Below are 57,671 nucleotides of genomic sequence, written 5' to 3'. Positions count from 1 at the left end.
CATTTTTAGGTTATGACTATATTGGTCATGATGTTTGGTCACGTGTTCTTGCTGGCGGTGCTTCAATTATCTGGATGACGCTAGCTGCCAGTTTGGTCGCATTAGTTATTGGTTCTAGTTTAGGCATATTAGCTGCTTTTGCCCGAAATAAGATTGATCAGTTCGTAACTTGGCTGACTGATGTTTTTATGGCCTTTCCTGATCTTATTTTGGTCTTACTTATTGTTTCGATGTTAGGTCGACAGCCTTGGCTCATTGTTTTAACGGTTTCAATTGCTTTTATTCCAGGAGTCGTGCGTCTTGCGCGAAGCGTTGCACTTAATTTAGTGGAACAGGAATATATCGAAGCTGCCCGAATTCTTGGTTATTCAAAAACTTATATTTTATTCCGCGAAATTTTACCCAATATGTTGACGCCTTTACTTATTCATCTTGGGGTGATGCTGACATGGGCAGTGGGAATGTTATCTGGTTTGGCTTTTCTGGGTTATGGCGTGGCACCTCCAGCAGCAGATTGGGGACTCATGATTAATGAAAATCGCGCTGGTTTATTAGTTCAACCATGGGCCGTGTTTGCTCCTGTCATTTTAATTGCTTTGTTTGCACTCGGAACGAATGTATTGGCAGAGGGCGTTGGACGTGCAGCAGCTCGGATTGAGGAAAAATAAACATGGCAAATACACTTAAAAATACAGTATTGACCGTAACAGACTTAACCGTGGCATTGGTAAACACCGGCAATCATATCGTTTCTAATATTTCATTTAGCTTGAGAGAAGGTGAAGTTTTAGGGCTGGTCGGAGAGAGTGGTTCTGGTAAAACAACATTATCGAGTGCCTTATTGGGCTATGCACGACATGGTGCCAAGATTATTCAAGGCACAATTGAACTGGATGATGAAGATATTCTCAGTTTAGATGATCATGCTTTACGTCAGGTTCGTGGCTATAAAATTAGTCATGTCGCTCAAGATCCTGGAACGGCACTCAACCCAGCATTAAGTATTGGTCAACATTTATTTGAATTATTAGAAGTCCATCAGGCACAGCTATCGAACGCTGAAAAATACCAAAAAGTAGCCAAAATTTTAGATGAAGTGGGGTTACCTCATGATGAGCTATTTCTCAAGCGTTATCCTCATCAGCTTTCGGGTGGACAGCAACAACGAATTTTATTGGCCTTGGCATTCTTATTACAACCACGTTTAATTGTTTTAGATGAGCCAACCACCGCCTTAGATGTGACGACGCAGACTTTAGTATTGAACATCATTCGTAAATTATGCCGCGAATATAATGTTGCTGCTATTTATGTATCGCATGATTTAACGGTTGTAAAAGATATTGCAGATCGGGTAATTGTTTTATATTCAGGGCGAATCGCTGAAGATGCAGTATTAACCCAACTATTTGAAACCCCTAAACACCCTTATACGCAAGGTTTACTTAACGCCATTCCCGATGTGGCCATTCGTAAATATTTATCTCCAATTGAAGGACATGCACCTTCACCAAATGAGCGTCCAGCAGGATGTGCTTTTGCAGTACGCTGTACTTTCGCCACAGACATATGCCGTCAAAAACAACCTGAATTAACTCAATTAAAAGATGAGTTTGACCCGCATTTTGTTGCTTGTCACCATTCGGATCATGTTGGTGTGATTAATTTTAAAGAGATTGATCATCAGGTTATTGAACGAGGAACTGATCGAGAAGCACTGCTAAAAGTTGAACATATTAATGCATGGTATGGGCAGCAACAGGCTCTTTTCGATATCTCATTTCAACTCAAAAAAGGCGAATGTTTAGCATTAGTTGGTGAATCAGGTTCGGGTAAGACGACTTTATCACGTGTGATTGCTGGCCTGAATGAAAATGCAGATGGACAAATTACATTAGCAGATGAAGTCTTGTCGTTACGTGGGCAACAGCGCCATTTGCAGCAGCGACATAAACTGCAATATATCTTTCAAAACCCTTATAAAGCCTTGAATCCAGCGCATACGATTGGTCAGACATTAATTAAAGTTGTACAGCATTTCTTTGGAGCATCTCGACAAGAAGCCATAGAAAAAGTCACACAGGTACTTAAACAAGTCTCTCTGCCTATACAAGTTCAAGAACTCTATCCTAGAGATTTATCGGGTGGAGAGAGACAACGCGTAGCGATCGCGCGAGCTTTGCTGTGCCAACCTGATGTTTTGATTTGTGATGAGATTACCTCTGCTTTGGATGTTTCAGTTCAGGCATCTATTTTAAAACTGTTACAAGACCTTCAGCAGCAAGGTGTAACCTTACTATTTGTGACCCATAACCTAGGGGTTGTTCGTGCAATCGCAGATCGAGTCGCCGTATTAAAAAATGGACATATTGTTGAATACGGTGAAACAGACCAAGTGCTGAGCCATCCTCAACATATATATACCAAAACTTTGCTTACCCATGCGCCAAGCTTGTTTAAAAACAACGTGCTTGAAGTTAGCGCATAAAAAAGAACAGATTTTCTGGAGTTAAAAATGAACGATATTAACCAACGCAGTTTTTTAGAATTAGGAAGCGTAAGACATATTCAAAGTGACCAAGAAGCACTTGAGATTGCAAAAGAGGTGGCAGATCAACTGAATCAATTTGCTCGAGATCCAAGTTACAACAAGACAGTACCTTATGATCAGGCGCGTTTAATTTCAGAAGCTGGTTTAACCGCGATAATTGTGCCTAAACAATTTGGGGGCTTAGGTGCCAGTATTTCAACCTTGGTGAATGTGGTGAAAATTATTTCATCTGCTGATGGTGGTATAGGGCAGTTATTACAGATTCACTTCACTATGTTCCGAGGAATTTTAACTGGCTATGACGATGAAATTCGTGATCAATTACTTGGCGATGTATTAAGTGGAAAACGTTTGGGCAATGCACTTGCAGAAGTGGGAGGCAAAGATAAGTTTCAACATAAAACACGTGTAGAACGAAATGCAGAAGGACAATTAATTTTAAATGGCAGTAAGTTTTACTCTACGGGCTCTTTACTCGCAGAATGGATTTCTTTATTTGCGGGTAGTGATGATGGACCAGTCTCAATTTTAATTCATCGAGATACACAGGGAGTAGAGTTGCTCGATGACTGGGATGCAATGGGACAAAATAATAGTGTCAGTGGCACTGTTAATTTTAAAGATGTGATTGTTGATGAACGTTATGTTGCTAAGCGAAATACGGGTGGTTTAGGCACGGTTTTACGTACGGGACTGACTTGGCCTCAGATTTTACACGCTGCAATGGACACAGGAATTGCCAAAGGGGCATTACAAGGCGGGATTGACTATTTACAACATCATGCTCGTCCATGGGTAGAAAGTGGTGTCGATTCGCCTACACATGAATCTCATATTATTAAACAAATTGGTGAGTTTGCTGTTTTGGTCCGTTCGGCTGAGGCATTGTTAGATCGTTCAGCACAGATTTTTGAACAGCATTTGGCAAATGTAGAAGATGAAGACTTACAAACTGAACTGATTTTATCGGTTGCTGCTACCCGTAGTCAGTCTGATCATGCATCTTTAAAAATTTCGAGTGAAATTTTTGGATTACTCGGCGCAAGTTCAACCTTATCGAAATGGAATCTAGACCGCTTCTGGCGGAATGCACGAACTCACACCACGCATGATCCAATTCGCTGGAGGCTCTATCATGTTGGAAATTATTATTTAAATAATATTCCACCAGGAGAATACAACTCAGTGCTTCTGAAGAAACAGGCGGAAAATGTGACTAAATTTAGTAAATAACCCAAGTTCAAAAGTAAATATGATACTCGGAAACGTCATCTGCAACCTGCATGGTTTAAACAAGAGACTGTTTCTACGAGAGGTTTTAATAAATCCAAGAAAAGAACAGGTTTTGCAGATGACAATGCCTTTGGTTACTTTGGGCGAAACCAAAGTAACTCCAGCTGAAAGCTAATCCTAAAATTGGATAAAACTCGATAAGACTCCGTTAAAATAATTGTTGTTAAAGAGATTAACATTACCGATGCTAACTACTACGATAGTTTAGGGTTACTTGAATTTGGATGCTAAAAATAAAAAAGGTTGTCATCAAGACAACCTTTTTGTTTTGAAGTATTAAGCCACTTGAGCTTGAATAGAAATATCCTGCGCCAGCCATTCACGAACATTAATCTGTGCAGGAATAAAGTTCCAGCGGTATAGAAAGTCACTCAGGTCTTGTAAAGCAACAATAGAAGTCTCATCAAAGTTAGTGTTGAGTTTCAGATGCGCATCTGCACCATACGCCGCATGAACCCATTGTTCACTGCTATTACACTCTTTTGCCAAATAACGATGGGTTTCATCGGGATGGGCATGAGCCCATTGTTCTGCTTGTAAAACAGCATCGACAATCGCTTGGGCTTGCTCTGGATATTGCGTTAGAAAATCTTCATCAACAGTGAGCGTTCTTGGTGTTCCATTATTAGAGCGTAGAATAGGGTCTGGATGTGAGCCAATATCAATAATAGTATGCAGGGCGAAATCATGAGCAATTTGCGCAGCATGTGCACCTTTTAGGAAAATAGCATCGACATCACCTTTAATTAATGCCACGATTTCTGCACTTGCATTAATTTTGTTGCGATTACCATAAAAACTAGAATCATTTTCTTCAGGCTGTTGTTGCTGTGCAGCTAAAATATCTGCTCGTAAACAATCGACCAACTCAAGATCGCTCACCTTCAAATCCACTATTTTTAAGGCATTCTCTAAACCACGAATCGCCTGTGCACGTGAGAAATCAATAATTGCATCTTGATTCAGTGGAATACCAAAACGTTTGCCTTTTAAGTCTGCAACAGTTTTGATGTTTGAATCGTAGCGTGTTAATAACAATTGAACTTCATCAGCCCAAGATAAGCCAATCACTTTGGTTTTTTGACCAGATGCATATGCCCAAATTGCAGGAATACTGCCGCCATGTCGAACTGAGTTGGCAAGGGTATGGTTAAAATGGGAGTTACGAATATCTTTGGAGTTTGATTCTCGAATTGATTTTATTTCAATCTGCTGCTCATTAAATTTTTCTTTGAGCCAACCTTTTTGAATTGAAATGCCTAGACCAGTTGGTACGGGGCAGCGTGTATACCAAAGTGTGTTTAATGGTTGAGTTTGAAGTGTTGTCATCGTGACATCCTTTTGTGGTTTTCATGCTTTAAAGCAAAATTGATGCCACTCATTAATTTATTGATATTTATAAATTATTTTTAATATCTTTTTTTATGATGTTGATATATCAAATTTTGTTGCGATTACAACACAAGAATTGCGTTGGTGTTTTAAAAACAACACCCCCATAAATAGCGCTCTATAAAAACAATATAAAACAATAATTTAAAATATTTTTTAAGGTCATTAATTTGGCATGAATCTCGCAATAAAACGGAATCTTAAATTTTTACTATCTTTTATGTTTAAAAATTATCCATTATTGCGAAGTTTGGCTTTATATCGTTTTATGCCATTTCGTTTTGTATTGACGGCGACCTTATTTGTTATCGCAAATATCGGGTTAGCACTTCAACAGTATTCAATCGGTCATGCGATTGATACCTTAAAACATAGTGAACGAGCAACCTTATTTCAGCATGCTATCACTGATCCTTTAAATCCTTGGTTTTGGTTCATTCTACTTACGAGTATTGCAAGTATTAGAGCTGTTATTCAATATTTAGCAGGGTTAAGTGCTTTAACCATTGGCCAGCAACTGCTAAGTATTTTAAGGGAAAGAATCTTTAGCCAAGTACAGCATTTAGATGTTTCATGGCACTGGAAACATGGGCTAGGAGAAGTATTATCTCGTACAACACGTGATTCAGATAAATTAAAAGAAGCGCTCATCAATTTTTGGCGTCAAGTATTTGAGTCAAGCTTGGTTGTTACCGTAACCGTTGGGCTCTTGTGTTGGTATCATCCTTGGCTTGGCCTAGTTCCTTTATTATTTATTTTTTTAGGGCTTTGGGTTCTATTTAAACTGACCAATCAATTGGTGGTTCTGGACCATCAAGTTGCATCTGCATATGAAAAAGTCAGCGATACATTGGCAGAAAGCGTCAATGGAATTCGGGTAGTCAAAGCTTTTCAACTCGAAGAGAAACTTTTACAACGTTTTAACCATGTTGTAGATCTATTTATTCATCATTCTATTCAGACCATCAAGACAAGTGCAAAACGGTTACCTATTCCGCAAGTAATTATTGCGGGTTCTTACTTATGGGTCATTGCTTTTGGTGCTTATTTAATTGGTCAAAATCAGTTGCAAGTAGGGCAATTTGTTGCTGCCATTCTCATGGCAAATTTATTGGTGTTTCGTATTGAAAGCATTGGTCAGGTCTTACATATTTTTGCCGATGCTCGCTCGTCTGCAACAAGAATCTGGCAAATGCTAGATGAGAAGTCCGCAATTGAAGATCAACAATATCCTCTAACGTTGCAATGGCGTGATGAGTTAAGCATTAAATTAGAAAATGTCAGCTTTCAGGATAAAACAACAAAAAATTTTATTTTAAAGCAATGCAGTGTTGAATTTCGAGCAGGTGAAATCATTACTGTTGTCGGTAAGACAGGCTCAGGTAAAACGACTTTGATGAATTTACTCAATCGGTTTATTGACCCAACAGAAGGGCAAATTTTAATTGGTTCTGAGCAAATGGGATGGACGAATATTAAAGATTTGAGCCTATTTGAATTACGACATTGGGTTCAGATCATTCCTCAAGAAAATTTCTTTTTTAGTGGCACACTGGCAGATAACTTAAGAGTTGCTAAGCAAGATGCAACGGAGCAAGAGATGAAAGAGGCTTTACATTTAGCTTCTGCATCTGAACTATTACAACGACTTGATCATGGCTTAGACACGTTGATTGGGGACAAGGGCGTTACCTTATCTGGAGGACAAAAACAACGACTTGCCTTGGCCCGTTCTATTTTAAAAAATTCACCAATTTTAGCACTAGATGATTCTACCAGTGCCTTAGATGCCACTACAGAAAAACAAGTTTTACAGCGACTATCAGGACTTTCTGATGATGGAAACCATTTTAAGAAAACAATCATTATTAACTCTAATAAACAAACCACGATTGCTTTATCTGATCGCGTTATTGTGCTTGATCAGGGTCATATTATTGCCCAAGGCACACATGCTGAATTGGTTCAAGATTGTTTGTTTTATCGAGAGTTGATGGGTTTTCAGTTAGAGCAGCAGGAGATTGATGCATGAATACCAGTGTTAAAAATTTCCGCCCATTTACAAAATCAGCTGATCTACAAATTGAAGAAAATTTGGCAAATACCTCAATTCATAGAGGAATGCTAAAAAAACTTATTCCTTTAGTTTATCCCATTCGTTACTTGCTGCTTGCTTTAATTGCAGTAGAAATTTTACAAGTAATGAGCGTTTTTGTTCGGCCTTGGGTAGTGAAATATATTTTAGATTCGGGCTTTCAACAAATTGCTGGAAAAATGGTATTGAATCAGCCTGTTTTATTCATTGCGATTAGCATTTTAACCTTGAGTTGGATTTGTCGTTTTGCTTTAGCGGGTGTGTCAAAATATCTCTCAGGCCGAGCAGCGTTGAAAGTGATTAATGGTTTAAGACGTTCGTTATTTCAGCATATCCAAAGTTTAAATATTGGTTATTTTGATCGTACCAAGGCTGGCAGGATTATTTCACGGGCTGATCGTGATGTCGAAACACTAGAGCCTGTTTTAATACAAGGGCCACCAGAGTTACTTTCGGCAATTTTGCGTTGTGGATTAGCTTCAGTACTTCTTTGGCATATCTATCCACCATTTTTCTGGTGTTTATTTGCGACGCTACCCATTTTATTTGGAATGACTGCAATTTTTAAAAAGTCATCACAAAAACATTGGGGACGAGTTGCGGAGGAACGCAGTCGGTTTACTGCTCATTTGGTTGAAACAGTAAATGGAGCAAAAATCATTCAGCAGTTAAATTACACTGAAACCAATCAATCTCGTTATCAAGAATTATTAAAAGACTTTAATAATTCTATTATTTATGGCAGCAAGCGGACCAGTTGGTTTGCTCCCTTTACAGGTCTACTTTCAACTCTAGCTACTGCCGGATTTATTGTGATTGGTAGTTATGCTTATAGTGATGGCATGATTAGTATAGGGCAGTTTGCAGAAAGTATTTTCTATGTGTTTTTATTCTTAGCGCCGTTACAGGAACTGACCGATTTATTTGAACGTTATGCCAATGGAGCAGCATGTGCGCAGCGAATATTTCTACTTTTAGACACTCAATCTACGATTCAAGAACAACCGAATGCTGTGAAGCTTGAACAGTTAAATGGTCATATTCGTTTTCAGTCGGTAGATTTTGCCTATACCCACAAACCTGTTTTACAAAACTTTAATTTGGACATTGAAGCTGGAAAAATAATTGCGATTGTAGGGCCAACTGGACATGGCAAAAGTACCATGGTTCAGTTACTAACGCGATTTTATGAACCCCAGCAAGGTGGAATTTTTCTAGACCGTTATCCAATACAGAGTATTCATCTTGCAAGTTTAAGACAGCATGTGAGTATTGTTTTACAAGATAACGTTCTATTTAGTGGAACAATTTTAGATAACTTACGTCTAGTTCAACCTGATGCTTCAGATCAGAAACTTATCCAAGTTATTGAAGATTTAGGAGCAGATGAGATATTGCAACAACTGCCCCAAGGCTATTCCACCGAAGTGGGAGCGCTTGGGAAAAATCTTAGTCATGGACAAAGGCAACTTGTTTGTTTAGTTCGTGCTTATTTGGCAAACCCCAAAATATTAATTCTAGATGAAGCCACCTCTGCAATCGATATTTATACCGAGCAAAAAATACAATATGCGCTCAGACGCTTATGCCAAAATAGAACATGTATTGTCATTGCACATCGGCTGAGTACCATTCGTGAGGCCGACAAAATTGTTGTGATTGAAAATGGCCATGTGGTAGAAGAAGGTTCGCATGAGCAGTTAATACAGCAGCAGTCAGCTTACTTTCAGTTATATCAGTCATATTTACAAAACCAACTTGTTTAAGCGATTTGCAGATTTCACAACTGTAGTTTTATAAACATTTTTTTGAATCATTGTTTAAATTCAAACAATGATTCTTTTATTTAATCTTCTTAATATATTGATAATAAATAATAAAATATTTGGCATCGGCTTTGCTATATCGGTCTAGATCGTTAAGGAAGCCAATATGCGTACATATTTTTCTCAATTCATTCTTCACTCCTCAATTTTTGCACTGAGTACACTCACTGCCTCAATTACTTTGGCAAATGATCAAAAGAATTTGCCAGAGAAAGAGGATGCCATCACATTACAATCTGTGGTTGTCACAGGCTCTAGACGAGCAATTAGTAGCTCACTTGATGCACCTGCACCCGTTGATATTTTAACTGCTAAAGAGTTACAAGAGACTGGTGCGACTGATCTTGCAGCAGCGTTAACACGATTGTCTCCCTCGGTGACTTTACCGAGTTCTCCAGCAGGTGGGTTTGGGGCATCGGTTCCGCCAAGTATTGCACTTAGAGGATTATCTGCGGATCAAACTCTAATTTTAATTAATGGAAAACGTCGTCATACATCCGCTTATTTCACCCGTCAAGCGTATGCAGGTGGAAGAGGCGCAGCGGTAACTGATTTAAGTTTAATTCCAGTGAGCGCGATTGAGCGTATAGAAATCTTGCGAGATGGTGCTGCGGCACAATATGGGTCAGATGCAATTGCCGGTGTCGTTAATATTATTTTGAAATCACGAGATCATGGAGGTGGCGTAAGCTATCAAACGGGTGGCTATACTCAAGGAGATGGTGAACAACATAAAGTTAATCTTTGGAAAGGTTTTGCGCTCCCTAATGATGGTGCATTGACGATTGCATTAGATTTAGGCAAACGTGAAGCGGCAAGTAACACGGCACCTGATACGCGAACTTTTTATGATGGTTCAACCAAGGCTCAATATACAGAACAAAATACACCCTATAGAACTTGGAAATTTGGCTCCCCCGAACAAAAAGATCAAATCAATGTGACTGCCAATCTAGATTTACCTTTGACAGATGACGTTGCACTTTATGGTTTTAGTAGCTATGGCCATCGTAAAACAATAGGAGAAAATTTTTATGAGCCACCAACAACCAAAACAGTACTAAATCAATCCAGCTATTTTAAAGAACGTTATCCAGATGGACGCTCACCATTGAGCTTAGTCACTGTAGATGATTTTGCAACGACAGTTGGAGTTAAAAAAGGAGAGCAAAAGTCAGGTAAATATGATCTTTATGCGACCTATGGACAAAATAAAGTCAGCACAGAACAAGGCAATGGCATTAACCCAAGTTACGGGACAAATTCTCCTTCAAACTATGACTTGGGCGAAAATATTTTTTCGCAATTAAATACAGGGCTAGATTATAGCCGTGATATTGCAATTGACTGGTTAGCAAGCCCACTCACGTTGTCTACAGGAGTTTTATATCGTTGGGAGCAATATAAGCAAAATGCAGGTGATCCAATTGCCTATACCCGCGGCCCATATTTTAATCCAAGCACAACTTTTGGGGTTGGTGTTCCGGGAATATATGCCGGAATTACAGACCAAGATGAACGAAAAATTAGTCGCGATGTTTACGGTGTCTATCTAGATTTAGAAGCAGATATTATTAAAGACTTGAATGTTGGGGCAGCAGTCCGAAGTGAAAAATATTCAGACTTTGGTTCGACCACAAACGGAAAATTATTTGCTAAATATGATGTATCACCTAAATTTACGGTACGTGGTTCAGTAAATACAGGCTATAGAGCGCCGTCATTGGCACAGCAGGGCTATTCGGCTTATAGCGTACAAACAGTGCAAACTCCTTCAGGTTGGCAAGATGTTCAACAAAGAACTTTAGTTGCAGGAAGTGAGGCGGCTTTACTTATTGGCGGAACTTCTCTTAAACCTGAGAAATCAACGAATTATTCTTTAGGTTTTGTTTGGAAGCCTCTTATTAATACATCGGCAACTTTAGACCTTTATCAAATCGATATTAAAAATCGTATTTTGCTTTCAGACAATATTACTGGAAGTGTAATTACCAATGCTTTTGCCAATACACCGTATTCAAATATTGCCAATGTGGCGTTCTTTAATAATTTACTAGATACACGTACTCAAGGCTTAGAGCTCGCGCTTAAGCATGATTTAAACCTTGAACAATATGGCAAGTTAAATCTGAACCTAGGTCTGGCATATAACAAAAATGAAATTACCGAAACTCGAGATTCTATTACCGCAAAAGGTGAACGAATTCCTGTTTCAAGCATTGCAGGACGAAATACACAAAGCCTCATTGAGTCTGCTGCACCAAAAACAAAGCTAACGCTTGGCGCACTTTGGTCAAATCAAGCTTGGAGCGTGAATACGGCTGTCCGTCGCTACGATAAATGGACCACTTTAAATAATACCAATACTACACTAGACCAAACCTTTGACCCTCAGTGGATTGCAGATTTGGATATTGGCTACAAAGCGGATGCATTCGTGAAAGGCCTGAAATTCAATTTAGGGGCGATCAACTTATTTAATAGCCATCCTGATCAAGCCAAAGATTCTTCGGTCGGCAACATTGTCAAATATAGTTTTAATGCGCCTGAAGGAGCATTTGGAACGTATTTATATGGCCGCGTAAGTTACGAATTTTAAATCAAAAATGATGAGACAGTTTTTAAGGTAAATAACAATGCAACATACTTTTTTATCAACTTTATGCAAGTTTTCTTTAATCACAACGATGTTAACTTCAAGTTGTTTGGCGACCGCTCAAAAAGCTCCAGCGCCTGAAGATAAATATGGAGATGGCCGAGTTTCCGAGTTTTATACATGGAAATCGGCTATTCCTGAACAGGCAGGAAAATTATTAAAAACAGAAGCGATTCATAATCCGTATATTCGTTTAGCAAATGACAGTCAGGCTATTCGGATTCTCTACAGTTCTACGAGTGGTAAAGATAGCAAAACACCTATTGTGGTTTCAGGAAGTATTCACTTACCAAAAGGAACACCACCGAAAGAAGGTTGGCCAGTGGTGCTATGGGCACATGGTACGGTCGGTTTGGCAGATGCTTGTGCGCCGTCTTGGAGTGGACGATCATACCGAGATGTACAATATTTAAATCGTTGGCTTAAAGAAGGATTTGCAGTCGTTGCCACAGATTATGAAGGGTTAGGTGTTGCAGGACCACACTTGCTAATTAATAACCCTATGCTGGCTTATAGTATTTTAGATAGTGGTAGAGCTGCTTTAAAAACCAAATTGCCTCTTGCCAATAAGTTTGTGATTGTTGGCCAATCACAAGGAGGCGCTGGGGCTGTTGCGGCTTCTTCCTACTCGGCAACGTACGCACCTGACTTAAATATTAAAGGTTCAATTGGTACAGGCGTGATTTATCAAGATCCTGAAGCGACGCCTGAAAAAAATCAGTTAAAGTTAAATCCTTACGAAGTCAGCCCATCATTGGCTTATGGCATCTATAGTTTTTTAGTGACACAAAGTTTATATCCAGAAATTAAAACAGAAGATATTTTCACTCCTGAAGCTGCTCCTTTAGTTGAACAAGCAAGAAATGCCTGCTTAACAAGCTTTATGGGGGATATTCAAACTGCGGGTCTTTCGCCAGCACAAGCATATAAACCTAATCCACCGGCAAGCTATAAAAAACTGCAAGAGAAACAGTCAAATGATTATGGTTATTATCCTACATTAAAAATCAGTCATCCATTATTTATTGGGACAGGGGCAAATGATCGAACTCCAGATGCTCGTTCTCAAATGAAGCTGGTGGCAGATGCTTGTAAAGCAGGTACAGTGGTCGAAGGTCATTTGTATCATGGCTTAGGACATAGCGAAACTGTTAATGCCTCATTAAAAGATTCAATTCCGTTTGCTAAAAAGGTGATTGCAGGAGAGAAAATTCAGGCTATTTGTAAACCTGACTTGCAATAAAAGATGGAATAAAGATTTTCTCACTGAAGAAAATCTTTATTAAAAAAAGCCGCTCTTCAAAGATATTGAATGAGCGGCTTTTTGCTTTAAATGTTTAAGCGATTTGTTTTAATTTTTTGGCTGCCTCTTCACGTACAGCGGGGATAATATAACGACCATAATCGACCGTATCATAGATCGGATCGTAGCCTCGATTTAAGAAAGTCGTCACCCCTAAATCTACATAATCAAGTAATGAGGCAATAATGGTGTCTGGCGTCCCAACCAGGGCAGTCGTATCGCCATAAGCCCCTACAGCAGTTGCAGTTGGCATCCATAATGCGCGGTCATGTCGATCACCTTGCTGGGCTGCTGCCAATAAGCGCTGTGAACCGATGCCTTTGATTTTATGTCCCGACAATGTGCCGTTATTTTGAAAAGTCGGATTATTTTGAATGTCTGTAAGAATTTTTTCTGCTCGTTGCCAAGCAAGTTCTTCGGTTGCACCAATAATAAGACGTACAGATAAGCTAACAGGAGGCTGTGGTTTATTGGCTTTTTCTGCTGCGAGCTTCAACTTGGTAATTTGCTCTTTTACTCCAGCTAGTGGTTCACCCCATAGTGAATAGAGGTCTGCATGGCGGACTGCAATATCATAAGCGATGTCTGATGAACCACCGAATGAAATCGGGATTGTACCGTTGACTGGCTTTAACGGGCAAAAAGCATTATCTAACTTAAAGTATTTACCTTCATAGCTAATCGGTTGATCACTTTTCCAAAGTTTCTGGATGATATCTAGATATTCACCCGTCCGCTCATAGCGCTGAACTTTATCAACAATATAATCGCCCTCTTGAGGCTCAGCTGTAATTCCCGTAATCGCATGTAAACGGATTCTTCCACCACCCGTAGTATGGTCAAGCGTAGCAAAAGAACGCGCAGCTAGATTTGGAGTGAGGAGTGCAGGACGATGGGCAATCATAAATCCAAGACGTTCTGTATGTTGGGCAAGGTATGCCGCGATTTGTGCACTGTCTGGGCTGGTTGGTCCGCTAGCAATTAAGACTTTATCAAAACCCGCATATTCATGTGCACGTGCATGGTAACGTAGATATTCGAGGTCAATTTTATGGCCAATTCGCGTTCCTTTGGTTTCAGACCATTGGTTAGGGAAAACCATACCTACAAATTCGATGCTCATTATTAAACCTATTTTATGGATTTTAAATGAATGAGCAAAATAAATGCCAAGCTTTATACCTATATAAATCAAATATAGGAATGGATTATAATTTTTTAGAGTGTTTGGATTTAATCAAAAACACAACATTGTGTTTGAGAAGCAACATATCATAAAAAAAGAATTGTGTTTATTTTTAATTTATAAGAGAAAATATTTTCAGAATAAATTAGATGAATTTTGGATTAAATATATTTATTTGTTATTTATTAAAAAACACACTGAAATGTAATATAGCCTTTTAGAATGCTTATATCATAAGTTTTATGGGGTAATTATGAAGACCTTTTTAGATAATGATTATAAAGTAATTACTTTGCCTGATAATGGTGTTCCTGTAAAACCAATAAGAGCAAAAGCAATTATCTTTTCAGATCAGAACTCCCGTAAATTATTAAATCAAGTTGAAACGATTGCTCCAAGCTCTGCTAGTGTCATCATTCAAGGAGAATCTGGGACAGGTAAAGAGTTAATTGCGCGCGAAATTCATTTGAAAAGTGATCGTAAAAATAAGCCTTTTCTTGCGGTCAATTGTGGTGCTTTGGTCGAAACTCTTGCCGAGTCTGAATTGTTTGGCTATGAAGCTGGTGCTTTTACCGGTGCAAACAAAACTCGAGCTGGTATTTTTGAAACAGCCGATGGTGGTACTTTATTTTTAGATGAAGTAGGTGAGTTGCCTCTATCCTTACAAGTTAAGCTGTTAAGGGTATTGCAAGAAAAAGAAGTCGTACGCGTGGGTGGTCGAAAACCAATTCCAATTAATGTCCGTATTTTGTCGGGAACGCACGTCGATCTACGTAAAGCTGTAGCAGAAAACAAGTTTCGTCTTGATTTATATTATCGCTTGAACGTGGTTGTGCTTAATATTTTGCCACTACGTGAACGTAAAGGGGACATTTTACCTCTGGTTGATTTCTTCTTAAGTTCATACTCTCAAAAGCTCATTACGACTAAGCCCAATATTAGTGATAGAGCAAGAAATGCGCTACTGAACTATAGTTGGCCAGGCAACATTCGTGAGTTAGAAAACAATATTCACTATGCTTTGCTGGTGAGTGGCGGTAAAACAATTGATCTTGAGCATTTAAGATTTTCTGAGGAAACGGGTTCTGCCGTGTTACCAGATAATGATCTTATTCAAGAGTTTGAAAGTATCTTGAAGCGTCTGTTTCAAGAATATGATGGGGAAGCATGGCATATTATTGAAGATAAAATAGTAAATACTGCATTTTCAAGTTGCTGGAACAATCAGGTCAAGACAGCAAAAATGTTAGGCCTATCGCGTAATGTTTTACGTAATCTTCTCTCAAGATATAACTTACTACCTAATAAGAATGAAAATGAAATTGCTTAAGGGTTTTACATAGAAAAAACATCCATTTTTTAATGGATGTTTTTTTGCGTTGTGAATTTTGTGACCCATAAACCCAATTCAAATAACAACCACATTGGGACTGCAAGAGCAAGCATGCTAAAAACATCAGGAGGGGTAATAAACATCGCAATAAAAAAGAAGAATACAATGATATGCTTACGATGTGCTTCTAGCTGTTGAATAGAAATAAGACCAATAAAAATAAGAATATAAGTTAAAACTGGAATTTGAAATGCTAGACCAAAAGCAAGAAAAAGTTTTAAACAAAAATCTAGATAGCTATTGATATCCGTCATGGGTAACACATTATCGGGCGATGCCAAGACGAAAAACTTTAAAGCGAGAGGCAAAATTAAAGTATAGGCAAACACAATTCCTAAATAAAATAGAAGGTTACTCGAAAGCACTAGTGCTATACCGAACCTTTTTTCTTTTTGATAAAGAGCTGGAGCAACAAATTGCCAAAATTGATAAAGAATAAAGGGAATGCTTAATAAAATCGCAAAATAAATATTGAGTTTAAATGGTGCTAAAAAAGTACTCATCACATCTGTTGCAATCATGGTGGAATTGCCAGGAAGTAATGAAATTAAAGGATGAGCAAGAAAATGGTAGTTCTTTTGAGCAAGAGGAAGTAATAATAAAAAAATCGCTAAAACGATACTAATGCTATAGATCAGTCGTTTTCTTAATTCTTTTAAATGTTCGCTATATTTCATTTCAGTGAGGCTCTCACTGACAATATGTTCCGTCATGCGGCTTGATCCTCACTGAATTTATTGGCTGTTTTAAAATGAGTTAAAAATGGTGTTTTTAACTCATCTTGTGAGCGGGTATAGATATAGTCATTGATGCGCCGTGCTTTGGTTTTTTGTTCAATAGAAACAGATATTTGTACATTTTCAATTTCTTGTTGCATGAGAGCAAGTTGTTGTTTGAGCTGCTCTTCATTTTGTTTTATTTTTTGCAGCTCTTCTTGCATGACTCTCTTAAGTTCGATCAGGTCAAGTTCGTTTTCAATATCATTTTGAATTTTACTAATTTGGTTTTTAACTGCTCTGTATTTAAGGAGGACTGATCTTAATGTGTGAGGAAGCTTTTCAGGCCCTAAAATAATAAGCGCAATAATTGCAAAAGCTAATAACTCTCCAAAGCTGATATTAAACATACTAATAAATCACTCATATTTTATTTTGTTTTTCATTATGTGATTCAACTGGACTAATATCTTTGTATTGCTGGTTTTGCAATAATTTTTGATCATCAGAATTAACTGAATCTTTAAAATCTTTAATTGCACCACCTAAGTCTTTACCTAGATTTTTTAACTTTGAAGTTCCAAATAATAAAATAACAATCACTGCAAACAGTAAAATATGCCAAATAGATAAACCCATTTTCTCTATCCTATATTAATTAAGTGTAAAAAATATTAATATCACGATATTATCTGTTTTCTAAATCATATTAATATCGATCAATATTCAAATTAATTATGCTGTGTGGTCTAGCATATTAAGTGCCTGATTACGGAAACCAAATAAAAGTTCACTTTCTTTATGTCGAGGATGTGTCAACGGAACTTGAATAATTTCTTTAATTTTTCCTGGTCTGGCTGACATCACAATGACACGGTCTCCAAGATAGACAGCTTCTTCAATATCATGGGTGACTAAAATCATAGTGATTTTTTCATGTTGCCAGATACGCTGAAGTTCAGCTTGTAAGTGACTCCGTGTGATGGCATCTAAAGCACCAAAAGGCTCATCCAAAAGTAAAATATCGGGTTTATTGACGAGTCCACGGGCAATTGCAACACGTTGCGCCATACCACCAGACAGCTCATGTGGATACGCTTTTTCAAATCCCTTCAGCCCGACAATTTCTATATGCTCATTTACCCGTAAATTTCTCTCTTCACGGTTGAGTGGAGTCTCTTCAAGTGCTAAATGGATGTTTTCAAAAACAGTAAGCCATGGAAGTAATCGGTGTTCTTGAAAGATAAGTCCCCGTTTTAAATCTGTACCTTTTATCTGGGTTTGATTCAGTAAAATTTCACCGTCATAGTCCTGATCTAATCCAGCAATAAGACGTAATAATGTTGATTTTCCACAGCCACTACTGCCAACAATTGAGATAAATTCGCCTTGCTCAATGTTGAGGTTAATACCATCTAAAACGGTCAATGTATTTTGATCACGTTGAAAAGATTTATTGAGTTTTTTAATAGAAAGTAGTGAGAACGACATATAAATTCCTAACAATATTTTTTAAAAAGACAAATTAGGTACGCCATTGCAGCAGGCGTTTTGAAATAAGATGAATACTTGCCGTCATAAAGGCCCCACAAAGGGTAACCGTTATGGCGCAAACCAACAGAATATCCATTTCGGCATTAATCTCGGCTTTCATCATTAAGTTACCGAGTCCTGCACCCGCATTGAATAGCAATTCACTTGCTGTAGTGGTGATCCAAGTAAAGGGCACCGCTAAATTTAGACCAGTTAAAATATGGGGTAGGGCTTGAGGAAGGCGTATTTTTTTAAATTTTCGCCAGAATGAAAATTGATAAATACGTGCGATTTCATCGTATTTTGCATCATTGTGGCTAAGGCCCTGAAATGTATTAATCACTAAGGGAAAAAACGAAGCAAGCGCGATAATAAAGATTTTTGCTTCTTCTCCGTTACCAAACCATAAGGCAATTAAAGGTGTTAAACCCAGTAATGGAACTTGTCGAATACTGTTAAATAGTGGAGAAACTAAAGCATTTAAAACTTTTGAATAGGCAAGCAAAGTACCTAAAATTAATCCGCTTATCGAACCTAAGATAAATCCAATTCCAGCTTTTTTAAGACTTCCCCACGAGTTTAGCCACAATTCACCTGTTTCAAGCAATTTAATAAATGCGAAATAAATGTTTTGCAAGGGAACAAATGCATAGGCATGACTGGCACCTAAGCTTGAGTTGTATTGCCATAAGCCTAATAACAGTAATGGTAGTACTAAGCCTTGTACTAAAATAATTGGCCGTTGCCATGATTGTTTTAAAGTAAAAGAACGCTGAGACATTATTTTTCCCCCGAACTAAGCGCAGGTGAGATAAAGCGTTGTTCAACTAACCGTAAAACTTTATCCAAACCAAACCCGACCACGCCTGTGATAAACACACCAACCATCACCACATCTAAGCGCAACATTTGACGTCCTAGTTCCATCATTTGCCCAATACCCGTTCCAGCTGCCAGTAGTTCAACAGCAACTAAAATCAGCCATGCACGACCAAGTGCAATTCGTAGTCCACCAATTAACGGCGGGAGTATGGATGGAAGAATAATAAACCTGAGCCAAGCTCGTGTTTTAAGCTGGTAGATTTGTCCTAGTTCAATATATTTTTTGGGAATATTTTTGACTGCATCGGCTGTTGCTAACGCTATTGGAAAAAAGCAGGCCTTAATAATCAGTAAAATTTTAAATAATTCACCAATCCCAAAAACTAAAATAAAAATAGGAATAAGGACAAAGATTGGAATTTGATAAAAAACGTTAAATAAAATATAGGTGTAATTACGAAAGAGAGTATTTGCTCCATAGGCAATACCAAAAGCAATTGCACTGATTGCTGCGATAGAAAATCCCAAAAACAGACGAGAAAGACTATCTTTGAGATGCATTTGAAGCTCACGACTTTGTAACAACGCAATGAAAGTATTCCAGACAGTTTTAGGCGGCACCAAAATTTGGGTTGGGAAAATCTGTAAAGAACTAATCAAATGCCAAATGAGGAATACTAATAAGGGTGAAATCACAGAGAGCAGCCCATACACCTTTTTAGAAGAAAATTTCTTACGGAGTGGGGTTTTAAATAAAACGTTATTTTGCTCAATAAGTGGCTTTACTAGTATTTTCATTGTCTAGTTTCCTTGCTTATTTGAAGCATGATTCGTCTGTAAATTTTGAATCGCTTGACGGGTAAACTTCGGATTCAACAGTTCATCTGCTTTGATTGGAGTTTGAATAAGCTGATTTTTCACTGCGTGATCAATGACTTTTGAATAATGCTGTTTCAAAAAGTCGACTTGATAGTCTGGAGACCAGTCTTGTTGCCATGTGCTTGCCGTATTCTGGCTTTCACGTTGAATCACACTAAGAGGTTGGCCAAACTTAGTTTGACTTTGCTGAAACTCATCTTGATGGTGCGCAATCCAATCCATTGCACGTACTGTCGCATCAGCAAGTAATTGCGTGGTATCTGGATGTTGCTCAATATAACTTTTGCTCCCCCAGAGTTCGGCACGCATTTTCCAATCTGCGGGCAAAGATTGTGATGACCAAATAATTTTACCCAAATGGCGATCTTGTAAAGTAAGTGCATCGCTTAAGGTAAAAAAGGCATCTACACTTTTGGCAGATAAAGCAGCAGCCCCAGCTGGCGGGTTTAAATTCACAATTTGAAAGTCTTTTAAGCTTAATCCTTTACTTTCTATGAGTTGTCCAAAGTTAATTTCCCACGGGCGGCCACGATGTAATGCAATCTTTTTACCTTTTAATTCTTCAATAGATTTAATAGGTGAATTTTCTGGAACGATAAGGTAGACGTTATTACCAATACCTCCGGGTACAACAATTTGTGTTTTAACGCCTGTTGCGTTAAGGACTACAGCAGGAAGATTTCCATAAAAAGCAAAATCGATTTTATTATTTAGAAAACTTTCATTAACCAGAGTTGCTACAGCAGCTGTGGTCACAGGTTCCCATTTCAATTCAATGTGATTTTGCTTTAATGCTTTTAGAAAAATTTGATCTTGTGAAATGAGTTGTGGCACACCAATAAAGTCCAAACTACCCGAAGTGCCATTGGCAACGACAGCAATTCGGAGTTGTTGCTGTTCAGACTGTTTTGGGGTGGTCTCTTCTGTTTTTTGTGCGCCACAAGCAACAAGACCCAAAAAACTAAAACCTAAAACTAGACGTGGAAAAATACGCATATCATCATAAGAATTAAAAAATATATGAGTATTGAGCAAGAACCACGCCAATAAAATTATCTTAAATAAATCAATAAATTATAATTTTTTATAATTATTATTGAGGTTAAATGCCGCCGTTGTGTTGTGATTGGGACACTCTTTAGCGTTTAAGTGTTGAAATATCAACACAGCTTTTAAACTCGATTTTTTAATATTTATATAAAACAGTAGTATAGCTAAAAATTAATTTAAAAAAATAACGGCATGATTCCTGCTCATAAGACTTATAACGAATTAAATATCGTCAAATCTTTAAATTATCGAGATTCATTATGTCAGTTGAGTTTTTATGGAGAATCCCTGTTCATGGGGATGGTCGTCGAGCACATCAATTACACACACGCGGTGAATGGAATCAATTAACCCCAGCAGTTCAATCTCCACAACGTGTTGCACCACAACATGAAGATCAGTTATTTGCTTACTATGACTATGTCGAGCAAGTGGCGAAAGCAGCCGATATTGTTGGTTTTCACGGCGCACTCATTCCTGCTTTTCCACATACTGAAGAACCATGGGTGTTAGCGTCTGCATTGGCCAGAGAAACTAAAAGACTTCGTTTGCTCATCGCAATTCAACCTTGGTTTATTCATCCTGCTTATGCAAGCCAAATGGCTGCAAGTTTGCAGCGCTTGAGTCAGGGACGAGTAGAGTGGAATGTGATTTCAGGGGGAGGCGGTGCACAACAACGCGCGTATGGGGATTTTATTGAACATGATCAACGTTATGCACGAACCAATGAATTTTTAGAATTTGTGAAAGGTTATTCACACCACGCACCTTTCAATTACGATGGAAAGTTTTTCCATGTTGAACAAGGTGGCCTAAAATACCCAATGAATCAATATGACGTTCCACGCTTATGGTTAGCAGGTGCAAGCGATGCGGCTTTACAAGTCGCAGGACGTCATGCAGATATCCACTTAACTTGGGGCGAACCTGTAGACCAACAGAAAAAAGTGATCGAACAGGCACAAAATTTCTTTGAGCAGAACTCGCCGGAACGCAAAGTTAAATTTGGTATGCGTATTGATATTTTAGCTCGACCAACCCAAGAACAAGCCTTCCAAGAGCTTGAACAAATGTATGAAACCATTGCTGTCGATAGTAATGCTTTTGAACGCAAAGACACTGAATCTGTAGGAGCAAAGCGCCAGCAAGCCTTAGCACAAGGCAACCGTTTTGAAGACCTATTTGTGAGTCCGAATGTGTGGGCGGGAATGTCAAATGTACGAGGTGGCCCAAACTGTATTTTAGTGGGGAGTTATGAGCAAGTCGCAGAACGTTTGCAAGAATATATTGATATTGGGGTGGGACATTTTATTTTAGCAAGTAACCCGCATTTAGAAGAAGCATATCGCGTGGCTGAAGAAGTCTTACCCTTAGTAGGATATAAATTAAAATAATAAACTTAGATCCCTTTGTGATATCAAAGGGATCTTGTTGTTTGAACAGCATAACACTGTCTGAAAACCAACATTTTTTGTATCAATCATTTAAAAAATACAAATTAAATTAATAAAAAATAACAACTTACAGTTTTGGCATGGCTTGTGCAATTTACGACTTAATCTTTTATTTTTAGTTTAAATTTTTATGCGTGATCAAATCTTTAATCCCCATAAGCGGGCTTTGCTCTTTGAGCAATTTGCGACAGTTGCAGCCACAACTGAAATTACAGATCCGTTTGCACAGCATGATCAAGACGTTATTCAACCTACTCCAGTGAAGTTGAATAAAGTCTTAATCGCAATTATTGCGGTTGCTTCAGCACATCTTGGAATTTGGTATGTTGCAAAACAATTGCCGACACCAGCTTTAGATATTCATAAACCAGAACCTGTGGTGATTGAAATCGTAAAACCGGTTGAACCACCTAAAGTGATTGAACCCAAAATTCCACCCATTACTGAAAAACCAAAAGTTCCACCTGTGGTGGAAAAACCCAAGCCAATTCCTAAACAAGTTGAACAACCCAAACCTGTCCAAAAAAGTGTGGAGCAACCTAAGCCAGTTGCAAAAGCGGTGGCTGAACCAACTCCACAAAAAGTTGCAGAACCTGTGGTCACAAAAGAAGTAGTCACAGAACCGGTTAAAAAAGTGGCTGAGCCTGTAAAAGCGTCAGATGACAATTTACCTGTGACTGAAGCCAAAGGTTATGCCGGATATCTCAGTAACCCTGTACCTGAATATCCTGAACAAGCTTTAGAACGTGGTTGGGAAGGCTCAGTCATTTTACGGGTCAAAGTATTAGCAAATGGCAGTCCTGATACAGTCAGTGTCAAGCAAAGTAGTGGCAAAAAACTTCTAGACAGTGCTGCCGTAAGAACAGTAAAGCAATGGAAATTTTCACCTGCGCTCAAAGGGAAAACCCCTGTAGAAGGCTGGGTCGATGTTCCAATTCATTATCAATTACCGAAATAAAATTTAAATTAAGAGGATATTTTCATGTCAGATATTAATTCATTGATCCATGACGGCACGATCTGGTTATTAGTTGCTTTCTCAATTGTGACTTGGGTGTTGATTGTGGTTAAAGTGGTCCAGACGCAGCGAGCAACAAAACAAAGTAAGCTTTTTGTAGAAGAGTTTTGGAAAGCAAAAAACTTATCAGATGCAGTAACTAAGTCTGAACTGGGTGAAGGCCCAGCAGCACGAGTGGCTAACACCGGTTTTCAGACTTTAATTGAAGCAGATGAAAAGACGCACCAAGACTTACAAAACAGTTGGAGCCGTCAGGACTTATTAGAGCGCCATTTAAGTAAACAAGTTCTAACTGAGCGCCGCCAATTAGAAAAAGGTTCGGCTTTACTGGCTTCTATTGGAAATAACGCCCCATTTATTGGTCTGTTCGGTACAGTATTTGGGATTATTCATGCATTACAAGCGATTGCTCATTCAGGCAATGCAAGCATGGATGTCGTGGCTGGACCAATTGGAGAAGCGCTGGTGGCAACAGGTATTGGTATTGCAGTTGCTGTACCTGCGGTGCTTGCCTATAACTACTTTGTGCGTAAAGTAAAAACCATTGGCGCAGATCTTGATGATTTTGCAACGGATTTCGTGAGTCTAAATCAAAAAGCAGGATTCCAACTATCAACTGCTAAAAAGGGTACAACTGGTAATACGGCGCTTAAAGATAATTCTGCTAAAGAAGTGAAAGAGAAAGGAGTGTTTGCATAATGGCAATTTCTACCTCTCAAGAAGACGATGTCGTCAGTGAAATTAATATTACGCCGCTAGTCGATGTCATGTTGGTCTTACTCATTGTATTCATTGTGACAGCTCCTTTGTTAACAAATACGGTAAAAGTGAACTTACCAAAAGCTGCTCCAACTCAATCGACAGACCAAAACAAAGCTGTAGTGATTAGTGTAAATCCACAAGGTGAAATATTCCTTGATAAGGATAAAGTGACACTTGCGAACTTTGAACAAGAAATAAAGTTACGCAAAAGCAGTAACCCTAAACTAGCATTAAATTTAAATGCTGATGAGACTGTACCTTATGGAACAGTCGCAAAATTATTGGCAAGTATTGAACGTGTAGGCGTAGATAAACTCTCTGTGATTACAGTGCCTAAATAATTCCCCCCGTAAAAAAAGCTGCTTCGGCAGCTTTTTTTATATGGTGAGTATTAAGCTTTCCAGAGTTTTTCAAAGCGCCATGTCGGAAAAATTGTATGTTCAGGAGCTAAACCACCAATATTTTTAGCTGCTGCGTCAATCGTATGGCTAAATCCCCAAATGAGCATTCCACCACGTTCATGTTGAATTTTTTGTGCTTGCGCCAAATGGATTTTGCGTTTGGCTAAATCAGGCTCTGCCAGTGCTTTAAAAAATAACTCACTATATTCAGGGTCTTTAAAGTTCACACGATTCGTTGTCGAAATGGGTGCATCATTAACAACGGCAGTCGATAAATATGGCGTGCCGACATTGGTCGCATTACTCGATAACTGCCACTTACTGCGGTCAGGGCCATTAAATGTTGCAAAATCCACTTGTTTAACTCGAATATTCACATTGGCTTGTTTTGCTTGCTCGGCAAAAATTAATGCAGGTTGAGCGCTACTTACTGGGGTAACAAGCTCTACGCTTAAACCATCTTTAAAACCTGCTTGCGCTAATAGATTTTTTGCCTCGGCAATATTTTGTTGGCGCTGCGGCAAATTGAGAAAGGCAGGGTCTTGCGGCGAATAAAGATCATTGGCGATTCGACCTTGTCCATTTAAGCCTCGCTGTACCAACTCCTCTCGGTTTGCAATCAAACGAAATGCCTGACGTACTCTAGGGTCATTAAACGGCGCTTGTTGAGTATTAAAGTCAAAACTATTATGCGTATTGGTCGCAGAGCGTATGGTTTGAATGTGTTTTGCTTGCTCCAAAATTTTAATATATTCGGGCGAAATCGCATTTGCTACATCAATTTGTCCAGCCAATAAAGCATTTAAACGAGAGACCTGATCTTTAAAATCAATCACTTCAAAACTATCTGCATAAGGTTTGTCCGCTTTAAAGTAGTTATTAAAACGGGTAAAAACAGAACGTTGCCCCGGAATAAACTCTTTGACTTTATATGGACCAGCTCCGACTGGATTATGAATAGGGTCGAAGTCAGTTGGTACAATTCCTCCAAAGTTTACCCAAGTTTCAGGCAGTGCAACAAAGCCGGGAATCGTACTAATAAAAGGAATACGAACGGTGTATTCATCTAGTTTTTGAATACGATCTCGGTCAATCCACTGCACCAGATTACGAAATGGTGAGGCGAGTTTAGGGTCTGTTAGGCGTTTCACTGAAAAGATCACATCATCAGCAGTAATGGTTTTACCGTGATGAAATTCTAAGCCTTTGCGTAAACGGATGATCCATTCACTTGCATTGTGATTAGGCTCGGCAAACTCCGCCAAAGCAAGTCGGGGCAGCATATTTTCATCCCATTCCCATAACTTATTATAAATAGCGAAACCTCGTGTAATACCACTTCCCGATGCTGAAAGATGAGGATCTAGACTGCCTGATTGTTGTCCTCCAATTAGACCCAAGCGTATAACACCTCCATGCTTTGGCGTTGCTGAGGAGGTCGTTTTTGATTCGTTACTATTATCTGGAGAGGGGCCACAACCTGATAAACTGCCCAACAAAGAGACGCCACCTAGCGCCGTAAGACTTTGCGTTAAAAATTTTCGACGTGATAACTGAAATGTTTGATTTGTCATTATAAATACCTGATTAGATCTTCATCTTCTAAGGTATTGCAGAATAAATGCCAATATCTTTATATAATTTTACTATATTTATCAATATCTTATATAATTATTGTTTTTGGTGAGTGTCTCTATTTCAACAGCTTTGTTGAAAAAATAAACATGAATAGAATTGATAAGTAAACAATGAGAAATTAAAAACAACTGAATCAAATGGTTAGGGTAAATTATTTGGGTATTTAATGGTTGGCATAGGCTTTGCGTAACGCATTGTAAATTTACTTTACTGAGTGTGATATGAGACAGCCTTTTCAATTAAAACCTTTAGTTATTGCGCTTAGCGTATTAGGGGCGACTTTACCGTTATATGTTTTTGCCGAAGAAACGCCACAGCAAGCAGGTGATTCTGAAAGTGATGTAATTACTTTGTCCGATGTAGTCGTTACTGGAGCAACCAAGAAAACTACCGTAGTTCCTAAACGCAAAGTTACCTCAATTTATGGAACGGATAGCTCTGTATTGGATACTCCGCGTGTAGTATCCCAAGTATCAGAACAACAATTTAGAGAAGATGTTATTCGCAGTGCGGATGATCTCGTCAAATATGCACCTAGCATTACGCGAGGCGGGGGACAAAATGCTAACTTTGCTCCACAAATTCGTGGACAGAACTCGGAAGTTTTTCAAGATAGTCAACGCATTTACAGTACTCGCCATCCAACCAATCTCAATGCTTATGAAGGAGCCGATATTGTGGCAGGGCCAACAGGTGTAATTTTTGCGCCGACTTCAGGTTCTGGCGGATATATTAACTACCTGACAAAAAAGCCTAATTTTAATAAAACCGAAACCAATATCTCTGGGACTGTAGGTTCCATTTACTCAGGTAAAGGCGCAGAGCCTAATTTCTCTGTCAGTATTGATCATACAGCCCCGATTTCAAAAGAATTAGCATTTCGCGTGAGCGCAACAGCACAAAAAACAGATGACTATTATGACAATGTGAAAAATAACTTTAATGCATTTTATGGAGCACTTGCTTGGCGTCCAAATGATCGTTTAAGGGTAGATTGGAATATCAGTTACGATGACTATTATGATTTTAATGTGACGCATGGCTGGAATAGAGCATCGCAACAATCGGTTGATAATGGACTTTATTACAAAGGTAGGGCTACGCCTATTATTCAAAACGGTTCGACTTTTTGGTCTCCTGTATTTGAATCTGGTGCGGCAAATTCTAAAGTCATTGGTTGGCAAACTCGTCAGAAGAACGATAAAAACCAATATGTTGCTGTTGGTGGAGTTCAGACCACACCGTTACCTAACTCAACTGCGGATCAAGCAGGAACCATTAAAGGTTGGGTATATGATCCATCAATCCCCGGTAATGAACTGGTCAAGCTAGATGATAATGTTTCAGGACGTAGTGAAGATAAAAATAGTGCCAAGCGATTTAGCACTCAATTAAAAGTCATTAAAGATTTAAATGAACATTGGTCTATTGCAAACAGTACGCTCTATCAAAATAACAAGGATTTAGGCGACTCTGTTGGAAGCTTCTTTACAGATTTAGATCATGAGTTAATTGATAACCGACTAGAATTTTTAGGTGACTATGATTTTGAAATAGGTGGCGTAAAAATTAATAATAAAAGCAGTACAGGGGGAACATATCGTCATGAGAAGTTTACGTCTTTAGCTGCAAATAATAGTTTTAATATTAATCCTTATGATTTAACCAATGATCCATCGCAGAAGAACCCTGGTGATTTACTGGGGTTGATTAACAATAGCGGTTCAACAGGAGGTTGGATTGGACAAGCCGGAGTACCACAGTATTCTCAATATTTTGGATATTTAAATTTACCGCGCATGTACCCAATTGGAAACGGTTTATATGCAGAAAAAGGTGGCTTTCCACCGAATGGAGGAGGCGCTGTCTATACGGGCTCTGGTTTCTGGGATACGTTGAGCGTATTCACACAACAAAATTTTACCTTTAACGATGTATTCGGTATTAACTTAGGCATTAACCATAGTTCTGTAAGAGCAAAACTTGAAAACCCACTTGTTTTAACCCCAACAGATGTCCGTTCTTCGAGTGATAAATATAGTCTATTGAGCTATCAACTAAGTACATTTATTAAGCCTACTGCGAAAAGCACACTTTATTTTACCTATGATAAAAGCACTGCATTAAATACGGGAGTATTTGGGCCTTTCTTGATTTGGGGCGCTGGAAATCAACTTAATCCTTTAGCTTTTGACAGTCAAAGTGAGCTAAAAGAAGTAGGATTTAAATATGAACCTATTACTGACCAGTTATTTTTAACCCTAAGTGGATTTGAACAAAAACGAGATTTATCACCTGATACCAACGGCAATATGGCTCGCTTTGAAATAAAAGGTATTGAGTCATCATTAAGATGGCAACTTCAAAAAAATATAGCGATTGGGGGCAATTTCACTTATTTAGATGCTGAATACAGCTCTATTGTACCTGCTGGTTTTTCACCATTTGGCTTTCATGCGGACAATGCTACGGTTTGGGGAGACAATAATGCTTTAAACCAACGTAAAGCTGGACGTTATGATGCAGCAGGAATTCCCAAATACTCTGCAAGTGCTTATGTAGATTACCAACATCAGTCTGGTTTTGGCGTCAACCTTTCAGGATGGTGGACAAGCTACTGGTACACAAACTTAAGTCAAACCGTGAAAGTACCGAATAACTATAATCTGGACTTAGGTCTTTATTATCGCCAGCCACAATGGACGGTGGGTCTTAACATTCTTAACTTAACCAATGAACGAAATTTTGTGAATGGTTTGGCAGGGTCGAATAGTGAGTTTTTACAACCAATGCGACCTCTGACTGTACAAGGCCAATTTAGTTATAAATTTTAAAACCAATCAATCATTTCCAAGAATCTTAGAAAGCCATACGTCTGTATGGCTTTATTATTAATACGGGATATAAAACACGTTAAATCGTGAATGTTGAAATAACAACAATAATACCTTTCAGACTGTCTATCTATCAGCAGCATTGAATCATTTTTATTTTTAATATTTTATTAAGTATTTGAAATTATTTAAATAAATTAAGTGGCATAGAAGTTGCCAATATAAAAATAGATTTATTTAAATGGAGTCACCATGTTTAAGGTTACAAAAATTAGGCAGAGTATTTTAACTGCTATGTGGGGAGTAACGGCGAGTGTTTCGACATTAGCTTTAGCGAACGATGATGCTGATGCAATTCCTGCTGAGCAACAAGCTCAAGTGGTAAATGCTAAAGATGTAAAAAAACTAGGCGATGTCATCGTTACTGCACAATATCGTGCACAAAACATTCAAAAAGTTCCGACTGCAATTACAGCGGTTTCAGGCAAAGATTTGGCCGCGAAAGGCTCAACATTTATTGGCGATGTTTTAACTTATACGCCCAATGCAGCAGCTGAAAACCCAGATGGCGATAGCCGTCCACGTTGGTATATCCGTGGTTTAGGAACTGGCGATGTTGCAGCCTCTACAGTTTTCCCAGTCGGTATTTATGCAGATGGGGTTTATTTAAATGCGCCTGTTGCTGGTGCTGGAGATTTATTCGATTTAGAACGTATTGAAGTTCTACGCGGTCCACAAGGCACGCTTTACGGTAAAAACACCACGGCTGGTGCAGTAAATTACATTTCACGAAAACCTGTTTTTACAGATAAACCGACTGGTTATGGAACAATAGGTATAGGCGACCATAATCTTCGTACTTTTGAAGGCGCCGTGAATGGGGCTATATCAGATAACGTTGCCGTACGAGGAGCATTCTATTCAGAAGACCGCGATGGCTATGCAAAAAATTTAGCCAATGGTGAGAACTACGGAGATGTAGATAAAAAATCATTCCGCTTCCAAATATTAGGAAAAATTAATGATGATTGGAATGCTTTAGTCAATCTACATAGCCAAACTTATAATGGTCTTGGCAATAATGGCTCTTTAAGTATTGGAAAATACTGGGGTGTTTATGAAAGACCACAAGGCCGAGATACAAATTTAGATTTACCTGAAAGTAATAAAATTCAACATGATGGCGCTTCACTCACCTTAACAGGAGATTTAGGCGGCGGTCATACTTTTACATCCATTACTGCGTTTGATAAAACCACTCAAAAATCTATTTCTGATGGTGACTATACGCCTTACGATGTAGCAAGAAGCTATAGCGATAATGAATGGCGCCAATATAGCCAAGAGTTTCGTGTTTCTTCTGATGCTGAAAAAAGACTCAGTTGGATCGCAGGTTTTCACTTCTTTAATGAAGATTTAGACTCAACAGGCGTAAGCGCGCGAGTAAATAAAACATTACCAAATGGCGCTCCAGCTCAAACGGCGGGCACTCCAGCTTTCAGAGATATTACCTATAATCAGACCACGCAAAGTTTTGCCTTATTTGGTAACAGCACCTATAAATTTACCGATAAATTTAAGGTAACAGGTGGTTTACGTTGGACAAGTGAAGAAAAAGATATTGATCTAGATCTTGTTCAAATTACCTCAGGTGATTACACCAAAGGCAGTTGGTGGCAAAAGGATGGATATAGCAATGCGGTTTATAACCCAGCGCCGAATGCAAATGGTTCAACAAGTCGTAAAAAGAGATGGAATGAGCTGACTTACGATATTACACCAGAATATGAAATCACTCCTGATATCAACACATACTTCCGTTTTGCTCGAGGTTTCCGTTCAGGCGGTTTTAACACTGGACTTTCTAGTAGCCTGACGCAACTAGCAGATGTTAACCCTGAATATTTAAATAGCTATGAGCTAGGTTTGAAGTCTAGCTTGTTACAAGGCAATTTAACGGCCAATGCCAATATTTTCTATTACGACTACAAAGATATTCAAACAAATTTATTAGTTGCGACAGAAGGACAAGGTGGAGGGGTTACCTCAGTTCTGGCAAATGGACCTAAGGCAGAAGTAAAAGGTGCCGAATTAGAATTAGATTATTTAGCTACTGATAACTTACGCCTACGTTTTGCAGGCGCTTATTTAGACAGTGAATACACCGACTTTGTTGATAAAAACCCCGTAACCAATGTCGTAAATGCTGACAATACAGGTAACAGCTTGGTCCGTTCTCCAAAATACACCATCGGTTTAGGGGGTGAATATACCTTTAATCTTGATAGTGGAGCACGAGTTATTGTGGGCACAGATGCAAAATATCGTGACCGCGAGTTTTTCTTAGTCAATCGTCAAGATTATTCTGTTGACCCAATCTTGAGTCAAAAAGGGTACACCTTATGGAACGCAAACGTTGGGTATATCAGCGCAAATAATAAATACCAAGTTAATGCTTACGTTAAAAACTTGCTAGACGAAGAATATCAAGTTCATGGGCGACCAAATGGTCCTGCTGGACAATATGTCTTAACCTATGGAAACCCACGTCAAGTTGGTGTTTCTCTCACTGCAAAATTCTAAGCTTTGCTTTAAGGAGAAAATAATGGGAATTGAATTTTTTACACGTTTACCACTTCATGGCGAAACAGAATTTTTACCCGGTGATCCACGTAATCGCGGTGATTGGGCCAATATTGAAAATGTTGAAAATACCGGAGCGGTTTCGAACTATGAAGTCGGTGATGACTTTACCTATATTGATTACTTAAGTCAGGTAGCGCGGGCAGCAGAAATTAATGGTTTTGCTGGTGCACTCATGGTGAACGCGCCAACGGGTGAAGAGCCTTGGACAGTATGTTCATTGCTTGCAAGAGAAACTAAAAAACTTAACTTTGTGACTGCATTTCAGGCTTATCATTTTAGTCCATATAATGCTGTACAAACTGCGGCAACTTATCAGCGTGCAACAGGCAATCGACTGGTTTGGAATATTATTAATGGCGGCTCGGAAGTAATCCAACGTCAAGTAGGCGATGACTTACCTCACGATGAACGTTATGCACGTGCTACAGAGTTTCTAGATGTTGTAAAAGGATATTGGAATAATCCTTCATTTCACTATAAAGGGAAGTACTATTCGGCAGAAGGCGGTGGTCTAAAATATCCACTGAATAAAGCAAGCCTTCCAATTATTTGCACAGCAGGTTCTTCGGAAGCTGCTCGCGAGTTTGGAGCCAAACATGCCGACTATTATTTAATGCGAGCTGAAAAACCAGAAGAAATTGCAGCATTGATTGCAGACGTACGTGCTCGTGCAAAAAAGTATGGTCGTGAAAATATAAAATTTGGTCTATCGATCGATACCATTGCTCGCCGTACTGAACAAGAAGCGTTGGCAGAGGCACAGCGCTTTCTCGATGAAGCTGCTGAAAAGCAACGTTTACACGCGGCGGCAGCCCATGCGGGTTTACGCTCAGCGCGGGTATTAAGCTTTGAAAAAGAGTATGCCGAAAAAGATGGCAGTAAAAATGTCAGTGACTTTTTTATTCATCCAAATGTTTGGTCAGGGTTTGGATATATTGGAGTGCCACCTGGTGTTGCTTTGGTAGGGAGCTACCAACAGATTATTGAGCGTATTGAAGAATACAATAGCATTGGCATAGAGTTATTCTTCCTTGCAGGCTATCCACATCTTGAAGAGTCATATCGTCTTGGTGAACACGTTCTTCCGCACTTTAAAAAGCAACGTGCTCGATTACAGCCTACAGTAGCTAGCCCAGAGTTTGATATTGCGCTTTAAAGTTTAAGTGTTCTAAATAAGCCTGATTAGTAAGCTAGTTGGGCTTTTTTAATTTTGTTCCATATAAGCATTTGATCTTTTATGAAAGGTCTATACAAGAATTCTTATCTTTATCTCTTATTTATAAATATAAATATTTTCTGATCTTTGTACCTGTGTAGACAGTTAAACAAAATATCTCTCTTTACACTCATCCAGAGCATAACACCAAAGATGATCACAACACGTCTCATATTAGATCTGCATGACACGGATAAATGATCATCAGGTATACGTTTAGTTAAACATTCTGAGAGATCTATAACAGCAGAATGTATGGATATATATCGAGATATGAAAGAAATAATTTCGCAAAAAAACTCATCCGGCATTGTCTGGAAAAGTACCAAGAAACCATGGTTCATTTCTGTTGGGTATTTTAACTCGCTTGCGATCTATTGGATTGTACCTCTTTGTTTATTCTTACTGTGGTGGGTAGCGTCAAATGAGCAATGGATGCCTGCCCAAATTTTACCTACCCCAAAAGACACATGGCATTCTTTCGTTGAAATCGCATCTCAAGATCTATGGTCACAGCTTGCGATCAGTCTTGAGCGCTTTGGTCTTGGCTTATTGTCTGGTGTATTGGGAGGCGTATTTCTAGGTGTTTTACTGGGCTATAGCCGCATTGCCGAACAATACCTTTCTGCAACGTTTTATGCATTGGTCATTATCCCAACATTGGCTTGGTTGCCTTTGCTCATGATCTGGCTCGGCATCGAAAATAGTTTAAAAATTTTCATAATCTTTAAGGCCACAATGGTGCCGATTGCCTTACATACTCAGGCAGGCGTACGTGACATTCAACCCAAACTCAAAGAAATGGCAGCAATTTTACAGTTCAATCGGCTAACCTTGCTTACAAAACTTGTCCTGCCAGCCACACTTCCATATTTCTTTACTGGTTTAAGACTAGCTGTTGCCGCAGGCTGGACGAGCTTAATTGCTGTTGAGTTATTGGCTTCATCGGAAGGCATTGGATATTTGATGGTGACAGGTCGTCAGCTATTTCAGCTTGATATTGTTTTTGTCACGATTTTTGTGATCGCATCTGTCGGAATTATTTTCGATTTTATACTGCATCGAATTGAACGTAAGTTTGTGTTCTGGCCACATGCTGCTTTGAGTGCTCATACTTTTCATAAAAAAAACCGAACCGATGTTTTGAAATCGTGGGTTTTACCTTTGAGTTTAGTGGTGCTTTGGGCAGTAAGCAGTTGGTTTAACTTGATTTCGAGTCAAATTTTGCCCGCGCCGTGGAAAGTATTAGAAGCACTCTGGTCAGGCATTCAAGATTTCTCACTCACTACTGCCATGTATTACAGCCTTTATCGTGCAATTTTGGGTTTGATCATTGGCGGGTTAATTGGGGCTTCTGTAGGAATTGTAGTGGGTCTATTTAAACCTATTGAAAATCTGTTGGCACCTACACTCAACACATTACGTCTCATTGCCATTTTTGCTTGGATTCCGCTACTGACAGCTTGGTTTGGGCTCGAAGATTTATCAAAAATTGTTTTCATTTCAATAGCGACATTTTTTCCAATGTTTATTGCGACGTGGAAAGGCATGTCGAGCATTCCAATGCAGCTTGTTGAAGTCTCAAGCACCTTAAGAATGACATTACTTCAACGCTTAACGCTTTTGATTTTACCGAGCATTGCACCTTCAATGTTTGCTGGGTTTCGATTGGCATTGCTCTATTCGTGGATGGCATCTTTTGGAGCTGAATACTTGATGGGCTCTGGAATTGGCATAGGTAGCTACATGATGGCAGCACAGCAAAACTTTGAAATGGAGCGTGTGATAGCAGCAACCGTTTTGGTCGCTGGTTTAGGGGCGATTCTGGCATGGCTGGGCAAAATAACTGAAAACTACGCAACATCTTGGCGAAAAAATTGAGGTCCGACCATGACAATTACCCTTAATACAAATACTGAAAAACATCACCAATCTTTTCAAGCTAATGCTCAAACACGTGTGGCATTTCATCATGTTCATAAGTCTTTTGTCGTCAATCAACAACCTGTCAAAGTCATTCACGACTTTAATCTAGAAATTAAAGAAGGGGAGTTTATTGCGATTGTAGGTAGCAGTGGCTGCGGTAAATCTACGCTCTTACGTCTTTTGGCAGGACTAGATCAAGATTTTGATGGTCGAATTTTAATTGATGGCGCCGATGTAAGCGGAATTGGCGGCGATCGAGCAGTAGTTTTTCAAGAACATCGCTTATTTCCTTGGCTTACCGTTGAGCAAAACATTGAGCTGGGTTTATTAAATGAGGCGTTAACTTCACGTGATAAAGATATTCTGGTCCAGAAAGCAATTGAGTTAATTGGCTTAAATGGCTTTGAAAAGGCCTACCCACATCAGCTATCTGGTGGTATGTCTCAACGTGTAGCCATTGCACGTAGCCTAGTTGTGCAGCCTCGTATTTTTCTGTTAGATGAACCGTTTGGTGCATTAGATGCATTAACACGGCATCAAATGCAAAATGAATTGCTACGCATTCAATCTCAACAAAAAATGACCACTGTTTTTATTACGCATGATGTGGAAGAGGCTGTAACTCTGGCAGATCGTGTAGTGATTTTAAAACCTAAACCTGGTCGTGTTGAACAAATTATTCCCGTCAACTTACCGCGTCCTCGAAATCGTTCAAGTTTTGAATTGCATCAATTAAAAGAACAGATTTTTCGGATTTTGACCGAAGACAAAATTGGTTAATAGGAGTTAGTGATGAGTGAATTTAGTCAAGGCTCGATTAGAAAAGCATTTTTATTTGAGCAATTATCCAATCAGGTCACCCAGGCAACGACGGTTAATGATCCTTTTAGCCATAACGTAGATGCTGGAAATGATCCTGCTGGGCCAAAAAAGAATGCTTTAGCAATTGCGATTGTCGCCGTTGCTGCAGCACATTTGGGAATCTGGTATATCGCCAAACAACTTCCTACACCTCAGCTTGATGTCAAAACACCTGATCCTGTGGTGATAGAGATTGTCAAACCGCCTGAACCACCTAAGGTGATTGAACCTAAAATCCCTCCAGTGGTGCAAAAGCCAAAGATACCGCCTGTTAGCCCAAAGCCTGAGCCTGTACAAAAGCAAATAGAGACACCAAAACCTGTACAGAAACACGTTGAGCAGCCTAAACCTGTTGAACAGCATAAGGTAGTAGAGCAACCACGGCCTGTAGCGGAACCCTTAAGTAAAAACGTGGTGGCGGCTCCTGTTCAACAACCCGTTTCAAAACCCGCTGAAGCACCTGCGAAAGCTGCTGATGACAACTTGCCAGTTACAGAAGCAAAAGGCTATGCAGGTTATTTGAGTAATCCAGCGCCTGAATATCCTGAACAGGCTCTCGATCGAGGTTGGGAAGGTTCAGTCATCTTGAGGGTAAAAGTCTTGCCAAATGGCAGCCCTGATAGCGTGACAGTCAAACAGAGCAGTGGCAAAAAAATACTCGATAGTGCAGCGGTGAGAACCGTAAAACAATGGAAATTCTCACCCGCTTTAAAAGGGAAGACACCAATCGAAGGTTGGGTCGATATTCCTATTCACTATCAGCTCCCGAAATAATTTTTAACTTAATATTGATCTATAAGGAATTTTAACATGAGTGATATAAACTCCCTGATCCACGATGGGACTATCTGGTTATTGGTTGCTTTTTCAGTTGTGACGTGGGGTTTGATTGTCATTAAACTGGTTCAAACCCAAAAAGCTGACCGACAAAGTAAAGCCTTTGCCGAAGAATTCTGGAGTGCAAAAAATCTGCAAGATGCTATTCAAAAATCGGAAGTAGGGCAAGGACCAGTGGCACGTATTGCAAATACTGGTTTTAAAACACTTGCCGATGCAGACGATGATACTCATCAAGATTTACAACATAGCTGGAGTCGTCAAGATTTACTTGAGCGTCATTTACGCAAACAAATTCTGTCTGAACGCCGCCAGTTAGAAAAAGGTTCTGCCTTGCTCGCATCAATTGGTAATAATGCACCTTTCATTGGGCTATTTGGTACAGTCTTTGGGATTATCCATGCTTTACAGGCCATTGCACATTCAGGTAATGCCAGTATGGATGTCGTTGCAGGGCCTATTGGTGAAGCGCTAGTTGCAACAGGCATCGGGATTGCAGTGGCTGTTCCAGCGGTACTGGCATATAACTATTTCGTGCGTAAAGTAAAAACTATCGGTGCAGAACTAGATGACTTTGCGACCGATTTTGTCAGCCTAAACCAAAAATCAGGTTTCCAGCTTAAGACTGTCAAGGCAAAAACAACAAATACAAGCATTCCAGCCAGCGAGTTAAGCCATACCCACAATAAAGAAAAGGTATATGCATAATGGCAATTTCAACATCGGAACAAGATGATGTCGTCAGCGAGATCAACATTACCCCTCTAGTAGATGTGATGTTGGTTCTGTTGATTGTGTTTATCGTCACGGCGCCCTTACTGACCAATACTGTTAAGGTAAACTTACCCAAAGCGGCACCAACACAGGTTACAGATCAGACCAAGGCTGTGGTCATTAGTGTTAATCCAAAAGGCGAAATTTATCTGGATAAAGATAAAGTCACTCTTGAACACTTCGAACAGGCCATTCAAACGCGTAAGGCAGCCAATCCTAAACTGGCTCTGAACCTGAATGCAGATGAGACAGTTCCTTATGGTACGGTTGCCAAGTTACTGGCCAGCATAGAACGGGTAGGCGTTGATAAACTATCAGTCATTACGTCGCCTAAGTCTTAAGTTCTATCAAAATAAACAAGACAAAAGAAAATCAAGATCCAAATTTGAGATCTTGATTTTTATATAATTGTTTAATCTAAATTTATATTAAACTTGAATTTCACGATTAGGTTGTATGGTCTATTTTAGAGCTTCAATTTGATGGTGAGATGGCGAATGACAACACTTGTTTATAACGATAAAAGAAGAAATAACTATGATCATTTTTTAGATTTATTAGATCAAACTCATATCAATCGTTATCAAGATTTCAACATTACCTTTGAATATAAAAAACTGGCTGAACAAATGCTGTCAGAATGTGAATTCATGGACGCATGTTCGCTTGAAGAAAAGCAAAAATTATTTAATGAAATTAAGATAAAGCATCTTTATCAAGGGCAAGTACTATATTCGAGAAATCAAGACTGTCGTGAACTCATCATTGTTTTAAGTGGTGTACTCAAATTAGGTTGGAATTCATACGATGGAAAATATCTTATTCATCGTTTTATTCCTACAGGCGCACTATTAAATATTGTCTATCTTATTTCTGAATCTGCCTTAGAACATGAATATGTTGCACATGAAGCAACTGTGATTGCAACCATTCCTGAGCATATCTTTAAGCACACCATACAGCACAATTCACGCATGCTATATCAGGTTTTAAAATTGGTATGCCAGCGAACACGGCTTTTAGACAATGATATCTATCACACCTCTACGCAGCCTTTAAAGGTACAAATTGCACGACAGCTCATCTATTTAATCGAATTTTTTTCGACTCAAACTCAAAAAGGCATTGAGGTTTTGTTAAAACTCTCACAAGAAAATTTAGCTGAACTTTTAAAAATATCGAGACAAAGTATCAGAAAGGAAATTCAGTGGTTTGTTGAAGAAGGTATTATAGAAACAAAATATAATCATATCTCTGTCAAAGACATCGACAAATTAAAAGCCTTACTGCACTAAAGAGATTATGACGAATTATGAATAATTTTTCATAAATGCAGAAATGCTATGTAATTTTTGTTGCAGAATTTAAAGGGGGTAATTTCTAAACTCATATCATCAATGATGAGAACGATGATATGGCAGATTTATTAATAAGAAAACCAGTGAGTGAGTTAATCGATGTAATCCCTTTAGCAGGTCGTATCGGTGCGCAAATTAATGGTGTTGAATTATCTTCAAACCTTAACCCTGAGGTTTTGAATCAAATTAGGCAATCATTGCTTGAACATAAAGTTATTTTTTTCCGTAATCAGGAACATTTAACAGATCAAGAGCAAGAAAAGTTTGCCGAATTACTTGGGCAACCTATTTCACATCCTACTGTTCCAGTGGCAGAAGGTTCGACTTATATATTTGAACTTGATTCCCGTCATGACGGTCGTGCAGACGTTTGGCATACCGATGTCACCTTTGTTTCAAATTATCCAAAAATCAGCATTTTAAGAGCGGTAACTACTCCCAATCGAGGGGGCGATACCACATGGGCAAATACAGAAGCAGCCTATGATGAATTGCCTGAGCCACTAAAGCTCCTTGCCAATCAGCTCCGTGCGATTCACACCAATGATTTTGATTATGGTGGTTTTCGGCCTTCTGCAAGTGATGAAGTCGTAAAACGCCATCAAAAAATCTTTGCTTCAACGGTCTATGAGGCAGAACACCCATTGGTCAGAGTACATCCTGAAACAGGTAAGCGAACCTTAATTTTAGGCCAATTTTTTAAACGATTTGTGGGTCTGACTGCTAAAGAGTCCAACAAGCTATTTGAAATTTTTCAAGATCGTATCACTAAACCAGAAAACACGATTCGCTGGACGTGGAAGGACGGTGATGTCGCTATTTGGGACAACCGTGCCACTCAGCATTTAGCCGTCAATGATTATGGTAATGCCTTGCGTATTATGCGACGCGTTACGTTGGCAGGCGATGTTCCTGTTGATATCGATGGTAAAGCGAGTAAGCAAATTAAGCCATCTACGTCATAAGTGTCTAAATAATACGACGCTAATTTATCAATAAAAAATGTGGAAAATATAATGAAACAATCAATTTTTAAGAAATTGATCTTGCTGAGCTTATTGGCTTTTGGACATGCCAGTTACGCTGAAAGCCTTAAAACAATCCGAATTGGTTCTCCTGATTTGACAGCTGGTCAAAAACACGCGGGTGGTGGAGTTGTTGATGTGCTTTACAACAAAAAATGGCTTGAGCAAGAGCTTGCAAAAAACAATGTCAAAGTGGAATGGCACTTCTTCAAAGGTGCTGGGCCAGCCATTAATGAAGCATTGGCCAACAATCAACTGGATTTTGCCTTTTTAGGGGATTTACCTCCAATCATTGGTAAAGCCAATGGATTAGATACCCAATTACTTGTTCCAACGGCGCGTGGCATCACCAATTATCTAGCGGTAAGATCTGATCTTCCGATCAAAAACTTTGCTGAATTAAAAGGAAAACGCGTTGGTTTGTTAAGAGGAACAGCAGATGAATTGTCATTTGTGAGTGCATTGAACAGCCAAGGTTTAAAGCTCAGCGATGTGCGAGTAGTCAATTTAGACTTTAACGCCGTCAACGCTGCTTTGGCCGCAAAAAAAATTGATGCGTCATGGGGACCTTCTCGATTTTTTGCGTTACGTGACAAACACATCGTTAACTTGCCTATAAGTAGTCGTCAGTTAAATGGTGCAGGATCTACTCAAGGTGTGTTTTTAGGTCGTCAATCGTTTATTCGACAACATCCAAATGAAACACAACAGGTTGTGACTCAGGTTGTAAAAGGGCTGAATTGGCTCTCAAATGAGCAAAATCGAGTACCACAAGTCGCACTCTTTTTTACCCAATCGGGTTATCCAGCATCTATCTATGCTCAGGAACTCAATGGTGTAAATCTGAAGTTTTTATATTCACCGTTATTTGATGGCTATTACACCCAACAATTGCAGCAAAAAATCACTTTGGCTACGCAACAAGGGTTGATACGCAAAAATATTGACGTCAAAAGCTGGATTAATCCGTCATTCGTAAATCAATCACTTGAACAATCAAATTTAAAGACTTACTGGAAACCAACTCAGCAGTACGAATATTTGAAATCAGTGAAATAAGCATCGTCTTTTAAAACTTAATTATGGGGTAAATAATGTCGATACATTCGAGAAATGTAGCGCGTGATCCGTTCACGTCAGCAACTAAACAAAAAATTTTAAATTTAAGTCTGCTTTCGCTGAGTATCTTGTCAGTTTGGGGACAAGCTCATGCAGAAACAGTCTCAAGCACCGCACGTTCTTCAGAGGATGTGGCACAATTAGAGACCGTAGTTGTGACAGCAACACGCCGTGAAGAATCACTCCAAAAAGTACCTGTTGCCGTTTCAGTCATTAGTGGAAAGGAACTCGATAAGCAACAGCGAAACTCACTTGAAACATTGGTAACACAAGTACCGAGTGTTAACTTTCGGGCTGGAGCTTCCAATAAAGATACTTCTTTATTTGTTCGCGGTATTGGTACTGTTACCACTTCACCTGGTGTTGAGCCTTCAGTCTCAACAGTGATCGATGGTGTTGTTTACAGCCGACCGGGGCAAGCAACACTCGATTTGTTAGATGTGGATCGTATTGAAGTCCTTCGTGGTCCGCAAGGAACACTTTTTGGTAAAAATGCATCGGCAGGTGTAGTCAATATTGTGACAAAAAATCCAACCAGTGAAACCTCTGGTTATATTGATGCCTATGCCACCAACGATGGTGAACAACGAATTAAACTAGGAGCATCTGGTACATTAATTCCTGAAAAATTAACTGCCAATGTCTCGGCGCTATTAGGTAATTTTGATGGCAATGTAGACAACCTTACAACAAATCAAGATGTTAATGGCTATAAAAATTATGGGTTTAGAACCAAATTTGAATATACGCCTACCGATAGTTTAGTTTTAGGCTTTACTGCCGATTATCTGCATAAAAAAGGAAGTGCTCCGACAGGCATTGTGGTTAAAAATACTGATGCCAACTATGCAGCAGCATTATCGCCTGTTGTGGCATCTCCAACCAATCGAAGTACAGTTGAAAATACTCAAGCGTCGACTGATGATACCAATCAGGGTGTAGCGCTTACGGCAGACTGGACATTAACCAATCATCAATTGTCATCGATTACAGCCTTTCGCCAATGGAAAAACACACAGATTGGTGACAGTGATCAGCTTGCTGCTCCGACACCAAATTTTGCTGGAATTGCCGATTTAGGGCATGTTAACAGTAAGCAATTTTCTCAAGAAATTAGAATTAAGCCGCTTGATCATGGCTTCTTTGATTATGTCGCGGGTCTATATTTTTCAAAGAACAAAAACGATGAGACTTATCAACGTGAGTCAACTTGGTACAACAATGCCTCTAATGCCTATGTCGTAGATTTTGGTAAGGCAATCTATAATACAGACAGCACCAACTATGCTGCATTTGGTGAAGGTACCTTTCATTTCACAAATCGATTGAGATGGATTGCTGGTTTACGTGTTACTCGAGATGAGTTGTCTTATGATCACAGCCGAGTTTCAACTGTTCCAAGTAGTGTAGGTGTCCGAAATGCCATTCGTTCTTCATTTAGCAGTGATGGATCGACCAGTGAAACTGGAGTTTCAGGTCGCATTGGACCTCAATATGACTTTACACCGAATATATTGGGCTATTTTACCTATTCGAGAGGTTATAAAGGTCCTGCATATAACGTTTATTTTAATATGCAGCAAAATGATACACCTGTCATTGATCCAGAAACAGCTAACTCTTACGAACTTGGACTCAAATCTCAATGGCTGAATAATCGTCTGCGTGTCAATGTGGCGTTATTTAATACGGATTATGATAACTATCAGGCAAATTTTAGAACCCTCGATCCAAATGGTTTCCCAATAACCCGCTTGGTTAATGCAGGAAGTGTCTCTACCTATGGGGCTGAAATTGATTCGGTATATAAGATTAATCCAAATTGGGCATTAAACTTTTCAGGTGCCTATACACATGCACGAATTGATGACTTCAAATGTCCAGCTGCCGATACCTCATGCCCAAATGTAAATGGTAAACCGCTGCCATTTTCTCCGGATTGGAAATTTAATACTCAGCTTGATCGCTATTTTACTCTGGCAAATAACAAGCAAATTGAACTTTCAACCCAATATGCATGGCAAAGCAAAGTTCAGTTCAGTCTCGACCAGAACCAAAACACTATTCAGGGTGCATATGGACTTTTGAATGCGAGCATTGCTTTAGCTGATACTGCTTCTGACTGGCGATTGGCATTGAATGTACGAAATATAACGGATAAATCATATGCAACCTTACTGAGCACAAATGGTAGCCGTATTACTCGTCAAGTCCCTAGAGATGATGAACGCTATTTTGGCATTTCATTCCGTAAAAATTTCTAAAAAGTATGTCTAGTACACCTCGTTTTTTTCGAGGTGTACACCCATCCATTGGACTGATTAAAATGAGTAATCCTTCGTCTACAAGAAAGCTTCACCTTAATTTATTTTTAGACGGTTATGGCCATCATTTGGCCAGTTGGAGACATCCAGCGAGTCAATTAAACCTAAGCCCCTATGAGCGTTACTTAAGTGCAGCAAAAATAGCTGAAGAGGGGAAGTTTGATGCCATTTTTTTTGCCGATAGTTTAGCTGTTGATCCATCAACTGCGACATCAGGCAAAATTCGCGGTAGCGAGATTGAACCTCTCACATTACTTTCGGCAATTGCGACACAAACCCGTCATATTGGACTCATTGGAACAGCCACGACAACCTATAATGAGCCATATCATCTCGCAAGAAAGTTTGCTTCTTTAGACCAGATTTCTGCTGGACGTGCAGGCTGGAACCTCGTCACCACCGATTTTGCACTTGAAGCGAAAAATTTCAGTACAAAGGAACATGTCAAACATCAAGACCGTTATGCACGTGCTGAAGAATTTCACGATGTGGTAAAAGGACTTTGGAATAGTTGGGATGAAGATGCAGCTATTCATGATAAAGCCACAGGTATTTTCTTTAATCCAGAGAAGGTACACACGCTCAATCATTGCGGTGATATTTTTCAGGTAAAAGGTCCACTCAATATTAGCCCAAGCCCACAGTCTCACCCTGTAGTGGTTCAGGCAGGTAGTTCAGAACGAGGCAAAAATCTGGCAGCTCGTACGGCAGATGTCATTTTTACTGCGCAATCTAACTTAGCCGCTGCACAGCAATTTTATAGTGATGTAAAGCAACGTCTTGAAGACTTTGATCGCCAAGAACATGAGTTAGTGGTCATGCCGGGTGTATATGTGCTTGTTGCACATACGCATGAAGAGGCTGAGAAACAGCAACAGCTTTTAGATGAGCTCGTTGATGATGATATTGGCCTTGGGCTTTTAGGAAGAATGTTGGGCAATTTTGACTTAAGCGGTGTTGATGTGAACGAGCCTTTAGCTTCCTTAGATTTATCTGAAACCCAAACGGGGCAGCAAAGTCGCCAGCAATTAATTCAGGCGCTCGGGCAAGAGCAGGGTCTAACCATTAAACAGCTCTATCAACGTATTGCATCGGGACGAGGGCATTTTTGTTTGGTTGGAAAGCCAGAATATATCGCCGACCAGCTTGAGGAGTGGTTCATCAGTGGTGCAGCAGATGGATTTAACATTATGCCTGCCGTCATATCAAACGGAATTAGAGACTTTGTCGATCTGGTTATTCCCATCCTTCAACAGCGCAATTTATTCCGCAAAGAATACGAAGGTCAAACATTAAGACAAAACCTCGGCCTCTTGGCTGCTGCCGAATAAAAGGACAAAGTATGTATCTCGCAAATTCAGAAAGATATGATTCATTCCAATATCGAAAAATTAAAAATAGTGGTTTGGTATTACCACCATTGTCACTCGGTTGCTGGCATAACTTTGGAGATGACACCCCAATTCAACAACAAAAATCGGTACTTTACACGGCGTTTGATCATGGAATTAATCATTTTGATCTGGCCAATAATTATGGAACACCCTTTGGAAGTGCAGAGAAAAATATTGAGCACTTTTTAAAAAATGACTTCAAGCCATATCGAGACGAACTTATTATTTCGACAAAAGCAGGCTGGGACATGTGGCCTGGACCTTATGGACAAGGTGGTAGCAGCCGAAAATACCTAATGGCTAGTCTTGATCAAAGCTTGCAGCGACTGGGGCTTGATTATGTCGATATTTTTTATTCACATCGTTATGACCCAGAAACACCGCTTGAAGAAACAGCCAAGACACTTGCCGATATTGTGCAGCAAGGTAAAGCACTCTATGTGGGGATTTCTTCTGGATATACACCAGAATTAACTTTGCAGTTGATAGAATTGCTTCAGGCCTATCACGTTCCACTTACTTTGCATCAACCGATTTACAATTTTTTTGAACGTCAAATTGAGCAAGGTTTAATGGAAACTGCTAAACAAGAGGGTTTTGGTGTAATTACGTTCTCACCACTGGCCCAAGGCCTATTGGCTGGACGATATCTGAATGGTGTACCTGAAGACTCACGTATTGGGCGTGGTAGTCGTTATTTACAGTCAGAGCATCTCGTTTCATTGAAGCTACAGCAAATACAGCAGTTAAATGAAATAGCAAAGCGTCGAGACCAAACACTGGCTCAATTGTCATTATCATGGGTTTTACGTGATGAACGCATTACATCGACAATTATTGGTGCTAGTCGTCCAGAGCAGATCATCGAAAACTTAAAAGCATTGCAAAATACGACGTTTAGTGCAGATGAGTTGACTCAGATTGACGCTATTCTAAATACGCCATAACTCTATACAAAATTTGCAGCATGGCTTTTTAGGAGCCAATGCTGCAATGATTGAGCATTTTATTTGTTAAAAGCTAAGTTTCACGGTTGCACCAATGGTACGAGGCTGACCTAAACTAGCGAGAACAATACCATTAGAAGAATTCCATGTATTGGTTACATAGGTTTCATTGGTGAGGTTTTTTACCCATAGCGCAACATCCAGTTCATTTTCACCAATACTATGTCGTGCACCTAGACTCGCATTTGTTAATCCATAGGCTTTAATGACACTGTACGGGTTATTATCTAAAGAGCCATATGACCAATCTCGCCAAGCATAACTTCCTGAGACATAGGGTTGCCAGTTATTATGCTCAGCTAAGTCATAACGGAAATTGAAATTTGCAATCCACTTCGGTACGCCATATACACGCTCTCCAGACAAATCTTGTGTATTTACGCCTGTTGGAATGCTGATATTGGATGGAGCAGGGGCATTTTTATATTCTGTATAAGTGGTATCGTTAAGAGAACCATTAAAATTAAGTGTAAGGCGACGAATAGGTTGATAGGTTGCATCGAGTTCAATCCCTCGGCTGCGTACTTTACCTGCATTTGCCAATACACTAACCACAGAGTTACCGACTTGTTCATAGCTTGTGGTTTGATAGTCAGAAACATCAATCCAGAATATATTGCTATTTAACTGTAAGGTATTATTAAGAAAATTTTGTTTTAACCCAATTTCATAGTTATCTGCTTTTTCAGGATCAACCTTTAACGAGTTAGCACCCGCTGCTGGTGCAGAACCAATGCTTAGGTTAAAGCCACCTGATTTCTCGCCGTGTGAATACGTTGCATAGGCCAGTGTGCTCGGATTTACCCGATAACTGCCAGTCAGTAAGCCAGAGTAACTTAATCCATGTTGCTTCAGTTCACCTGAGTCGTATGCGCCAAGTTGGGCATTTAGTAAATTACGCTCTGCCACGCTTAAACCTGAAACTGGTGTACCGCCAATAGGGTCGGTTCTATAAATACTGGCAGATTTATCTTCATAGGTGACTCGTGCACCTGTAGTAATGTCTAGCTTCGGTGTCGCATGCCATGTACTTTGACCAAATAATGCTGAGCTTTTTGTCTCAGTTGTTCCATATGAATACGAATCTCGATTATTCAAAATATTCGATTGGCCATTTGCAATTAAGGTTCTCACGCTCGGAACGTTGTAAAGATAGAATGCGTCCGCCGTATCTCCATATAAAGAGAAAGTCGTATTGTCTAACTGTTGCTGAAAGTAATATAGGCCCGTTACCCAATCCACTTTTTGATTTCCAGCAGATGTTAGACGTAGCTCTTGAGAATACTGTTTATCTCGAACCGAAACGCCAGCATTCGTCAATGCATTTGAACTAATAAAATCACTGTTGGTTGGAGTGAAGTTCCAAAAGCGATATGCACTAATCGACGTAATTTTTTTACCGCTATCTAGCGACCAATTGGCCTCTGCCGATCCACCACCTTGCTCAACAGACATGTGTTGTGGGGCATCTGAATGAATCTGTTTGTCTTTCCAGTTGGTATAAAGATTTTTGGCACCTGACTGTGTGGCATTTTCTAAGTAACGATTGTAGTTATTTCCATATACGGTACTGTTAAACGTTGGCCCAGCGTAGTACACGACCATCGCGCCTTGATCATCATCTTGTTTGTTGTAATCTGCAATTAAACGTAAATTAAAATTCTCTTGCGGTTTCCAGAGAATTTGACCGCGGACACCCTCGCGATCTGTATTGTTATAATCTTTACCATTATAGGTATTATGAATAAAACCATCCTGAGTCGTTTTATAAAAAGAGAGTCGGCCTGCTACATTTTCAGATAGTGCATCTGAAAACGTTCCTTTAGCTTGCAAATAATTGCGTGAGCCAAAAGAAATTTCAGCAGAATGGTCTGGGTCGAAGGTAGGCTGTTTTGAGCTAATATTTAATAGGCCCGCCGTAGTATTTTTACCAAATAATGTCCCTTGTGGCCCGCGTAATAATTCGAGTTGAGCAATATCTAATAAATCAAATACAGCCATGCCCGGGCGACCTAAGTAAACATTGTCCAGATAGACCCCAACACTAGCTTCCAAACCATCACTGGCTGGGTTATTACCCAAACCCCGAACCGCTACACTAGATTGACGTGGGTTCAAGAAAGCTACATTAAGGCTGGGTAGGGCTTGTTGTAGATCTTCAAGTTTACTGAGTTTTTGTGTTTCCAGTGTTTTAGCACTTAAAATACTAATGGGTGTTGGAACATTTTGTGCTTTTTCTTCACGTCTTCGTGTAGTCACAATAACATCTGCAAGCTGAATGATATCATCTGCTTTACTGTTTGACTGTGAATTTGAAGTACTGGCTTCCTTTATCGCTATAGCGGAAGTATCTTCGGCATAGACAATAGATGAATATCCTGCACACCCTATAAGTGAAATAAACAGACTTTGCGTGATTTTATTTAAAACTAATCTTTTTCTCTTGAAGTGAAAGGTGTGCTTTTGAACTGACATTAATGACTCCATTTTGTGTTTTCTTTGTGATGATTTTAATTTTTATGTAATTGAACACTGTCATTATCAGTACAAACTTAAGTTTATATTTTGATGATCTTATCTTTATATTTAATAGTAATTTTTTAAAACATAGGCCTTTTAAAATATTGTGCAGGCGGCAAATATAAAAGCCAGCATGAGATGCTGGCTTAGTTCAATCTAAATATTAATTTGTTCGTTATTTTTATGCTTCAAATGATTCTAGCTGATCATTCTGTAATAATCTTCGTTGTTGAACATTTTCAATCACTCCATTTTCTTTGACATAAGTTGCCCATTCTTTGAGTAATTCATCGAGCTTTTCTGGATATTGTTTTGCCAAATCCTGAGTTTCACCTTTATCATCTTTAAGGTTATATAGCTGCCAGCGATTTGGACCATTTGGCGCAGGGATAAAGAGCGCTTTCCATTCTCCTTTGCGCAGAGCCTTTTGACCAAATAACTCCCAGCCTGTGACATGATCTTCACTGTGAATGTGATTTTGTTGTACTTGTAAGTAGGGCAAGATAGAACGACCACGGAGTGGCACCAATTGACGGCCTTTATACACCTGACCGGGATGCTGAATATTTAAATAATCCAGTAGGGTTGGTAGTAAATCCATGACCGTCAAAAACTCGTGACTGATCTGATTTTGGCGTTTAAACCCTGCGTAGTGAATGAAAGAAACTGTTCTAATTCCACCTTCGCTAGTATGGGCTTTATATAGGCGAGCAGGAGCGGTGGCTGCTTGTGCCCAATGTTCTCCGTACCAAACATATGAATTTGCTCGTCCAATATTATCAATACTGTTGTCGTAATATTGCTCGATAATTTCATTAAGTTGGCCGCCAAAGACGGGTAGAGCTTCGAGTTGAGCACCTTCTGCACCATTGTCTGATAGGAAAATAACAATGGTATTGTCCAATTCCCCTCGATCTTTGAGGTATTCCACCACACGTCCAACGTTTTGATCCATACGATCTACCATGGCCGCATAAACTTCCATAATTCTTGAAGACTTATCACGTTGCTCTTGAGTAAGGTTTTCCCAGAATGGAGTTCTAGCTAAGACAGGGTGAATCGTTGTTTCCGGATCTACCAATTGAAGTTGCTTGAGTTTTTCAAGGCGCTGTTCACGCAATTTAACGGGGCCATCCGCATAGCGTCCTTTATATCGATCGATATCTTCCTGAGGTGCCTGAAGTGGCCAGTGCGGTGCAGAGAAAGGTAAATATGCAAAAAAAGGACGTCCTTGGCGTGCTTCATCATCTTGTAAGAAGTCTAGAAGGCGAGTGGTAAAATAATCTGATGAATAAAACCCTTGTGGTAGTTCTTCCGAAAACTCATCATCCTCTGCATAGAGTCCTTTTGTTGACTTAAGTAAGCGTGGAATTTGATCTTCTGGAATATCGGCTTCAAAAAGATAATGATTAGCTGCACCCGGTAATAGTGCAAAAGAACGTTCAAACCCTTTTTGAATTGGAAAATATTCTGGTTTTAGTCCCAAATGCCATTTTCCAGACATAATGGTGTAGTAACCCGCATCTTTTAATAATTCTGGTAATGCGGCAACTTTGTTATTTAATACACCTTCGTAGCCTTCTTTACCTTCAAGTTCTGGGGTGAGGGCCTCTGCCATGGTCCCTAAACCAGCTAAATGATGGTCAGTGCCTGAAAGTAACATCGCACGAGTGGGGGAGCAGGTTGACGCCGTATGAAAATTAGTCAGTCTTAAGCCGTTTAATGCTAATTCATTCAAATGAGGTGTATTGATTTCTCCGCCAAAAGCACCTAAATCTGAAAAGCCTAAATCATCTGCCACAATCAATAAAATATTAGGTTGGTTATTGATATTTACATCTGTCATGTTTTATCCAACAAAGCGACTAAAATGCTTAGTGTAAATATGACAAATTTTTATTCTGTTTCTATTCTGACAGTTATCTCCTAATAAAATCATATCATTATGACAAAAGCAGATATATCAAAGGAACTTGGTGGTAGTGTGCAACTGATGAGTCTGTGCAATATCGCTTAGTTTTTCAAAGTCCAAAATAAAGATTTGATTGTATTTAACCTCAATGATGTTTTGGTTCGAAAGTGCTGCTAGTTCTTTATTAATGCTTTGTCTTGAAGTCTGCAAAAGTTCTGCTAGATTTTCCTGACTCAATTTGAGATTCAGTAAAATTTTATCTTTGTCCTGATAGGAATGATAATCCACTAGAAAAACTAGTTTTTTAGCGAGACGTGTTTGCAATGTTTCAGTTGAATAAATGAAATTTTGTTCACGATTTAGTTGTGTTCTTACACAGATTAATTTCAACACCATGAATAAAGCATCTGCATTATTTCTGATGACATCCATAAACAATTGGCCAGGAAGGTTGGCAATGACCGTTCTACCTTGTGCAATGTGGTCGTGAAGGAGGGGTTGACCCGTTACGATCGGAACAATATTGATTAATGTACCTGAGGGCACAAAAATATCGGTGTGGTATTTGCCTTGAGATGTGCTCCAGCCAAGTTTAAGTGCGCCTTCAAGCAAAATATTGATATCAGTGCACGGATCATTTTGATTGTATATCGTTTGATTATGATAATACTTTCTTATTTTTAAATGCTGAATAAGCGTAGCTTTCTCTGTATTAGATAAAGATTGAATAACCTGATAGTTTTCTAAAATACGAATACTTTTATGAATAAATTCATTGGTTATAATTTGATGATCAGAAGATTGTCCGCCGTCAAAATCATTCTGATATTTTGAGATAGGATTCCTAAACTCGATAATTGATGATGCTTTCATGATAAATCAGAGATATAAACTAAGATTTTAAACAGCTTATCAGAGTTAAAATTTATTCAAATTTCAAAAAAATATAATTTCATATTTAATTTTCATATGTGCGTGTTATTAATTATTTAAATATCAAAATAATTTTTTACGTGATGGATTGTCTCTGAAATAACAGAATAAGCCGCCGTTTCTGATAAAAATTCAGTCATATATTACGACAGGAAATTAACATGACCACATTTATTCAGAAACCAGCACAAAAACTACAAGTTAAAAAATTAACTGGTCGAATTGGGGCTGAAATATCAGGCATTCATTTAAGCTCTGAGCTTGATTCATCAACAGTTCAGTTTATACACGATGCGCTACTAGAGCATAAAGTACTCTTCTTTCGTGGCCAGCAACATTTGGGGGACACAGAACAAGAGAAATTTGCAGAATTGTTTGGTTCACCCGTTAAACATCCAACAGTACCAGCGGTGGATGGCACAGATTTTATTTTTGAACTTGACTCACAAAAAGGTGCACGCGCCAATTCTTGGCATACTGATGTCACTTTTGTGGATGCCTATCCTAAAATTAGTATCTTGAGAAGTCTAATCATCCCTGAAACAGGTGGCGATACAACTTGGGCAAATACTGAAACTGCTTATGAAGATCTTCCTGAGCTTTTAAAGCAATTTGCGGAGCAGTTAGTTGCTGTACATTCGAATGAATATGATTATGGGGGACCAAAACAAAATGTCGAGCCTGAACAACTCGAGAGATTGAAGAAAATTTTTGTATCTACCAAGTATGAGACAGAGCATCCAGTAGTCGTATTACATCCAGAAACGGGCAAGAAAAGCCTATTACTGGGGCATTTTTTCAAACGACTTGTAGGATTTAGTCAAAGTGATTCACAGCTTTTATTTAATATTTTACAAGAAAAAGTAACGCGACCAGAAAATACAGTGCGTTGGCAATGGCAGGAAGGAGATGTGGTGATTTGGGATAATCGCTCTACACAGCACTACGCGGTTAACGATTATGGCGATCAACATCGCGTTGTACGCCGAATTACACTTGCAGGTGAAGTAACGACTGGTGTACATGGCTTAAAAGGTAAAACCACATTACCCAAAGATTTATCAGCAGAACAACTCGAAAAAGCCAAGCTTCACGCTGTTTTAAATGCCAACTAAAGACTATTTTAAGCATGCAGAACGTCACTGTCGTTAAGCAGTGACGTTGTATATGTTGTTGAGAAAAACGATATGGCCACACTATCAAAACGTAATCGATTTATCTGGATTATTCCTGCGCTTATTTTTATCGCTTTGCTTCTGTTTATTTTCAAACCATCTTCATCAGCACCATCAAAAACAACAAATCAGACTGAAAACATTGTAAAAATTAGAATTGCAGTACCTGATCTAAGCAGTAGTGAAAGACACAGCAGCGGCACACTATTAGTTGATTATATTTATTTAAATCAGTTACTTGAAAAAGAATTTGCAAAGAAAAATATTCAAGTTGAATGGCAATTTTTTAAAGGTGCAGGACCTGTAATTAATGAAGCTTTGGCCAATAAACAATTAGATTTTGCTTTTTTAGGCGACTTAGCCGCTATTATTGGTAAATCGAATCAAATCGATACCACGTTACTGGTAGCAACTGGACGGCACATAGATGCTTATTTGGGTGTTTTGCCAAATAAAGGATATACCAGTCTCGAACAGTTAAAAGGTAAACGAATAGCAATTTTTCAAGGAACTGCTATGCAATTATCGTTTGATCAATATATCGAGCGATATGGCTTTACTGAAAAAGATTTCCGCATTATTAATTTGGATCCTGCTGCGGCCAATGCAGCACTTGCAGCTAAGCAAATTGATGCTAGCTGGGGTTTAATGCCAATTCTAGCGCTCAAACAACAGAAAATTGTAGAGGTTCCTCTGAGTACTGGGCAGAGACAGGATGGAGCTGGAACAATTCAATCAGGTTTGGTGGGTCGTAGTGAATTTATTAAACAACATCCTGAAATTGTCCAAACATTGGTCAATACAGTTTTACAATCAGCACATTGGGTTTCACAGCCTGAAAACCGCGATAATGCCATTCAACTTGTCACCAAAAATGCAGGATTACCAACAGAACTCTATGCATTAAGTCTACAAGACAAAGCCTTAAAAACAGTTTTTTCACCACTTTTGGATGAATATTATCTAGGGCATCTACAAGAAGGTGTACAGACTGCATTAAAGGCCAAACTGATAAAACGCGATGTTGATGTAAAACAATGGCAAAATGCTGAGTTTGTAGAACGAGGGATTCAACAGTTGAATTACGTCAATTATTGGAATTCTTCAAAATAAAATTATGAAATTAATTTAACTGTGCAAAAAGACCTTAACAAAGGTCTTTTTTATAAATTGCATAATACGCATCTAAAATAATTAATGATTCTTTGTAGAGGCAACATATAGCTAAACGTACAGCAACAGAATCAAGGACTTAATAGTGAATTATATAACTGTTCGTATAATGTATATTATGTTAAATAAGATATGTAGAAACCTACCTATATATGACTTTGGCTACTCTGCGTTGCTGCTACGCCGTTTATTCTTTACTGTGGTCAATTATTAAGCTTGTGCCTCTGTCTACTGGGCCTTAGCGCTCTTAATTACTTTGGCAACCCTATTTCTAGTTTTAGCCGGAATAATTCTCTAGGCAGCCTTCTACAAAATGTAATTACACTTTTATATTTGCCCTAGCGAGCTGAGTTACTCACTACTGTGGTTACTGGCTACCATAAAGATTATTTGCTAAATCGCCTTTTGGCTACTAAAGTTATTAATTTGCTTAGGCTAAATTGCAATATACAGAATATTTCCTATCCTATTGAAATTTATATAAATATTTTTAAAACCCTCTTTACATGCTCTTAAAAACTGATATAGTACGTGTGTGCAGCTATTCTTTAAATTTAGCCTGCTGGTAGATCTCAAAAAAATAAGATCCAACTCAAAGCTGACTTTTGACTTTTTCTCTTTAAATTTTTATTGAGGTGTCATATCTAATCTAAGCCAGATTCATAAAATAATTTTTATAATTTGAATAATGGATAATTAAATATGGATCGTTTGAAAGTTATTTTATTGATTACAAGTACCTGTTTAACCACAACTCTTTATGCCAAACAACAAGTCATCTGTGTGTTTGACCCAATTGGTAAGTCTGGAGAAGCTTTTGCTTTAGCTAAAGACTATGCTCTTGAAGCTAAAAATTGGGGAGCTGATATGTCTTTAAAAGCCTATGTTGATGAACGTGTTGCGGCTGAAGACTTAAAAGTTGGAAAATGTGATGGCGCTATTATTAGCGGTTTACGCGGCCGTCAATTTAATAAATATACAGGATCTTTAGATGCTGTTGGCGCATTAACAAATATGAAAACGGCAATTAATGCCTATAAGCTGTTGTCCTCACCTATGGCCGCAAAAAACATGGTGGTAGGTCCTTACGAAATTGCAGGTTTAGGGACTATTGGCCCTGCATATTTATTTGTAAATGATAGAAGTATAAATACACTCGCTAAAGCTGCCGGTAAAAAAATTGGGGTATTTAAATATGATGAAGCCCAACCAAAACTTGTTCAACATGTCGGTGGTCAGGCTGTATCGGTAGACGTTACCAATGCCGGTGCAAAATTTAATAACCATGAAATTGATATTGTGCCCGCTCCTATTGTGGCCTTTAAACCTTTTGAGCTACACAAAGGTCTAGGTGAGAAAGGCGCTATCGTTCGTTTTCCTTTAACTCAAATTTCAGCAAACTTCATTATTCGTAAAGACCAATTTCCAGTTGGTTTTGGGCAAAAGTCACGGACTTGGGTAGCCAGTCAACTAAACAGAACGTTTGGCGTTATTGCTAAATATGAAAGTGATATTCCTTCAAAATACTGGATGGATATTCCTAAAAATGAACAATTAAACTATATGAAAATGATGCGCGAGGCACGTATACAGCTAACCAAAGCAGGTATTTATGACCCTAAAATGATGAATTTTTTGAAAAAAGTAAGATGTAAAGAAAACCCAAGTAACTTTGAATGCGCATTAAATGATGAATGAATTAAGCAAACTTCTTCTTTCATCATTAACTTAAACCAATTTTCTTACACGGATGTTATTGGAATATCCGTGTTTATTTTTCTGTTAATCATGAAATTGAGCCGGTATGTACTTACACCACATTCCTTTTAATCATTTTTTGTAGATCATCTACTGTTAATGTTTTATCTCTTTTTCTATGAATAACTGCATGGCAGTTTGCACATAATGGGACTAGATCTGTCTCAGGATTTACTACTTTTTCACCTACTGAAAAAAGCGGCTCTATATGATGGATATGGATAAATCCTTTCGCATAATCACCATAAAACTCTTCAAAGTTAAAGCCACATGCAACACACGTATAACCATGAATTAAAAGCGCTTGTTTTCTAAGATTTTGATCTCTTTCATACTTAGTAGTAATTTGTAGAGTTGGCTTGCCCTCTACTCCCGATTCAAAACTTTGAGTATCCTTAACAGATAATAGTGTTTTTGTTTGTGAAACAGGTCCTAAATTCGCCAGGCTTATAATTGCATTGTAAGTATCATCATCAATCTTTCGTACGCCATCTCTCCAATAATTCTTTTCCTTATTTTTAGGAATTTTTTCTAGATATTCATTATTTATTTGAAAATCAACTGCTTGAACAAAAGGCCTAAAATTAATAATTTCCGCTAAGAGTTCTTTGTCGTTATTGATGGAAATAACATCTCCTACCTCAGCGATACCAAAATAATGAGGAAACTTACTTAGTCGACGGGATTCAAAATTTTTATCTTTCATCCGACCTTTGTAATAAATAACTTTTTCACCAGTTAAGAGTAAGTCCTTATATCTTTTAGGAAAATGATAAACCTCACCGGTTAAATCATCCCACTGTGAAATATCATTTTCTACAATAACTGTTGGCATCTTTATTCCTAACTAACTCAATTTAAAATATTAAAAAAATTGAATTAACTTTATCGATCATACTCTTATCAGGCGTAAATATCATATATGAAAAATTTAAAAATCAATCATGAAGTTAGCTTTAAGTGAACATAAGTTAACTGATTGATTAAAACCTAAAATTTTTTGCTTTCTAGTTCTTTTAATTTTTTGATAGCTTCGTCACTGCCTCTCTTAGCTGCTTTACCATACCACTCTATCGCCTTGCTCATGTTCTTATCTGTTCCAATGCCATACTCGTAGCATCTAGCTAATTCATATTGGCCAAGTCCATACTCTAATAATGCAGCTTTTCGATAGTAATCAAATGCAAGCTTTTCATCTTTTTTAACACTGATTCCTTCTTCATAAAATGTTCCCAAATAATAAAAAGCCATGAAATCATTTTGTGCAGCAGCAGTTTTATACCAAGTGAATGCTTTATCTACATTCTTATCTACGCCTTCGCCATTTTGATACATTAAACCCAAATCTATTTGAGCGGATACATCACCTTGAAGTGCTGCCTGTTTAAACCATTTAAAGGCATTTGAATCGTTTCTTTCTGTGCCTAAACCATCTTTATACATCAATGCCAAATTATATTGTGCTTGTAACTCTCCGTGATTTGCAGCTTTAAGGTTCCACTTAAAAGCTTCGGTATAGTCTTGAGTAACTCCAGTTCCGGTTTGATACATATATGCAATTCGAGCTTCTGCTAAAGGACTTCCGTGTTTTGCAGCCACTAAAAATAGTTCTAAAGCTTTATCGTAATCTCGCTCTTTACCATGAGTACCTTCAAAATAATCTTTACCCTCATCTAGAAGTAATTCATTAGATGAACCAGCAAACGCCTCATTTTTTACAAGCATTAATAAAAAGATAATTAATATAAGTTTCTTTAAAATCATTTAATTTCCTTATTTTTATACAATTTTTTATATTAAATAAAATCAAATACTTGATATTAGTTTAAGTCATTTATCGCAAATAACAACAAAAACTAAATAACCCAACCATATAAAAGTTGCTAGAAGAAATAGAAAGCTTAGCAAAATAATTTTTTTCAAAATGCTCATAAGAATCCTAAATCGATGAAAATTTAATTCTGGCAGAAAACAATTAAGAAATTAATATATTTATTTTAAATTTCAATAGATGGAAACTGCGGCCTTGACTAGCTCATCTCTTCCAATTTTGCCTCAGTATCCACCGACTCTTATATTATTTAGTACCAAAGACCCAATTATTGACCCAAAACAAATTATTCAGTTACATCAATTACTCAATAATAAAGGTATTCCAAACACCTTAGAACTTATACACGATACTAAGTATGCAGGACCTGCTAATGTATAGAAAACCAAAGGTATTCATTTTTTTAATATAAAAAATTAAGTAAAGAATTTATACTTTTGGTAGTAGAGTCTACCATCAGATAACATAGAATTTTTCCTTAAATCTTTAAAAATAAATGGTGTACCTCTATCAAATAATTCTTAAAAAAACCTGATAGCTTTTACTGAATAAAAAATAAATCATTAATATTTTTAATAAATTTAATGATTATTAGGTTGCTCAAGCTATAACATTTATCCACTTTACATATAGAGATTCACAATTTATTATCCAATCAATATAATAATAAAAATTAGTTAATCCATTATCTAAAATAAATATAAAAAAGCACCATTAGGTGCCTTTAAATTAATATATTTTTTATTTCTAGTATAAGTTTTTTTTCAACTTCTTTATTAAAATTATCTATAATTCTAAAATTTTTACCCAAGTTACTATATTTACATATCAAATCATCCTTCATATTTTCTTTAATATCACTTTCACTAACAACAATTAAGTTATTAATATTTTTCTCATCATTAAAATATTCATTTATTTGTTTATTGTTAAGATGGTTTAAACTTGACTTACATTCAACAGCCAATCTCTTTCCATTATATTCAATAATAAAATCAACATTTTTTCCATATTTAATTATAATATTTGAATATTCAGATAACTCTTTTTTTAACAACTTATAAATTGAATCCTCAAAAT

45 protein-coding genes and 1 pseudogene (1 of these 46 running past the window's edge) are annotated in these 57,671 nt (G+C 38.4%); 30 read left to right on the top strand and 16 right to left on the bottom strand.

Translation table 11 applies throughout. From position 1 onward, the window contains the following. The 3 genes in view from ACG59Z_RS16755 to ACG59Z_RS16745 are tightly spaced (at most 27 nt apart) and all read left to right on the top strand, a layout consistent with a single transcriptional unit that may run on beyond the window. A protein-coding gene (locus tag ACG59Z_RS16755; protein ID WP_000096369.1) for an ABC transporter permease crosses the window boundary here: on the top strand, nt 1-668 show its 3' portion. 181 nt of this gene lie to the left of the window's left edge; the window shows 668 of its 849 coding nt (coding positions 182-849); its start codon lies beyond the left edge, outside the window; its stop codon occupies nt 666-668. A 2-nt stretch (nt 669-670) separates the two neighbouring features. After that, nucleotides 671-2,488, top strand: coding sequence for a dipeptide ABC transporter ATP-binding protein (locus ACG59Z_RS16750; protein WP_400200460.1), 1,818 nt, complete (start codon nt 671-673; stop codon nt 2,486-2,488). A gap of 27 nt (nt 2,489-2,515) precedes the next feature. Then, nucleotides 2,516-3,784 carry an acyl-CoA dehydrogenase family protein gene (locus ACG59Z_RS16745; protein WP_400200458.1) on the top strand — a complete coding sequence of 423 codons (1,269 nt, stop codon included), beginning with the start codon at nt 2,516-2,518 and terminating at the stop codon, nt 3,782-3,784. A 336-nt stretch (nt 3,785-4,120) separates the two neighbouring features. Here ACG59Z_RS16745 and ACG59Z_RS16740 read toward each other — a convergent pair whose 3' ends face one another. Beyond that, entirely contained in the window at nt 4,121-5,173 is a 1,053-nt protein-coding gene (locus tag ACG59Z_RS16740; RefSeq protein WP_000209743.1) for an ABC transporter substrate-binding protein, read from the bottom strand. A gap of 283 nt (nt 5,174-5,456) precedes the next feature. Here ACG59Z_RS16740 and ACG59Z_RS16735 point away from each other — a divergent pair, with 283 nt between their 5' ends. From ACG59Z_RS16735 to ACG59Z_RS16720, 4 genes are all read left to right on the top strand, one after another. Further along, nucleotides 5,457-7,268 (top strand): ABC transporter ATP-binding protein, encoded by a 1,812-nt coding sequence (locus ACG59Z_RS16735; RefSeq protein ID WP_400200456.1) that lies wholly within the window; start codon nt 5,457-5,459, stop codon nt 7,266-7,268. Beyond that, entirely contained in the window at nt 7,265-9,097 is a 1,833-nt protein-coding gene (locus ACG59Z_RS16730) for an ABC transporter ATP-binding protein (protein ID WP_400200455.1), read from the top strand. The genes ACG59Z_RS16735 and ACG59Z_RS16730 overlap by 4 nt, the downstream gene beginning before the upstream one ends. Nucleotides 9,098-9,263: 166 nt before the next feature. Further along, on the top strand, nt 9,264-11,756 hold the full coding sequence (locus ACG59Z_RS16725) for a TonB-dependent receptor plug domain-containing protein (protein ID WP_400200453.1): 2,493 nt from the start codon (nt 9,264-9,266) through the stop codon (nt 11,754-11,756). A gap of 88 nt (nt 11,757-11,844) precedes the next feature. Further along, nucleotides 11,845-13,056, top strand: a complete 1,212-nt coding sequence (locus ACG59Z_RS16720) for a lipase family protein (protein ID WP_111854563.1) — start codon at nt 11,845-11,847, stop codon at nt 13,054-13,056. A 94-nt stretch (nt 13,057-13,150) separates the two neighbouring features. On the opposite strand, the gene ACG59Z_RS16715 is transcribed toward ACG59Z_RS16720, so the two are convergent. Further along, nucleotides 13,151-14,239 carry an LLM class flavin-dependent oxidoreductase gene (locus ACG59Z_RS16715; protein ID WP_111853911.1) on the bottom strand — a complete coding sequence of 363 codons (1,089 nt, stop codon included), beginning with the start codon at nt 14,237-14,239 and terminating at the stop codon, nt 13,151-13,153. Between the two features lie 316 nt (nt 14,240-14,555). Here ACG59Z_RS16715 and ACG59Z_RS16710 point away from each other — a divergent pair, with 316 nt between their 5' ends. Next, on the top strand, nt 14,556-15,632 hold the full coding sequence (locus tag ACG59Z_RS16710) for a sigma-54-dependent Fis family transcriptional regulator (RefSeq protein ID WP_000846949.1): 1,077 nt from the start codon (nt 14,556-14,558) through the stop codon (nt 15,630-15,632). 29 nt (nt 15,633-15,661) lie between these two features. Here the strand turns inward: ACG59Z_RS16710 and tatC are convergent, their stop codons facing one another. The 7 genes from tatC to ACG59Z_RS16675 form a co-directional block, all read right to left on the bottom strand. Further along, nucleotides 15,662-16,408 (bottom strand): twin-arginine translocase subunit TatC, encoded by a 747-nt coding sequence (gene tatC, locus ACG59Z_RS16705; protein ID WP_400200450.1) that lies wholly within the window; start codon nt 16,406-16,408, stop codon nt 15,662-15,664. After that, nucleotides 16,405-16,821: a Sec-independent protein translocase protein TatB gene (tatB, locus tag ACG59Z_RS16700; RefSeq protein ID WP_400200448.1), complete on the bottom strand. Its 417-nt coding sequence runs from the start codon at nt 16,819-16,821 to the stop codon at nt 16,405-16,407. The genes tatC and tatB overlap by 4 nt, the downstream gene beginning before the upstream one ends. Nucleotides 16,822-16,834: 13 nt before the next feature. Further along, a complete protein-coding gene (locus ACG59Z_RS16695) occupies nt 16,835-17,050 on the bottom strand; it encodes a Sec-independent protein translocase subunit TatA (protein ID WP_005040670.1) in 216 nt (71 codons plus the stop codon). Between the two features lie 96 nt (nt 17,051-17,146). After that, nucleotides 17,147-17,917, bottom strand: a complete 771-nt coding sequence (locus ACG59Z_RS16690) for an ABC transporter ATP-binding protein (protein WP_400200445.1) — start codon at nt 17,915-17,917, stop codon at nt 17,147-17,149. Nucleotides 17,918-17,936: 19 nt separating this feature from the next. After that, nucleotides 17,937-18,725 carry an ABC transporter permease gene (locus ACG59Z_RS16685; RefSeq protein WP_400200444.1) on the bottom strand — a complete coding sequence of 263 codons (789 nt, stop codon included), beginning with the start codon at nt 18,723-18,725 and terminating at the stop codon, nt 17,937-17,939. Then, nucleotides 18,725-19,564, bottom strand: a complete 840-nt coding sequence (locus ACG59Z_RS16680) for an ABC transporter permease (protein ID WP_327741487.1) — start codon at nt 19,562-19,564, stop codon at nt 18,725-18,727. Before ACG59Z_RS16680 ends, ACG59Z_RS16685 begins: the two co-directional genes overlap by 1 nt. Nucleotides 19,565-19,567: 3 nt before the next feature. After that, the gene (locus ACG59Z_RS16675) at nt 19,568-20,641 is read right to left on the bottom strand and encodes an ABC transporter substrate-binding protein (protein WP_400200440.1); all 1,074 of its coding nucleotides are present in this window, start codon (nt 20,639-20,641) and stop codon (nt 19,568-19,570) included. 314 nt (nt 20,642-20,955) lie between these two features. On the opposite strand from ACG59Z_RS16675, the gene ACG59Z_RS16670 reads away from it, so the two are divergent. From ACG59Z_RS16670 to ACG59Z_RS16655, 4 genes are all read left to right on the top strand, one after another. Continuing rightward, nucleotides 20,956-22,089: an LLM class flavin-dependent oxidoreductase gene (locus tag ACG59Z_RS16670; protein ID WP_400200438.1), complete on the top strand. Its 1,134-nt coding sequence runs from the start codon at nt 20,956-20,958 to the stop codon at nt 22,087-22,089. Between the two features lie 190 nt (nt 22,090-22,279). Next, nucleotides 22,280-23,107, top strand: a complete 828-nt coding sequence (locus ACG59Z_RS16665; protein WP_400200436.1) for a TonB family protein — start codon at nt 22,280-22,282, stop codon at nt 23,105-23,107. Between the two features lie 24 nt (nt 23,108-23,131). Further along, nucleotides 23,132-23,866 carry a MotA/TolQ/ExbB proton channel family protein gene (locus tag ACG59Z_RS16660; protein ID WP_174746288.1) on the top strand — a complete coding sequence of 245 codons (735 nt, stop codon included), beginning with the start codon at nt 23,132-23,134 and terminating at the stop codon, nt 23,864-23,866. Next, the gene (locus tag ACG59Z_RS16655; protein ID WP_005131899.1) at nt 23,866-24,270 is read left to right on the top strand and encodes a biopolymer transporter ExbD; all 405 of its coding nucleotides are present in this window, start codon (nt 23,866-23,868) and stop codon (nt 24,268-24,270) included. The genes ACG59Z_RS16660 and ACG59Z_RS16655 overlap by 1 nt, the downstream gene beginning before the upstream one ends. Nucleotides 24,271-24,320: 50 nt before the next feature. On the opposite strand, the gene ACG59Z_RS16650 is transcribed toward ACG59Z_RS16655, so the two are convergent. Beyond that, entirely contained in the window at nt 24,321-25,904 is a 1,584-nt protein-coding gene (locus ACG59Z_RS16650) for an ABC transporter substrate-binding protein (protein ID WP_400200432.1), read from the bottom strand. Nucleotides 25,905-26,189: 285 nt separating this feature from the next. Between ACG59Z_RS16650 and ACG59Z_RS16645 the strand changes: the two genes are divergently transcribed. The 14 genes from ACG59Z_RS16645 (at nt 26,190) to mgrA (ending at nt 45,229) form a co-directional block, all read left to right on the top strand. Next, nucleotides 26,190-28,802: a TonB-dependent receptor gene (locus tag ACG59Z_RS16645; RefSeq protein ID WP_400200430.1), complete on the top strand. Its 2,613-nt coding sequence runs from the start codon at nt 26,190-26,192 to the stop codon at nt 28,800-28,802. Nucleotides 28,803-29,054: 252 nt separating this feature from the next. Then, on the top strand, nt 29,055-31,385 hold the full coding sequence (locus ACG59Z_RS16640) for a TonB-dependent receptor (RefSeq protein WP_005131896.1): 2,331 nt from the start codon (nt 29,055-29,057) through the stop codon (nt 31,383-31,385). A gap of 22 nt (nt 31,386-31,407) precedes the next feature. After that, a complete protein-coding gene (locus ACG59Z_RS16635) occupies nt 31,408-32,604 on the top strand; it encodes an LLM class flavin-dependent oxidoreductase (RefSeq protein WP_013197887.1) in 1,197 nt (398 codons plus the stop codon). Nucleotides 32,605-32,919: 315 nt separating this feature from the next. Then, nucleotides 32,920-34,545: an ABC transporter permease gene (locus ACG59Z_RS16630; RefSeq protein ID WP_400200427.1), complete on the top strand. Its 1,626-nt coding sequence runs from the start codon at nt 32,920-32,922 to the stop codon at nt 34,543-34,545. A gap of 9 nt (nt 34,546-34,554) precedes the next feature. Next, the gene (locus ACG59Z_RS16625; protein ID WP_022574518.1) at nt 34,555-35,370 is read left to right on the top strand and encodes an ABC transporter ATP-binding protein; all 816 of its coding nucleotides are present in this window, start codon (nt 34,555-34,557) and stop codon (nt 35,368-35,370) included. A gap of 12 nt (nt 35,371-35,382) precedes the next feature. Further along, nucleotides 35,383-36,225 carry a TonB family protein gene (locus tag ACG59Z_RS16620; RefSeq protein WP_400200425.1) on the top strand — a complete coding sequence of 281 codons (843 nt, stop codon included), beginning with the start codon at nt 35,383-35,385 and terminating at the stop codon, nt 36,223-36,225. Nucleotides 36,226-36,261: 36 nt separating this feature from the next. Further along, entirely contained in the window at nt 36,262-36,996 is a 735-nt protein-coding gene (locus tag ACG59Z_RS16615) for a MotA/TolQ/ExbB proton channel family protein (protein ID WP_279985261.1), read from the top strand. After that, the gene (locus tag ACG59Z_RS16610; RefSeq protein ID WP_004925095.1) at nt 36,996-37,403 is read left to right on the top strand and encodes a biopolymer transporter ExbD; all 408 of its coding nucleotides are present in this window, start codon (nt 36,996-36,998) and stop codon (nt 37,401-37,403) included. Before ACG59Z_RS16615 ends, ACG59Z_RS16610 begins: the two co-directional genes overlap by 1 nt. A gap of 156 nt (nt 37,404-37,559) precedes the next feature. Beyond that, nucleotides 37,560-38,357: a Crp/Fnr family transcriptional regulator gene (locus ACG59Z_RS16605; protein ID WP_014206770.1), complete on the top strand. Its 798-nt coding sequence runs from the start codon at nt 37,560-37,562 to the stop codon at nt 38,355-38,357. A gap of 119 nt (nt 38,358-38,476) precedes the next feature. Beyond that, nucleotides 38,477-39,385, top strand: coding sequence for a TauD/TfdA family dioxygenase (locus ACG59Z_RS16600; RefSeq protein WP_022574514.1), 909 nt, complete (start codon nt 38,477-38,479; stop codon nt 39,383-39,385). A gap of 51 nt (nt 39,386-39,436) precedes the next feature. Next, nucleotides 39,437-40,504, top strand: coding sequence for an ABC transporter substrate-binding protein (locus ACG59Z_RS16595; protein ID WP_400200420.1), 1,068 nt, complete (start codon nt 39,437-39,439; stop codon nt 40,502-40,504). A gap of 128 nt (nt 40,505-40,632) precedes the next feature. Beyond that, nucleotides 40,633-42,828: a TonB-dependent receptor gene (locus ACG59Z_RS16590; RefSeq protein ID WP_272347860.1), complete on the top strand. Its 2,196-nt coding sequence runs from the start codon at nt 40,633-40,635 to the stop codon at nt 42,826-42,828. 62 nt (nt 42,829-42,890) lie between these two features. Then, the gene (locus tag ACG59Z_RS16585; protein WP_400200418.1) at nt 42,891-44,219 is read left to right on the top strand and encodes an LLM class flavin-dependent oxidoreductase; all 1,329 of its coding nucleotides are present in this window, start codon (nt 42,891-42,893) and stop codon (nt 44,217-44,219) included. Between the two features lie 11 nt (nt 44,220-44,230). Continuing rightward, on the top strand, nt 44,231-45,229 hold the full coding sequence (gene mgrA, locus ACG59Z_RS16580; RefSeq protein ID WP_400200416.1) for an L-glyceraldehyde 3-phosphate reductase: 999 nt from the start codon (nt 44,231-44,233) through the stop codon (nt 45,227-45,229). Between the two features lie 66 nt (nt 45,230-45,295). Here mgrA and ACG59Z_RS16575 read toward each other — a convergent pair whose 3' ends face one another. The 3 genes from ACG59Z_RS16575 to ACG59Z_RS16565 form a co-directional block, all read right to left on the bottom strand. Then, nucleotides 45,296-47,776: a TonB-dependent receptor gene (locus tag ACG59Z_RS16575; RefSeq protein WP_400200414.1), complete on the bottom strand. Its 2,481-nt coding sequence runs from the start codon at nt 47,774-47,776 to the stop codon at nt 45,296-45,298. Nucleotides 47,777-47,990: 214 nt separating this feature from the next. Next, a complete protein-coding gene (locus ACG59Z_RS16570; protein ID WP_400200412.1) occupies nt 47,991-49,655 on the bottom strand; it encodes an arylsulfatase in 1,665 nt (554 codons plus the stop codon). 117 nt (nt 49,656-49,772) lie between these two features. Further along, nucleotides 49,773-50,594: a Crp/Fnr family transcriptional regulator gene (locus tag ACG59Z_RS16565; RefSeq protein ID WP_400200410.1), complete on the bottom strand. Its 822-nt coding sequence runs from the start codon at nt 50,592-50,594 to the stop codon at nt 49,773-49,775. 221 nt (nt 50,595-50,815) lie between these two features. Between ACG59Z_RS16565 and ACG59Z_RS16560 the strand changes: the two genes are divergently transcribed. From ACG59Z_RS16560 to adeT1, 3 genes are all read left to right on the top strand, one after another. After that, nucleotides 50,816-51,769, top strand: a complete 954-nt coding sequence (locus ACG59Z_RS16560; protein WP_400200409.1) for a TauD/TfdA dioxygenase family protein — start codon at nt 50,816-50,818, stop codon at nt 51,767-51,769. A gap of 72 nt (nt 51,770-51,841) precedes the next feature. Then, the gene (locus ACG59Z_RS16555) at nt 51,842-52,942 is read left to right on the top strand and encodes an ABC transporter substrate-binding protein (protein WP_400200408.1); all 1,101 of its coding nucleotides are present in this window, start codon (nt 51,842-51,844) and stop codon (nt 52,940-52,942) included. A 762-nt stretch (nt 52,943-53,704) separates the two neighbouring features. After that, complete coding sequence (adeT1, locus tag ACG59Z_RS16550) at nt 53,705-54,700, top strand: putative multidrug efflux protein AdeT1 (RefSeq protein ID WP_400200406.1); 996 nt, start codon at nt 53,705-53,707, stop codon at nt 54,698-54,700. Nucleotides 54,701-54,812: 112 nt separating this feature from the next. On the opposite strand, the gene ACG59Z_RS16545 is transcribed toward adeT1, so the two are convergent. Both ACG59Z_RS16545 and ACG59Z_RS16540 read right to left on the bottom strand, forming a co-directional pair. Then, a complete protein-coding gene (locus ACG59Z_RS16545; RefSeq protein ID WP_400200405.1) occupies nt 54,813-55,595 on the bottom strand; it encodes an HNH endonuclease in 783 nt (260 codons plus the stop codon). A 155-nt stretch (nt 55,596-55,750) separates the two neighbouring features. Next, entirely contained in the window at nt 55,751-56,524 is a 774-nt protein-coding gene (locus ACG59Z_RS16540; protein ID WP_400200403.1) for a tetratricopeptide repeat protein, read from the bottom strand. 247 nt (nt 56,525-56,771) lie between these two features. On the opposite strand from ACG59Z_RS16540, the pseudogene ACG59Z_RS16535 reads away from it, so the two are divergent. Then, nucleotides 56,772-56,972 (top strand): annotated as a pseudogene (locus tag ACG59Z_RS16535) (alpha/beta hydrolase); the annotation flags it as partial. Nucleotides 56,973-57,315: 343 nt separating this feature from the next. Here ACG59Z_RS16535 and ACG59Z_RS16530 read toward each other — a convergent pair. Next, nucleotides 57,316-57,671 (bottom strand): hypothetical protein (locus tag ACG59Z_RS16530; protein WP_400200401.1); only part of this gene is annotated, 356 nt, incomplete at its 5' end.

The organism is Acinetobacter sp. ABJ_C1_1, from assembly GCF_044684115.1.
In the GTDB taxonomy this organism is placed as follows: domain Bacteria; phylum Pseudomonadota; class Gammaproteobacteria; order Pseudomonadales; family Moraxellaceae; genus Acinetobacter; species Acinetobacter nosocomialis_A.
Note: the sequence above shows the minus strand (reverse complement) of the source record. Positions and strands in the feature narration are given on the sequence as shown.

Coding starts and splice junctions, on each gene's coding strand:
- ACG59Z_RS16745 (WP_400200458.1), top strand. CDS start 2,516: ATGAACGATATTAACCAACGCAGTTTTTTAGAATTAGGAAGCGTAAGA.
- ACG59Z_RS16600 (WP_022574514.1), top strand. CDS start 38,477: ATGGCAGATTTATTAATAAGAAAACCAGTGAGTGAGTTAATCGATGTA.
- ACG59Z_RS16545 (WP_400200405.1), bottom strand. CDS start 55,595: ATGCCAACAGTTATTGTAGAAAATGATATTTCACAGTGGGATGATTTA.
- ACG59Z_RS16740 (WP_000209743.1), bottom strand. CDS start 5,173: ATGACAACACTTCAAACTCAACCATTAAACACACTTTGGTATACACGC.
- ACG59Z_RS16725 (WP_400200453.1), top strand. CDS start 9,264: ATGCGTACATATTTTTCTCAATTCATTCTTCACTCCTCAATTTTTGCA.
- ACG59Z_RS16620 (WP_400200425.1), top strand. CDS start 35,383: ATGAGTGAATTTAGTCAAGGCTCGATTAGAAAAGCATTTTTATTTGAG.
- ACG59Z_RS16585 (WP_400200418.1), top strand. CDS start 42,891: ATGAGTAATCCTTCGTCTACAAGAAAGCTTCACCTTAATTTATTTTTA.
- ACG59Z_RS16575 (WP_400200414.1), bottom strand. CDS start 47,776: ATGGAGTCATTAATGTCAGTTCAAAAGCACACCTTTCACTTCAAGAGA.
- ACG59Z_RS16555 (WP_400200408.1), top strand. CDS start 51,842: ATGGCCACACTATCAAAACGTAATCGATTTATCTGGATTATTCCTGCG.
- tatB (WP_400200448.1), bottom strand. CDS start 16,821: ATGTTTAATATCAGCTTTGGAGAGTTATTAGCTTTTGCAATTATTGCG.
- ACG59Z_RS16570 (WP_400200412.1), bottom strand. CDS start 49,655: ATGACAGATGTAAATATCAATAACCAACCTAATATTTTATTGATTGTG.
- ACG59Z_RS16540 (WP_400200403.1), bottom strand. CDS start 56,524: ATGATTTTAAAGAAACTTATATTAATTATCTTTTTATTAATGCTTGTA.
- ACG59Z_RS16630 (WP_400200427.1), top strand. CDS start 32,920: ATGGATATATATCGAGATATGAAAGAAATAATTTCGCAAAAAAACTCA.
- ACG59Z_RS16680 (WP_327741487.1), bottom strand. CDS start 19,564: ATGAAAATACTAGTAAAGCCACTTATTGAGCAAAATAACGTTTTATTT.
- mgrA (WP_400200416.1), top strand. CDS start 44,231: ATGTATCTCGCAAATTCAGAAAGATATGATTCATTCCAATATCGAAAA.
- ACG59Z_RS16655 (WP_005131899.1), top strand. CDS start 23,866: ATGGCAATTTCTACCTCTCAAGAAGACGATGTCGTCAGTGAAATTAAT.
- ACG59Z_RS16640 (WP_005131896.1), top strand. CDS start 29,055: ATGTTTAAGGTTACAAAAATTAGGCAGAGTATTTTAACTGCTATGTGG.
- ACG59Z_RS16715 (WP_111853911.1), bottom strand. CDS start 14,239: ATGAGCATCGAATTTGTAGGTATGGTTTTCCCTAACCAATGGTCTGAA.
- ACG59Z_RS16635 (WP_013197887.1), top strand. CDS start 31,408: ATGGGAATTGAATTTTTTACACGTTTACCACTTCATGGCGAAACAGAA.
- adeT1 (WP_400200406.1), top strand. CDS start 53,705: ATGGATCGTTTGAAAGTTATTTTATTGATTACAAGTACCTGTTTAACC.
- ACG59Z_RS16660 (WP_174746288.1), top strand. CDS start 23,132: ATGTCAGATATTAATTCATTGATCCATGACGGCACGATCTGGTTATTA.
- ACG59Z_RS16685 (WP_400200444.1), bottom strand. CDS start 18,725: ATGTCTCAGCGTTCTTTTACTTTAAAACAATCATGGCAACGGCCAATT.
- ACG59Z_RS16720 (WP_111854563.1), top strand. CDS start 11,845: ATGTTAACTTCAAGTTGTTTGGCGACCGCTCAAAAAGCTCCAGCGCCT.
- ACG59Z_RS16670 (WP_400200438.1), top strand. CDS start 20,956: ATGTCAGTTGAGTTTTTATGGAGAATCCCTGTTCATGGGGATGGTCGT.
- ACG59Z_RS16695 (WP_005040670.1), bottom strand. CDS start 17,050: ATGGGTTTATCTATTTGGCATATTTTACTGTTTGCAGTGATTGTTATT.
- ACG59Z_RS16610 (WP_004925095.1), top strand. CDS start 36,996: ATGGCAATTTCAACATCGGAACAAGATGATGTCGTCAGCGAGATCAAC.
- ACG59Z_RS16605 (WP_014206770.1), top strand. CDS start 37,560: ATGACAACACTTGTTTATAACGATAAAAGAAGAAATAACTATGATCAT.
- ACG59Z_RS16595 (WP_400200420.1), top strand. CDS start 39,437: ATGAAACAATCAATTTTTAAGAAATTGATCTTGCTGAGCTTATTGGCT.
- ACG59Z_RS16665 (WP_400200436.1), top strand. CDS start 22,280: ATGCGTGATCAAATCTTTAATCCCCATAAGCGGGCTTTGCTCTTTGAG.
- ACG59Z_RS16675 (WP_400200440.1), bottom strand. CDS start 20,641: ATGCGTATTTTTCCACGTCTAGTTTTAGGTTTTAGTTTTTTGGGTCTT.
- ACG59Z_RS16615 (WP_279985261.1), top strand. CDS start 36,262: ATGAGTGATATAAACTCCCTGATCCACGATGGGACTATCTGGTTATTG.
- ACG59Z_RS16565 (WP_400200410.1), bottom strand. CDS start 50,594: ATGAAAGCATCATCAATTATCGAGTTTAGGAATCCTATCTCAAAATAT.
- ACG59Z_RS16625 (WP_022574518.1), top strand. CDS start 34,555: ATGACAATTACCCTTAATACAAATACTGAAAAACATCACCAATCTTTT.
- ACG59Z_RS16735 (WP_400200456.1), top strand. CDS start 5,457: ATGTTTAAAAATTATCCATTATTGCGAAGTTTGGCTTTATATCGTTTT.
- ACG59Z_RS16710 (WP_000846949.1), top strand. CDS start 14,556: ATGAAGACCTTTTTAGATAATGATTATAAAGTAATTACTTTGCCTGAT.
- ACG59Z_RS16750 (WP_400200460.1), top strand. CDS start 671: ATGGCAAATACACTTAAAAATACAGTATTGACCGTAACAGACTTAACC.
- ACG59Z_RS16730 (WP_400200455.1), top strand. CDS start 7,265: ATGAATACCAGTGTTAAAAATTTCCGCCCATTTACAAAATCAGCTGAT.
- tatC (WP_400200450.1), bottom strand. CDS start 16,408: ATGACGGAACATATTGTCAGTGAGAGCCTCACTGAAATGAAATATAGC.
- ACG59Z_RS16560 (WP_400200409.1), top strand. CDS start 50,816: ATGACCACATTTATTCAGAAACCAGCACAAAAACTACAAGTTAAAAAA.
- ACG59Z_RS16645 (WP_400200430.1), top strand. CDS start 26,190: ATGAGACAGCCTTTTCAATTAAAACCTTTAGTTATTGCGCTTAGCGTA.
- ACG59Z_RS16650 (WP_400200432.1), bottom strand. CDS start 25,904: ATGACAAATCAAACATTTCAGTTATCACGTCGAAAATTTTTAACGCAA.